Source organism: Robertkochia sediminum (assembly GCF_016786255.1).
Taxonomy (GTDB): Bacteria; Bacteroidota; Bacteroidia; order Flavobacteriales; family Flavobacteriaceae; genus Robertkochia; species Robertkochia sediminum.
Window position 1 is genome coordinate 5,518 of record NZ_JADMKT010000082.1, and the last position, 57,671, is coordinate 63,188.

The 57,671-nt window shown below is 46.9% G+C and carries 48 protein-coding genes, 2 tRNA genes and 1 other RNA gene (1 of these 51 running past the window's edge); 21 read left to right on the forward strand and 30 right to left on the reverse strand.

Annotated features, from left to right (window positions below; translation table 11 throughout):
- Positions 1–19: 19 nt before the first annotated feature.
- The 3 genes from IS446_RS15025 to IS446_RS15035 form a co-directional block, all read right to left on the reverse strand.
- Positions 20–94 (reverse strand) — tRNA-Pro (locus IS446_RS15025).
- Positions 95–117: 23 nt separating this feature from the next.
- Positions 118–201 (reverse strand) — tRNA-Ser (locus IS446_RS15030).
- Positions 202–334: 133 nt separating this feature from the next.
- Positions 335–2,383 carry an HD family phosphohydrolase gene (locus IS446_RS15035; RefSeq protein WP_203061578.1) on the reverse strand — a complete coding sequence of 683 codons (2,049 nt, stop codon included), beginning with the start codon at positions 2,381–2,383 and terminating at the stop codon, positions 335–337.
- A 124-nt stretch (positions 2,384–2,507) separates the two neighbouring features.
- On the opposite strand from IS446_RS15035, the gene IS446_RS15040 reads away from it, so the two are divergent.
- Entirely contained in the window at positions 2,508–3,683 is a 1,176-nt protein-coding gene (locus IS446_RS15040; protein ID WP_203061579.1) for an acetyl-CoA C-acyltransferase, read from the forward strand.
- Positions 3,684–3,710: 27 nt separating this feature from the next.
- On the forward strand, positions 3,711–4,460 hold the full coding sequence (locus IS446_RS15045; protein WP_203061580.1) for a C40 family peptidase: 750 nt from the start codon (positions 3,711–3,713) through the stop codon (positions 4,458–4,460).
- A 316-nt stretch (positions 4,461–4,776) separates the two neighbouring features.
- Here the strand turns inward: IS446_RS15045 and IS446_RS15050 are convergent, their stop codons facing one another.
- Together IS446_RS15050 and gyrA are read right to left on the reverse strand one after the other, a co-directional pair.
- Positions 4,777–6,048 carry a tetratricopeptide repeat protein gene (locus IS446_RS15050; protein ID WP_203061581.1) on the reverse strand — a complete coding sequence of 424 codons (1,272 nt, stop codon included), beginning with the start codon at positions 6,046–6,048 and terminating at the stop codon, positions 4,777–4,779.
- 31 nt (positions 6,049–6,079) lie between these two features.
- Entirely contained in the window at positions 6,080–8,626 is a 2,547-nt protein-coding gene (gene gyrA / locus IS446_RS15055) for a DNA gyrase subunit A (protein ID WP_203061582.1), read from the reverse strand.
- Positions 8,627–8,889: 263 nt separating this feature from the next.
- Here gyrA and IS446_RS15060 point away from each other — a divergent pair, with 263 nt between their 5' ends.
- The 4 genes from IS446_RS15060 (at position 8,890) to IS446_RS15075 (ending at position 13,869) form a co-directional block, all read left to right on the forward strand.
- Entirely contained in the window at positions 8,890–11,442 is a 2,553-nt protein-coding gene (locus IS446_RS15060; protein WP_203061583.1) for an ATP-dependent Clp protease ATP-binding subunit, read from the forward strand.
- Between the two features lie 123 nt (positions 11,443–11,565).
- On the forward strand, positions 11,566–12,939 hold the full coding sequence (gene rimK / locus IS446_RS15065; RefSeq protein WP_203061584.1) for a 30S ribosomal protein S6--L-glutamate ligase: 1,374 nt from the start codon (positions 11,566–11,568) through the stop codon (positions 12,937–12,939).
- Between the two features lie 51 nt (positions 12,940–12,990).
- The gene (locus IS446_RS15070) at positions 12,991–13,377 is read left to right on the forward strand and encodes an STAS/SEC14 domain-containing protein (protein WP_203061585.1); all 387 of its coding nucleotides are present in this window, start codon (positions 12,991–12,993) and stop codon (positions 13,375–13,377) included.
- 87 nt (positions 13,378–13,464) lie between these two features.
- Positions 13,465–13,869: a hypothetical protein gene (locus IS446_RS15075; protein WP_203061586.1), complete on the forward strand. Its 405-nt coding sequence runs from the start codon at positions 13,465–13,467 to the stop codon at positions 13,867–13,869.
- Here IS446_RS15075 and hutH read toward each other — a convergent pair.
- Positions 13,838–15,349 carry a histidine ammonia-lyase gene (gene hutH, locus IS446_RS15080; protein WP_203061587.1) on the reverse strand — a complete coding sequence of 504 codons (1,512 nt, stop codon included), beginning with the start codon at positions 15,347–15,349 and terminating at the stop codon, positions 13,838–13,840. The two genes, IS446_RS15075 and hutH, sit on opposite strands and share 32 nt — an antisense overlap.
- A 228-nt stretch (positions 15,350–15,577) precedes the next feature.
- Positions 15,578–17,092: an NAD(P)H-hydrate dehydratase gene (locus IS446_RS15085; protein WP_203061588.1), complete on the reverse strand. Its 1,515-nt coding sequence runs from the start codon at positions 17,090–17,092 to the stop codon at positions 15,578–15,580.
- Positions 17,093–17,377: 285 nt separating this feature from the next.
- On the opposite strand from IS446_RS15085, the gene thrA reads away from it, so the two are divergent.
- The 7 genes from thrA (at position 17,378) to IS446_RS15120 (ending at position 25,212) form a co-directional block, all read left to right on the forward strand.
- Positions 17,378–19,822 (forward strand): bifunctional aspartate kinase/homoserine dehydrogenase I, encoded by a 2,445-nt coding sequence (thrA, locus tag IS446_RS15090; RefSeq protein ID WP_203061589.1) that lies wholly within the window; start codon positions 17,378–17,380, stop codon positions 19,820–19,822.
- Between the two features lie 3 nt (positions 19,823–19,825).
- Entirely contained in the window at positions 19,826–20,749 is a 924-nt protein-coding gene (locus tag IS446_RS15095) for a homoserine kinase (RefSeq protein ID WP_203061590.1), read from the forward strand.
- A 13-nt stretch (positions 20,750–20,762) separates the two neighbouring features.
- Positions 20,763–22,073, forward strand: coding sequence for a threonine synthase (thrC, locus tag IS446_RS15100; RefSeq protein WP_203061591.1), 1,311 nt, complete (start codon positions 20,763–20,765; stop codon positions 22,071–22,073).
- Positions 22,074–22,155: 82 nt separating this feature from the next.
- Entirely contained in the window at positions 22,156–23,241 is a 1,086-nt protein-coding gene (gene gcvT / locus IS446_RS15105; protein ID WP_203061592.1) for a glycine cleavage system aminomethyltransferase GcvT, read from the forward strand.
- A 53-nt stretch (positions 23,242–23,294) separates the two neighbouring features.
- Positions 23,295–24,101, forward strand: coding sequence for a sugar nucleotide-binding protein (locus IS446_RS15110; RefSeq protein WP_203061593.1), 807 nt, complete (start codon positions 23,295–23,297; stop codon positions 24,099–24,101).
- Between the two features lie 45 nt (positions 24,102–24,146).
- Positions 24,147–24,434: a 4a-hydroxytetrahydrobiopterin dehydratase gene (locus tag IS446_RS15115; protein ID WP_203061594.1), complete on the forward strand. Its 288-nt coding sequence runs from the start codon at positions 24,147–24,149 to the stop codon at positions 24,432–24,434.
- A gap of 58 nt (positions 24,435–24,492) precedes the next feature.
- Positions 24,493–25,212, forward strand: a complete 720-nt coding sequence (locus IS446_RS15120) for a YebC/PmpR family DNA-binding transcriptional regulator (protein WP_203061595.1) — start codon at positions 24,493–24,495, stop codon at positions 25,210–25,212.
- Here IS446_RS15120 and IS446_RS15125 read toward each other — a convergent pair.
- The 7 genes from IS446_RS15125 to IS446_RS15155 all read right to left on the reverse strand — a co-directional run bounded on the left by IS446_RS15125 (position 25,209) and on the right by IS446_RS15155 (position 31,007).
- Positions 25,209–25,754: a 1-acyl-sn-glycerol-3-phosphate acyltransferase gene (locus IS446_RS15125; RefSeq protein ID WP_203061596.1), complete on the reverse strand. Its 546-nt coding sequence runs from the start codon at positions 25,752–25,754 to the stop codon at positions 25,209–25,211. The genes IS446_RS15120 and IS446_RS15125 overlap by 4 nt on opposite strands.
- A 3-nt stretch (positions 25,755–25,757) precedes the next feature.
- A complete protein-coding gene (locus IS446_RS15130; protein WP_203061597.1) occupies positions 25,758–26,840 on the reverse strand; it encodes an iron-containing alcohol dehydrogenase family protein in 1,083 nt (360 codons plus the stop codon).
- A 6-nt stretch (positions 26,841–26,846) separates the two neighbouring features.
- The gene (locus IS446_RS15135) at positions 26,847–27,485 is read right to left on the reverse strand and encodes a chloramphenicol acetyltransferase (RefSeq protein WP_203061598.1); all 639 of its coding nucleotides are present in this window, start codon (positions 27,483–27,485) and stop codon (positions 26,847–26,849) included.
- A complete protein-coding gene (locus tag IS446_RS15140; RefSeq protein ID WP_203061599.1) occupies positions 27,482–28,183 on the reverse strand; it encodes an HAD family hydrolase in 702 nt (233 codons plus the stop codon). Before IS446_RS15140 ends, IS446_RS15135 begins: the two co-directional genes overlap by 4 nt.
- Positions 28,174–28,902 (reverse strand): 3-deoxy-manno-octulosonate cytidylyltransferase, encoded by a 729-nt coding sequence (kdsB, locus tag IS446_RS15145; RefSeq protein ID WP_203061600.1) that lies wholly within the window; start codon positions 28,900–28,902, stop codon positions 28,174–28,176. Before kdsB ends, IS446_RS15140 begins: the two co-directional genes overlap by 10 nt.
- 44 nt (positions 28,903–28,946) lie before the next feature.
- Positions 28,947–29,519, reverse strand: a complete 573-nt coding sequence (locus tag IS446_RS15150; RefSeq protein WP_203061601.1) for a DUF4126 domain-containing protein — start codon at positions 29,517–29,519, stop codon at positions 28,947–28,949.
- Between the two features lie 63 nt (positions 29,520–29,582).
- Positions 29,583–31,007 (reverse strand): ATP-dependent DNA helicase, encoded by a 1,425-nt coding sequence (locus IS446_RS15155; RefSeq protein WP_203061602.1) that lies wholly within the window; start codon positions 31,005–31,007, stop codon positions 29,583–29,585.
- 109 nt (positions 31,008–31,116) lie between these two features.
- On the opposite strand from IS446_RS15155, the gene IS446_RS15160 reads away from it, so the two are divergent.
- The 3 genes from IS446_RS15160 to IS446_RS15170 are packed head-to-tail and all read left to right on the forward strand — an operon-like array spanning position 31,117 to position 33,147.
- A complete protein-coding gene (locus IS446_RS15160; protein WP_203061603.1) occupies positions 31,117–31,761 on the forward strand; it encodes a hypothetical protein in 645 nt (214 codons plus the stop codon).
- A complete protein-coding gene (locus IS446_RS15165; RefSeq protein WP_262896252.1) occupies positions 31,742–32,572 on the forward strand; it encodes a DUF3822 family protein in 831 nt (276 codons plus the stop codon). The genes IS446_RS15160 and IS446_RS15165 overlap by 20 nt, the downstream gene beginning before the upstream one ends.
- Positions 32,572–33,147, forward strand: coding sequence for an RsmD family RNA methyltransferase (locus IS446_RS15170; RefSeq protein WP_203061605.1), 576 nt, complete (start codon positions 32,572–32,574; stop codon positions 33,145–33,147). Before IS446_RS15165 ends, IS446_RS15170 begins: the two co-directional genes overlap by 1 nt.
- On the opposite strand, the gene rnpB is transcribed toward IS446_RS15170, so the two are convergent.
- An RNA gene (gene rnpB / locus IS446_RS15175) (RNase P RNA component class A) lies at positions 33,147–33,452 on the reverse strand. The genes IS446_RS15170 and rnpB overlap by 1 nt on opposite strands.
- A gap of 98 nt (positions 33,453–33,550) precedes the next feature.
- Between rnpB and IS446_RS15180 the strand changes: the two genes are divergently transcribed.
- Complete coding sequence (locus IS446_RS15180; RefSeq protein ID WP_203061606.1) at positions 33,551–35,392, forward strand: DNA polymerase III subunit gamma/tau; 1,842 nt, start codon at positions 33,551–33,553, stop codon at positions 35,390–35,392.
- Between the two features lies 1 nt (position 35,393).
- Here the strand turns inward: IS446_RS15180 and IS446_RS15185 are convergent, their stop codons facing one another.
- From IS446_RS15185 to IS446_RS15215, 7 genes are read right to left on the reverse strand one after another with little or no spacing between them, the layout of a single operon-like run.
- Entirely contained in the window at positions 35,394–35,747 is a 354-nt protein-coding gene (locus IS446_RS15185) for a transmembrane 220 family protein (protein ID WP_203061607.1), read from the reverse strand.
- Positions 35,728–37,128: an alkaline phosphatase family protein gene (locus IS446_RS15190; protein WP_203061608.1), complete on the reverse strand. Its 1,401-nt coding sequence runs from the start codon at positions 37,126–37,128 to the stop codon at positions 35,728–35,730. The genes IS446_RS15185 and IS446_RS15190 overlap by 20 nt, the downstream gene beginning before the upstream one ends.
- Positions 37,121–38,332: a metabolite traffic protein EboE gene (eboE, locus tag IS446_RS15195; RefSeq protein WP_203061609.1), complete on the reverse strand. Its 1,212-nt coding sequence runs from the start codon at positions 38,330–38,332 to the stop codon at positions 37,121–37,123. Before eboE ends, IS446_RS15190 begins: the two co-directional genes overlap by 8 nt.
- Positions 38,316–39,497: a 3-dehydroquinate synthase gene (locus tag IS446_RS15200; RefSeq protein WP_203061610.1), complete on the reverse strand. Its 1,182-nt coding sequence runs from the start codon at positions 39,495–39,497 to the stop codon at positions 38,316–38,318. Before IS446_RS15200 ends, eboE begins: the two co-directional genes overlap by 17 nt.
- A 13-nt stretch (positions 39,498–39,510) precedes the next feature.
- Positions 39,511–40,413, reverse strand: a complete 903-nt coding sequence (gene eboC, locus IS446_RS15205) for a UbiA-like protein EboC (RefSeq protein ID WP_203061611.1) — start codon at positions 40,411–40,413, stop codon at positions 39,511–39,513.
- Between the two features lie 2 nt (positions 40,414–40,415).
- Complete coding sequence (locus IS446_RS15210) at positions 40,416–41,324, reverse strand: TatD family hydrolase (RefSeq protein ID WP_203061612.1); 909 nt, start codon at positions 41,322–41,324, stop codon at positions 40,416–40,418.
- 1 nt (position 41,325) lies between these two features.
- Positions 41,326–42,204 carry an EboA domain-containing protein gene (locus IS446_RS15215; protein ID WP_203061613.1) on the reverse strand — a complete coding sequence of 293 codons (879 nt, stop codon included), beginning with the start codon at positions 42,202–42,204 and terminating at the stop codon, positions 41,326–41,328.
- A gap of 205 nt (positions 42,205–42,409) precedes the next feature.
- Here IS446_RS15215 and miaE point away from each other — a divergent pair, with 205 nt between their 5' ends.
- The gene (gene miaE, locus IS446_RS15220; protein ID WP_203061614.1) at positions 42,410–42,991 is read left to right on the forward strand and encodes a tRNA-(ms[2]io[6]A)-hydroxylase; all 582 of its coding nucleotides are present in this window, start codon (positions 42,410–42,412) and stop codon (positions 42,989–42,991) included.
- On the opposite strand, the gene IS446_RS15225 is transcribed toward miaE, so the two are convergent.
- From IS446_RS15225 to IS446_RS15235, 3 genes are read right to left on the reverse strand one after another with little or no spacing between them, the layout of a single operon-like run.
- Positions 42,988–43,896 carry a Ppx/GppA phosphatase family protein gene (locus IS446_RS15225; protein ID WP_203061638.1) on the reverse strand — a complete coding sequence of 303 codons (909 nt, stop codon included), beginning with the start codon at positions 43,894–43,896 and terminating at the stop codon, positions 42,988–42,990. The two genes, miaE and IS446_RS15225, sit on opposite strands and share 4 nt — an antisense overlap.
- A gap of 9 nt (positions 43,897–43,905) precedes the next feature.
- Positions 43,906–46,002 (reverse strand): polyphosphate kinase 1, encoded by a 2,097-nt coding sequence (gene ppk1 / locus IS446_RS15230; protein ID WP_203061615.1) that lies wholly within the window; start codon positions 46,000–46,002, stop codon positions 43,906–43,908.
- Entirely contained in the window at positions 46,003–46,470 is a 468-nt protein-coding gene (locus IS446_RS15235) for a SixA phosphatase family protein (RefSeq protein ID WP_203061616.1), read from the reverse strand. It lies immediately after the preceding gene.
- A gap of 270 nt (positions 46,471–46,740) precedes the next feature.
- Between IS446_RS15235 and IS446_RS15240 the strand changes: the two genes are divergently transcribed.
- Genes IS446_RS15240 through IS446_RS15250 form a run of 3 tightly spaced genes read left to right on the forward strand, consistent with a single transcriptional unit; the run spans position 46,741 to position 54,398 of the window.
- Entirely contained in the window at positions 46,741–51,540 is a 4,800-nt protein-coding gene (locus IS446_RS15240; protein WP_203061617.1) for an HYR-like domain-containing protein, read from the forward strand.
- Between the two features lie 18 nt (positions 51,541–51,558).
- A complete protein-coding gene (locus tag IS446_RS15245) occupies positions 51,559–52,479 on the forward strand; it encodes a PorP/SprF family type IX secretion system membrane protein (protein ID WP_203061618.1) in 921 nt (306 codons plus the stop codon).
- Between the two features lie 11 nt (positions 52,480–52,490).
- Positions 52,491–54,398, forward strand: coding sequence for an OmpA family protein (locus IS446_RS15250; protein WP_235996538.1), 1,908 nt, complete (start codon positions 52,491–52,493; stop codon positions 54,396–54,398).
- Positions 54,399–54,423: 25 nt separating this feature from the next.
- Here IS446_RS15250 and IS446_RS15255 read toward each other — a convergent pair whose 3' ends face one another.
- The 5 genes from IS446_RS15255 to IS446_RS15275 form a co-directional block, all read right to left on the reverse strand.
- Positions 54,424–54,918, reverse strand: a complete 495-nt coding sequence (locus IS446_RS15255) for a CAP domain-containing protein (RefSeq protein ID WP_203061619.1) — start codon at positions 54,916–54,918, stop codon at positions 54,424–54,426.
- Positions 54,919–55,022: 104 nt separating this feature from the next.
- Entirely contained in the window at positions 55,023–55,676 is a 654-nt protein-coding gene (pdxH, locus tag IS446_RS15260; RefSeq protein ID WP_203061640.1) for a pyridoxamine 5'-phosphate oxidase, read from the reverse strand.
- Between the two features lie 12 nt (positions 55,677–55,688).
- Positions 55,689–56,594 carry a ribonuclease Z gene (locus IS446_RS15265; RefSeq protein ID WP_203061620.1) on the reverse strand — a complete coding sequence of 302 codons (906 nt, stop codon included), beginning with the start codon at positions 56,592–56,594 and terminating at the stop codon, positions 55,689–55,691.
- A gap of 46 nt (positions 56,595–56,640) precedes the next feature.
- On the reverse strand, positions 56,641–56,976 hold the full coding sequence (locus IS446_RS15270; protein WP_203061621.1) for a ribonuclease Z: 336 nt from the start codon (positions 56,974–56,976) through the stop codon (positions 56,641–56,643).
- 4 nt (positions 56,977–56,980) lie between these two features.
- On the reverse strand, positions 56,981–57,671 hold the 3' portion of the coding sequence (locus tag IS446_RS15275; RefSeq protein WP_203061622.1) for an aspartate carbamoyltransferase catalytic subunit. The gene runs 239 nt beyond the window's last position; 691 of the gene's 930 nt are visible here — the last part of the coding sequence; the start codon falls outside the window, past its right edge; its stop codon occupies positions 56,981–56,983.

Genomic DNA, 57,671 nt, shown 5'->3' on the forward strand with positions numbered 1-57,671 from the left:
TGATTGTAGGCTCAATGTGTCGGGGTGGCAGGATTCGAACCTGCGGCCTCCTGCTCCCAAAGCAGGCGCGATAACCGGGCTACGCTACACCCCGATTCAGTGTAAAACTGATCGTTGCGGAGAGACAGGGATTCGAACCCTGGCAACGGTTACCCGTTGACAGATTAGCAATCTGCTCCATTACCACTCTGGCACCTCTCCTAATTCTAAAATTTTTCAGAACCTGCAATCCTTAAATTGCGGTTGCAAATGTATATTATCATCTTGTTTCACGCAACATTTTACTCCATTATTTTTTAAATAAATCACTTCCCTGCTGCGGTACAGACACTTACTATTCGGGGTATTCGATACGTAAATGATAAATGTTGCTCAACTTGTGTTTCAACACCTTTTTAATGATCTCAATTTCCTTAAAGGTAATATTCGCATTGATAAACTGATCTTCCTTCACCTGCTTGCTTACAATACGCTCTACAAAGCTCTCGATCACCGAAAATGTCGGATTCTTAAGACTCTTGGAAGCCGCCTCCACAGAATCGGCCATCATTAAAATAGCTGTTTCCCTTGAAAACGGGATGGGTCCGGGATAACGAAAATCTTCAGCATCGACTTCCACCCCGGAATCCATGGCCTGCTTGTAGAAATAATACACGTAATTGGTACCGTGATGGGTGCGTATAAAATCGATCACCCGATCCGGTAACTTATTCTTCTTGGCGATCTCGATGCCCTCCAATACGTGATCAATGATCATCCGGGCACTCTCCTGCGGCAAGAGTTCGTTATGCGGATTCACACTCGTTCGCTGGTTCTCGGTGAAATACATCGGATTATTCATCTTGCCGATATCGTGGTACAAAGCTCCTACCCTTACCAACATCGCATTGGCCCCGATCTCGTTCGCAGCAGCTTCTGCCAGGTTGGCCACCTGTAATGAATGGTGAAACGTTCCCGGCGCCTTATCCGACAATTCCTTTAACAACTTAGAGTTGGTATCGCTTAACTCAAGAAGGGAAACATCACTAACCAGTGAAAATACCTTCTCGTAAATATAGATCAGCGGGAAAGCCGCCAGGGTTGCGAGACCATTCAGAATAAACTTAGCAAAGGTAAAAAGGTTGGCATTGTCCAGATTTCCCTCATGGATCACTAAAAAGGCGAAATACGCAATGATATAGACCAGGGTGATCTGACCTACAGAAATAAAGAGATTCACACGCTTATGCAACTCAGAAATGGTTTGTATGGTCACGATCCCGGCAATGATCTGCAGGAACACATATTCGAAACTGTTAGGCACTATGAATCCGAGTAGCAATACGGTAAGCGTATGAACAAAAAGTCCCAACCTGGGATCAAAAAACGCCTTCAAAATAAGCGGCAGGATACACAAGGGCACCACATAGACATAGTCAACATTGAACTTGACCACGGCCGTTGTGAGAAAGATCAATACCAAAATATTGAAGAAAATGAAAGTGACCTTATTGTTGTTCTCATAGACCTCGGCGCGGTATTTTTTCAGGAACAGCAAAAGCATGAACAGGGTAAGGGCCACAAGGATCACATACCCGAGAACGATCCAGTTGTAATTGCGTTCGTTCCACAACTGCGATTGGTACTCCTTACGCAGGGATACCAGCATATTGTACTTTTCGCCTTCAACCACTTCTCCCTTAGCTATAATACGCTTCCCCTTATCCACATTACCGCGGGTTTGCATAACCCCCGATAATTTAGCCCCAAGGGTGGTTTGTGTAAGGTCTTCATCAAAGAATACATTAGGCCTTATGATATCAAAGAACAAGGCGTAGTACGATGGGGTAAATTCTTCTACCCCGAGATCGGTAAGCCTGTTATTGATAAACGACTCCAGTTGGTTGATCTTAAGTAACTGCCCGTACAAAACGGTAGTCTCTTCGTTATTCAATACCACATTCACCACCTTCTCATCGCTGCGGTCACTCTCCGAACGCACCACCCCTACCCGATAGATATCATTGAGTAAGGCCTCACCTTTCGCGAATAGGGTCTCATGATCCCGGGTGCCAAAACTGTCTTTCGGAAAAAAGGTGGTGAATCGCTCTCCGTAATCGGCAACTACGGTCGCGGCGATATCCTCATCGTACTGAAAATAATCGGGATGGTTCGCAGTGATCTCCTCCCGGTCTGACTCCAATTCCTCGTCGGTCTTGTATATCGCAAAATCGAAGGGCGCATAAAGGGTTTCTTCCTGCCACACTTTACCCTTTTGAAAATCGTACTTGAACTTGCCTCCTTTCGGAAAAAAATACACGATAAGCACGATGGTTGCAACAAATAAAAAGCTCTTATATATAAGCGACTGGTTGGCGTAGAGCTTATCGAGAAAACGCTTCATGGATAGGGATATTGATGTTCAAATGTAAAAAAAATAAGTCATCTCTTGCACGCTATTATTACCATAGTGACTTATGATTATCGTTATAAATTACCTAAATTCGCAACAGTAAAAAAGTTTTATCATGAATAAAGTAGTCATTGTTTCAGCTGCCCGAACCCCTATCGGGAGCTTTTTAGGCGGACTTTCAAGTGTTCCGGCACCCAAGCTCGGAGCCATTGCTATCAAAGGCGCCTTAGATAAGATCAACCTCGCTGCAGACCAGGTAGACGAGGTCCTCATGGGTAATGTTGTACAAGCCGGTGTCGGACAGGCTCCTGCGCGTCAGGCAGCGATCTTCGCCGGAATTCCCGATAGCGTACCCTGTACAACCGTAAACAAAGTTTGTTCCAGCGGTATGAAAGCCGTGATGCAGGGTGCTCAGGCCATTGCTGCAGGTGATGCCGAAGTGGTGGTTGCCGGAGGAATGGAGAACATGAGCATGATCCCTCATTATATCCACATGAGAAATGGTCAAAAATTTGGTCCTGCCACTCTCGTAGACGGATTACAGCGCGACGGACTCGTTGATGCGTACGATCAGAACGCTATGGGTGTATGTGCCGATAGCTGTGCTACAGAATACGAATTCTCAAGAGAAGATCAGGACAACTACGCAATACAGTCGTACAAGCGCTCTGCTCAAGCCTGGAAAGATGGTAAGTTCAAGAACGAGGTTGTTCCTGTAGAAGTGCCACAACGACGTGGAGAGCCTATAGTGATCGCTGAAGACGAAGAGTTCAAGAACGTTAAAATGGAAAAGATCCCGGCCCTAAGACCGGCCTTTACCAAAGAAGGTACCGTAACTGCTGCAAATGCCTCGACCATTAACGATGGTGCCGGTGCAGTGATCCTGATGAGTGAAGAGAAGGCTAAAGCCCTTGGACTGAAGCCACTCGCTACCATCCTTAGTTATGCCGATGCCGCTCACGAACCGGAATGGTTTACCACCGCTCCTGCAAAAGCGCTTCCTAAAGCCTTAGGAAAAGCCAACATCAGCATGGATCAGGTAGATTATTTCGAGGTGAACGAAGCATTCTCTGTGGTTGCCCTGGCCAATATGAAGATCCTCGATATGCCGGCCGATAAGGTAAACGTCAATGGAGGTGCTGTATCTCTGGGACACCCACTGGGATGTTCAGGAGTACGAATTCTCATTACCCTTATGAATGTATTAGAACAAAACGACGCCAGGATCGGTGCCGCAGGCATCTGTAACGGAGGTGGTGGAGCCTCTGCCATGGTGATCGAGAGAAATTAATAAACACTATCAACCAAGACTAACTGAATGCAATACGGGATCTGCAATCTGAGTATCGTTCCTTTGCGGCAAGAACCCAACGATCAAAGTGAACTCACCTCACAGGTACTTTTTGGAGAACACTTCAAAGTATTGGAGATGCGCAAGCACTGGAGCAGGATTCGACTTGCATTCGACCGTTATGAAGGGTGGATAGACAATAAGCAGTTCGTTCTTATCGAGGAAGCACTTTACAAGCACCTCGATAAGACACCTGCCAGACTTTCGGCAGACCTGGTGGAGTTTGTATACAACAAAACCAACGACCTGCTGCCCATACCGTTGGGGAGCACGATTAGCACCGCAGAACATCTCGACAGCCATTACGATGGCGCTGTAAAGACCGGGGAACAACCCAAAGAGGAGATCCTGAAAACTGCATTTATGTACCTCAACAGTCCGTTCTTATGGGGTGGAAAAACACCTTTTGGAATAGACAGTTCAGGATTTACTCAAATGGTCTACAAACTCAATGGCTATAAGCTCCTCAGGGAACCCGGGCAACAAGCCACACAGGGTGAAGCCCTGAGCTTTATTGAAGAAAGCGAACCCGGTGATCTCGCATTTTTTGACAATGACGAAGGAGAGATCATTCACGTGGGTATTATCATGGAGAACAACTACATTATCCATGCTTACGGGCAGGTTCGTATCGACCGTATTGACCATAGCGGGATCTTCAATGCCGATAAGAACATGCATACCCATAAATTAAGGGTGATCAAAAAGATCATATGAGTGATACGGTTATAAGGTGATGCAGTTATACGGAGTAACCGCATAAAAAACCACGCTCATACGCGTGGTTTTTTTTTTAAGATATACTCTTACTTCATAAAGTTGTCAACCCCTAAGAAGACCAATTGCAGCAAGCCACAACCATGATATCTCTGTTTTATCCTTCCTTGCTTTGGATACTTTTAATAACAGAAACATCCCTTTCACTTTACAGACTCACCACGCCAATTTTAAAACGACTCGGGGAAAACCGTTTCACTGTATCAAAAAAAACCCGCGCCTTTCAGCGCGGGTTATTATATATCATTGAAAAATCTTATTGCTCTAACTCAGCCAGCTTATCTCTCATAGCTTTGTAGCTTGCAGTTTCTCCAAGGTTACCGTAGATGTTCATTAGCGTACGGGTAGCATCAACATTCTTAGGGTTGATCTCAAGAAGTTTTTCCAGGAAAGGAACAGCTTCTTTGTACAGGTTCTCACGCTCCTTCTTAAGCTCATCATAACGCTTGTTATCGGCTGCAGAGTTTCCAAGACCATTCATTTCTTCAACGAGTACTTTCTCCTGGTTAAGGATGGTTGAAGCCATGTTCAGGTAAGTATTCTCACTTGTAGGATCAAGATCAAGAGAGCGTTGGTAGTACTCCATAGCTTTTTGGTTGTCTCCCTGTTCTGCAGAGATCACACCCATGTTGTAGAAAAGTACCGGGTTCTCAGGATCCATGGCGATAGCGCGCTCCATGGTCTCTTTGAACTTGTCTTTCTGGTCCAACTGGATGTAAAGGTTAGCCTCAGTAAGCAAAAGATTTACATCATCAGGGTTCTCCGCCTGAGCCTCTCTGATCGCTGCGATCGCCTTTTCTTTTTCACCTTGCTGGTTGTAGATCAGAGCGATATTCTTAACGATCTCAGGGAATCTGTTCTCAGTTTCCTCTTCTCTTGGGTTCTCATAAGCACCGGATTTTACCATCAGGTCCATTTGATTCTTAGAACCAAAAGCCTCATCTTCTCCGGTTTCCTTATTGGTAGCAAGATACTGGGTAGTTACCCCGGTGTATCCTTTGTCCTTAAGCTCCACATACCATGGTAAAGCTTTTTCATAAGCTCCGGCATTTACAGCTCCTGATGCAGCGTAATACAAGTAATCATCGTTTCCGCTAAGCTTGTATGCCAGGTAAAGCTTATCTGCCCCTTTACCGAACTCCTTGTTTTGGTTATCGGCAACTGCAGCATTTACAAGATCTCCGGAGTTAGCCTCCATGATCTGCATCGCTTCTTCAGTATACTTATCCTTATATCCTTTTTCAAATTCGATCAGGTTGTTGAAGTACTCAGCAGACTGAGTGTAAGAATCGATGGTCTCCATGCCCTTCTTCCCCATATCTGCATACGCTTTCCCCATAAGGAAATAGTATTGCGCTTTGTATTTATCCTCAAAACCATCTACGTTAGACAACGCATCCAGTGTAGCTTTGGCCTCAGTAACATTTCCGCCTTCCAGAGCCTTTTCTGCTGCCTTCAGTTCTTTTTTCTGAGCCATGGCAAATGTGGTAAAAAGTACCGCAGAAGCTAATAGAATTCGCTTTTTCATTGTGTAATTGAATTTAATTTTGTGTTAAGTGTTAATTTTCAGTTTCGGTGTTGTCTGCATCCGATCCTGTTACCGGACCTTCTTCCTGAACTTCGATATCTTCAACATCCTCGATATCATCTTCATCTTTAACCACCTTGGCTACCGCCGCGATCGAATCGTTCTTCAGGTTGATCAGGCGAACCCCCTGAGTGGCTCTACCCATAACCCTTAGATCTTCTATCGCAAGTCTGATGGCTACACCTTTTTTGGTAATGATCATCAGGTCGTCACTGTCAGACACACTTTTTATGGCCACTAAGTTACCGGTTTTTTCTGTAATAGACATGGTTTTTACCCCTTTACCACCTCTGTTGGTGATACGATAAACCGGCTCTCCGTCTTCCGGATCGTCCAGATAGGTGCGTTTTCCATATCCATTCTCTGATACTACCAGTACATTTTCTTCAAGGTTATTGATAGAAAGCATTCCGATCACCTCATCCTTAGGATCTTCGATAGTGATACCGCGAACCCCGGAAGCACTTCTTCCCATTGGGCGGATCTTACTCTCTTCAAATCGGATGGCCTTACCGGAGTGAACGGCCAGCATGATATGGCTGTTCCCGGTAGTGAGCTTGGCTTCGAGCAGCTCATCGCCTTCGCGAATGGTGATCGCGTTGATACCATTGGTACGCGGACGAGAATATTGCTCCAGGGAGGTTTTCTTAACCACCCCTTTCTTGGTCGCCATGATCACATAATGACTATTGATATACTCTTCATCCTTCAGGTCTTTGGTACAGATAAAGGCTTTCACCTTATCGTCCTGCTCAATATTGATCAGGTTCTGAATAGCGCGCCCCTTAGAAGCCTTGCTTCCTTCCGGGATCTCGTAAACACGCATCCAGAAACACTTCCCTTTCTGAGTAAAGAACAGCATATACTGGTGGTTGGTTCCCACGAACAGATGCTCGAGGAAATCTTCATTACGGGTAGCGGTACCTTTTTGGCCTACTCCACCGCGATGCTGGGTCTTGTATTCGGTAAGCGGTGTACGCTTGATATAACCGGCGTGAGAAATGGTGATCACCACCTGCTCATCAGGGATCATATCTTCAATACTCAGGTCTCCACCTGCGTATTCGATCTGTGATCTTCTCGGGTCACCGTACTTTTGCTCTACTTCCAGGAGTTCTTCCTTGATGATCTCCATTCTGCGCTCCTTACGGGCGAGAATGTCTTTACAATCTTCAATGAACTTCATGATCTCATCGTATTCCAGACGCAGCTTATCCTGCTCCAGTCCGGTGAGCTGTCTCAATCGCATCTCAACAATGGCCTTCGCCTGGATCTCCGTTAGCTTGAAGCGCTCCATGAGCTTGGCTCGGGCTTCCTCAGCGTTGGCAGAGGCACGGATCAGCGCGATCACCTCGTCGATATTATCCGATGCAATGATCAGACCTTCAAGAATGTGTGCACGCTCTTCAGCCTTCTTCAGTTCAAATTGCGTACGTCTAACCACCACCTCATGTCTGTGATCCACAAAATGCATGATCATATCCTTGAGGTTCAGCATTTCCGGACGGCCGTTAACCAGTGCGATATTATTCACACTAAAGGACGACTGAAGGGCAGTATACTTATACAGCATATTCAGAACGATGTTCGGAATAGCATCTCTTTTCAGGATATATACGATACGCATTCCCTTACGGTCCGACTCATCACGGATGTTGGAAATACCTTCGATCTTTTTATCATTTACCAGATCGGCCGTTTTCTTGATCATATCGGCCTTGTTTACCTGGTAAGGGATCTCGGTTACCACGATAGCCTCCCGTCCGTTCACCTCTTCGGTATGCGCTTTTGCACGCATCACGATACGCCCACGCCCCGTCTTAAAGGCTTCGCGAACCCCGTCGTATCCATAGATGATACCTCCGGTAGGGAAGTCAGGAGCCTTGATGTGCTCCATAAGCTCATCGATGGTGATATCGTGGTTGTCGATATAGGCAACCGTTCCGGAGATCACCTCGCTAAGGTTATGCGGTGGCATATTGGTAGCCATACCTACGGCAATACCCGAAGCTCCGTTAATAAGCAATTGAGGTACACGCGTTGGTAATACTTTGGGCTCCTTTAACGTATCGTCAAAGTTTAACTGATGATCTACCGTATCCTTATCGATATCGGCCAGCATATCTTCCGATATTTTACGCATTCTGGCCTCGGTATAACGCATCGCTGCAGGACTGTCGCCGTCGATCGAACCAAAGTTACCCTGCCCGTCGACCAGCATATAACGCAAACTCCATTCCTGAGCCATACGCACCATGGTGTCATATACAGAGCTATCTCCGTGTGGGTGATACTTACCGAGTACCTCCCCGACGATTCTTGCAGATTTCTTGTAAGCAGTGTTCGAACGCACTCCGAGTTCATGCATTCCAAATAAAACCCTTCGGTGAACCGGCTTAAGACCATCACGAACATCTGGCAGTGCACGTGACACAATGACCGACATCGAATAATCGATGTATGCCGACTTCATCTCGTCTTCAATATTAATAGGGATCAGCTTTTCTCCTTCTGCCATATTAAATTGTTTATAATTATGGTTTGTTTACAATCGTGCCAATATACATATTTTAAAAGCGCAGAGGGATAATATGAACATAGTTTTTCAACGTTTTTATTAACATAAACTCCCTTCAAAAATCCCGTTTAAAATCGGTGTTAATTTTTTTGTTTTTGACTCTTTTTTTTGTCTATTAGCTAAAAGTGAATCGAATTAAGGAATAGTTTTTGCCTTGTTGTATACGATTTACTATTTTTAATAAGAAGAAAGGAACTAAGCGCATGGATGACAATTTTTCACCTAGAGTAAAAGACGTGATCGCCTACAGTAAAGAAGAAGCCCTGAGACTCGGGCACGACTTTATTGGGACCGAACACCTTATGCTCGGACTTTTACGAGACGGAAACGGAAAAGCTATTGACATTCTTACGGCCTTAAGTATCGATCTGGAGACCTTAAGACGTAAGGTAGAGATCTTGTCCCCGGCCAATTCTAATTCCGGGGTCAACACCAATGATAAACGAAACCTTCATCTGACCCGACAAGCCGAAAGAGCTCTTAAGACCACCTTTTTGGAGGCCAAACTCTTTCAAAGCACCTCGATAAACACTGCGCACCTGCTATTGTGTATTCTGAGGAATGAGAACGACCCAACCACCAAACTTTTAAACCGGCTTAAAGTGGATTACGACAATGTGAAAGAACAATTCAAGCTCATGATCACCAGTGATGATGACTTTATAGACTCGCCAACGGCAGAATCGTTTTCTGACGATCCTTCCGATAGCGACGACCAAAAAGATTCTCCCTTCGGAGGCTCTTCCTCTGCAGGTAAGAGCAATAAGAAATCTAAAACTCCAGTTTTAGACAACTTCGGAAGGGACCTCACCCAGCTTGCGGAAGAAGACAAGCTCGACCCGGTTGTGGGCCGTGAAAAAGAGATCGAAAGAGTATCGCAGATCCTTAGCCGACGCAAGAAGAACAATCCGCTGCTCATCGGTGAGCCCGGGGTGGGTAAAAGTGCTATAGCCGAAGGGCTGGCACTGCGAATCGTTAAAAAGAAAGTGTCGCGTATTCTCTACAACAAACGCGTGGTTACCCTCGACCTGGCATCGCTGGTAGCAGGAACCAAATACCGCGGTCAGTTCGAAGAGCGTATGAAGGCCGTGATGAATGAACTGGAAAAGAATGACGACATCATTCTCTTTATCGATGAGATCCACACCATTGTTGGTGCAGGCGGTGCTACAGGTAGCTTAGACGCTTCGAATATGTTCAAGCCGGCACTGGCAAGAGGAGAGATCCAATGTATTGGTGCCACTACCCTGGACGAATACCGTCAGTACATCGAAAAGGACGGTGCCCTGGAGAGAAGGTTCCAAAAAGTGATCGTTGAGCCTACTTCTGTAGAAGAGACCGTAGAGATACTCAATAACATCAAAGGAAAATACGAAGAACACCACAATGTGATCTATACGCCGGAAGCTATTGAAGCGTGTGTGAAGCTCACCAACAGGTACCTCACAGACCGTTTCCTTCCGGACAAAGCGATCGACGCCCTCGATGAGGCCGGATCGCGCGTTCACATTACCAATATGGAAGTTCCAAAACAGATCCTGGAGTTGGAAAAACAACTGGAGCAGGTGAAGGAGCTGAAGAATTCGGTGGTTAAAAAACAGAAATACGAAGAAGCTGCCAAGCTCAGAGACGATGAAAAACGTCTGGAAAAAGAGCTGCAGGTGGCCCAGGAAAAATGGGAAGAAGAATCTAAGCTCCACCGCGAAACCGTAAGCGACGAGAACGTTGCCGACGTGGTCTCCATGATGAGCGGAGTACCTGTGACCAGGATCGCTAAGGCAGAAAGCTCTAAACTGGCCGAATTACCGGAACTGATCAAAGGAAAGGTTATTGGTCAGGATGAAGCTGTTGCTAAGGTCGTTAAAGCCATTCAACGTAACCGCGCCGGACTTAAAGATCCGGATAAACCTATCGGATCCTTCATCTTTCTCGGACAAACCGGGGTGGGTAAAACCCAATTGGCCAAGGTGCTGGCGTCACAACTCTTCGATTCTGAAGACGCTCTCTTGCGTATCGACATGAGCGAATACATGGAGAAATTCGCCGTATCACGTCTTATCGGAGCACCTCCGGGATACGTAGGATATGAAGAAGGCGGACAGCTTACCGAAAAAGTACGCAGAAAACCTTACGCAGTGATCCTTCTCGACGAGGTGGAAAAAGCACACCCCGACGTATTCAATATGCTGTTGCAGGTACTCGACGATGGTTACCTTACCGATAGCCTTGGAAGAAAGATCGATTTCCGAAATACGATCATTATCATGACCTCGAACATCGGAGCGCGTCAGCTCAAAGACTTCGGACAAGGAGTTGGCTTCGGTACCACTGCCAAAAAGGAACAGGCCGACGCCCACGCCAAAAGCGTGATCGAAAACGCCCTTAAAAAGGCCTTTGCACCGGAATTCTTGAACCGTATAGACGATGTGGTGGTATTTAATCCGCTTGAAAGAGAAGACATCCACAAGATCATCAATATCGAGTTGGAAAAACTCTTTGGCCGTATCAAAGGACTGGGGTACAATCTCAAGCTTACGAAAAAAGCCAAGGATTACATTGCCGATAAAGGATTCGACAAACAGTACGGAGCTCGTCCGCTCAAAAGGGCGATCCAGAAATATATCGAAGACGCCCTGGCAGAAGAGATCATCAGTTCAAACCTCAGTGAAGGAGACAGTATTCAAATGGACCTGGATGAGAAAAAGGACGAACTAACGATCAAGATCACCAAACAGGAAGAATCGACAGAATCCTAATTCGAATTCCTATAAAATTCAAATTTCATCATAACGCGATAAACGGTTGTTTATCGCGTTTTTTTATGCTAAAGACACATATACTCCTTAAATTCGTAAAGATTCAATAAAACCAGGAGAAACATGGAGAAAACAGTTATCGGCAGTGAAGAATGGGTGGCCCTTCCCGACTTAAGCATTCCGGCTATAAAGGTCAGGGTAGACAGTGGAGCAAAAACCTCAGCACTTCACGCTGTTAACATCCAACCTTTTCAACGCAACAACGAAACCTGGGTCTCTTTTGATGTATACCCCCTTCAGCATAACGGTAAGAAAATGATCAGCTGCCAGGCCTTCGTGGTCGATAAACGTGTGATCAAAAGTTCTACCGGGAATCGCGAAAACAGGTATATTATCAAGACCCCTGTGACCATTGGCAATGCAACCTGGGACATTGAGATGTCTCTAACCAACAGAGACAGCATGGGATATCGCATGCTCTTCGGGCGCGAAGCCATGCTTGGACGCATGATCGTTGACCCCGAGAACAGCTTTATGCTCGGCAACTACACCAAAGCCGATATCGACCAGAAATACCAAACCGATATTACCTATAAGAACGGATTGAAAATTGGCCTTCTAGCCAGTAATCCTGAGCTCTACAGCAATAAAAGGATCATAGAAGCCGGTGAAAGTCGCGGTCATCAGATCGAATTCTACAACATTCGCCAATGTTATATGAAACTCGACGCACAACGTCCGGAGATCCATTACCGGGGTGGTAAGATCCTTAACGACCTCGATGCTGTGATCCCTAGAATTAAGCCCAGCATGACCTTTTACGGCTGTACGCTCACCAGACATTTCGAATCGCTCAATATATTTTGCCTAAATACCTCTGCCGCCATCAGGCAGGCCCGGGATAAGATCTATTCCCTTCAGCTATTGCTTAAGAACGGGATCGAGATCCCAACTACCGGATTTGCAAATTCACCACTTGACACCAACGACCTTATCAATATGGTAGGTGGCGCACCTCTTATCGTAAAGCTTCTCGAAGGTACTCAGGGTAAAGGTGTCGTATTGGCAGAAACCAAGAAGGCTGCAGAAAGTGTGATCAATGCCTTTAAAAGTCTTGATGCCAACATCCTCGTCCAGGAATTCATCAAAGAGGCCGGTGGAAAAGATCTCCGACTTTTCGTGATCAACGGGAAGGTGGTAGCTGCCATTCAAAGAGCAGCACCTCCGGGTGAATTCAGAGCCAATGTCCACCTCGGAGGCATCGCAACAGTGATCAAACCTACAGCCGAAGAGAAAAAAATAGCCGTACGAGCCACTAAAGCCATGGGACTCGATGTGGCCGGTGTAGATGTAATACGTTCCTCTAAAGGCCCATTACTTTTAGAAGTGAACTCATCACCCGGACTGGAAGGTATCGAAACCGCTACCAATCTGGGCATTGCCGAACAAATGATCATGGCGATCGAGAAAAAACTGAACTGGAAGCCTGAAGCCTGATCATACAAACACATGATCAAAAACCCCCAATCGTAAAACCAAATGCAGACAATGTCTTCTATCCCCCAAGACTTCATTAATGTAGAAAGATCAGATCTCGGTACTTTTTACTTTTACTCCAATATGGTCATTGGTATTTTAGAGGAAGGGACCATCCTCGACCTTGACACCACTTCGAAACTCATAGCCCTTAGTGAGCGAAATTTCGGCCTAAGAGATTTTGTATACATCTCCTTGCGTCTCCACTCCTATTCGGTAGATCCGACCATATATCCCTACCTCACCGAAATGAAAAACCTCAAAGGAATAGCCATTGTAAGTGAAAAGGCCAGCTACCGGAAAAACTTCGAGGTGGAGAAGCAGTTCTATGCTCATAACATGAGAATTTTCAACGATTTAGACGAAGCTATCCTCTGGAGCAGGAACCTCATCGAATAAATGTGTAACTCACAGGATACTTGTCAGGAAATCAGCAAGCCAACAGTATTTTCCCCTTGGATTTAACCTGACAGACCTAACACTTCGATGATCAAAACCATTCAGAATGACTTTGTCACCCTGAAGTTTCACGACACTTATGTGATTGGAATTATCCATGAAGGCATAGACCTGGAAACAGAACAGGGAGCAGAGATCTTTAATCTTTGCAATCAATTTTACGGAGACAAGCCCTACGCAATTATCTCCTACCGACTAAACTCTTATTCTTTTAATCCGTTCATGCATCAGGAAGTTGTGAACCAGCAACCCAACCTGATCTCGTTTGCCATCGCTGCGCATTCACCGGTGCAGCGTATGAACTTTGCTATCGAGAAAATGTTCTTGAAGGTCCCTAACGGTTTCTTTAACAATCTTCAGGACGCTATAGCATGGACACAAAAACAGGTCGAGAAAAGCCCTAAGCGCCAAGCATCTCCGAAGTCACACTAAGACTATCGATAAATTTCTTTGTTTGTTCAATATCGTCGTGCAATACGCGATCCTGATCTACAAAAGGCACCTCTGCGGTATACTTCTCCAGGAACACTTCTATACGTTCCGAACTCTTTAACGGTCTTCTGAAGGCCATTGCCTGAGAGGCATTCATAAGCTCAATAGCCAACACACTCTTCAGATTTTCCACGATACGTAAACATTTGGTCGCTGCATTAGCTCCCATACTTACGTGATCTTCCTGTCCGTTAGACGACACAATACTATCTGTACTGGCCGGTGTGGCCAATTGTTTACTCTGACTTACAATACTGGCAGCGGTATATTGCGGGATCATAAACCCGGAATGCAACCCGGGATCATTAACCAAAAAGGCCGGCAAGCCTCGTAATCCGGAAATAAGCTGGTAAGTTCTTCGCTCCGAAATACTCCCTAATTCAGCCAGGGCGATCCCCATATAGTCCAGGGCCAAGGCCAGGGGTTGTCCGTGGAAATTACCCCCGGAGATGATCTCATCTTCTTCTACAAAAACATTAGGGTTATCGGTAACGCTATTGATCTCTGTACCGAACACCCTTGTCACATGGTCCAGCGCATCTTTAGAGGCGCCGTGTACCTGTGGCATACAACGGAAAGAATACGGGTCCTGTACATTTTTTTTCTCTTGCTGTGCGAGCTCACTCCCCTTGGTAAATTCCAGAATGCGCGCAGCCGTATCCAACTGCCCTTTGTGGGGTCGTATTTCATGAATGAGCTTATTAAACGGCTCCAACCTTCCGTCAAAAGCTTCTAAGGAAACCGCCCCTATCAGGTCGGCCAGGTAAGAGAGTTTATGCCCCTGCAACAAGCTCCACACCCCATAGGCTCCCATGAACTGTGTTCCGTTAAGCAGGGCCAAGCCTTCTTTTGACTGTAAGGTTACAGGCTCCCAGTTAAAATGGTTCAATACTTCTGAAGCAGGCTTGATCTCCCCCTTAAAATACACCTCTCCACGCCCCAATAACGGGAGGGCAAGGTGAGCCAGTGGCGCAAGGTCTCCCGATGCTCCAAGTGAGCCCTGGGTGTAGATCACAGGCAATATATCATGATTGTAAAAGTCAATTAAGCGTTGTACGGTAAGTAACTGTACCCCGGAATGCCCATAGCTTAGCGACTGTACTTTAAGCAAAAGCATGATCTTTACGATGGCCTCAGGCACCTTCTCTCCGGTACCACAGGCATGCGACATCACCAGGTTCTCCTGCAGGTGACTCAGGTTCTCTCCTGAGATCTTAATATTACACAACGATCCGAACCCTGTATTGATACCGTAAACCGGTCGCTGATCGGCTGCCATCTTCTCATCGAGATAAGCACGACAGGCTTCGATCTTTCGGGCAGCCTCTTCTGAAAGTGCGAGTTCGTAATTTTCAGACAACAGGGTATTCAAAACTTCCAAACTAAGCTCTTCAGACGAAATATGATAAACTTTGCTCATGATATACGCAATACAGTTAGTAATTGTTCAAGATCCTGGTTTTACAACCTACACTCCCCTGGTAAAAGGGTCTTTGACCACACCTTGGTGTTCCTGCCCAGGGAAAATTGCTGCGAAGAACGTAAAACTCCCCATTACAGACAAGACTTTGCCTTTATATTACACCCATCGAGAAGACGCCGATCTCCGGAGACCAGGAGAATATCGACCTGCGTTGCAAGGTACGACCTATTTTTTCAATGCACTCAGATGCAAAAAGGCATCTCCCAGAAAATCGATGATATCGGTGGCCGTAAGGGCCCACTGTGACGTTTGCCGTACTGCAATATCGGCTGCCAATCCGTGAATATAAACTCCGAGCCGTGCCGCCTCCATAGCAGTATATCCCTGCCCCAGTAATGAAGCTATAACCCCCGTAAGCACATCGCCGCTACCCCCGGTAGCCATTCCCGGGTTTCCCGTTGAATTAAAATAGACCTCACGTCCATTTGTCACCATGGTATAAGCCCCTTTAAGCACCAGAACAACTCCTTTTTGAGAGGCCATAGCCATGGCTTTTTCCATCATTCCCCTGTCACTACCCCACGCCCCGGCAAGTCGACGGAATTCCCCGGGATGGGGTGTGAGCACAGCATTTTCCGGCAGGAATCGCCAAAGCCGGGGATCACCGGCCAATATATTCAAAGCATCGGCATCCAGCACCAACTTTCCATGGTAATGTTCCAGCAGATCGGCAAGAGCTTTAGCAGTATCGTCATGAGTGCCCAAACCAGGACCTATGGCAAACACATCAGGATCGAAATCCGGTCTGATCTCATCAAGATGATCTACCCCTGTAACAGGCACACACATCACCTCCGGCACTGCTGTTTGAAACACCCCATAACCACATCGGGGCACCAGGGCAGAAACCAATCCGCTACCTGCTGTCAAGGCTGCTTCGGCACACATTAGAGGCGCACCGATCTTCCCGTAGCTCCCACCGCAAACCAGCACATGACCATAACTCCCTTTATGTGAAAATCGCTCCCTCCTTCGCAGCATCGCAACCATCTCTTCTTCCTCCGTAAAAAAGAAAGGTGTAACCTCAGCCGCTATAAAATCTTTATCCTGATCAATACCAACAACACTCCAGCTGCGCGTAAACTTACCGGTATCCGGAAGCAGGAATACCAACTTGGGCAGCTCAAAAGTGTAGGTATGTTGAGCCTTGATCACCGCATGCTCATCTGGAACCATGCCATTCATGAAGAGTCCCGAAGGAACATCTACCGCAATAATCTTGACCGCTGCGGCATTCAAATGCCCAATGAGCCCTGCCACCCAGGCAGGTGGTTCCCGGTTAAGGCCGATACCAAAGATCGCATCGACCACCAGATCTCCCTCTTCAATTACAGGGTAAACACTTCCCTCATGAAGCTCATCTATTGCCACCCCGGTTTCCAGTAACCGGTCGTAATTCAGTAGAAAATCAGCAGACCTGTGCTTGCTGAAATTCACGATAACCGCCCTGACCTTATAACCTGCATCAGAAAGATACCTCGCTATGACCAGACCGTCTCCCCCGTTATTTCCGATCCCGGAAAACACCCAAACCGTGCCTTCTACCGGCAAAAAGGCGTCCCTTAAACGCCTGAACACCCTGAAAGCAGCCCGCTCCATAAGCTCAATACTGCTTATTTGCTGCCGCGATATTGTGATGTTATCAGCAATACGTATCTGATCTGCATTAAAAATCTTCATTTCACAGCGATTTAAGCGATTTGTTATGTATTTATTATTTTTTATGTTAAAGTTTGTTCAGGTCATCAAAGTTCCTACATTTGACATGAAAACATATTCATGCCATTAACCAACCACATACCCTCTTTCAGAACCTTCCACCCGGAAGGCGCATTTGGCATGACCTCTACCATTACAACCACCATTATCACCCCTTAGGGGGTAATGTTATTCATATGAACCAAAGCATATGACCCGTATTTCGGGTCTGAAACACCGCATACCCAATAACCAATAAAATCCTCTATGAAAATATTAAAATTCGGCGGAACCTCCGTAGGTAATTCACAGAATATCAAAAAGGTATACCAGGTCGTGAAACAGGCCAACAGCAATGACCTTATTGTCGTGGTCTCAGCCATGTCCGGAGTAACCAATCTGCTGGAATCGGCTGTAGCCAGCGCTGCAGCAGGGAGCAGGGATTTTGAAGCATCCCTCAAAAAGCTTGAAGACCACCATTTAGTAACCATAAGAGACCTGTTTGCAGTATCGGAGCACAGCAAGCTCATCGGGTATTTTAAAAGAGAGCTCAACAAACTGGAAACCCTCCTTGAAGGCGCCTTTATGATCGGGGAATCCACCCCGAGACTGAAGGATAAGGTTCTTAGTTATGGCGAGCAGTTCTCCTCATACCTCATTCAACAGTACTTTGCCTGCAATGATCTCGATAGCTGGCTGGGCGATAGCAGGGCGCTTATCAAGACCAATGAGAACTTTGGTAAGGCCCAGGCAAACGTCGAACTTACACACAACCTGATCAGGGAAGCCGTTAAAGACCACAAGGGAAAAGTAGGCGTACTTCAGGGGTTTGTAGCTTCTTCAGAGAACGGACACACCACCACCCTCGGCAGGGGTGGCTCCGACTATACGGCAGCCATCGTAGCCGCTGCTACAAATGCCGAAATCCTGGAGATCTGGACCGATGTGAGCGGTATGTATACCGCAGACCCAAGGATGGTAAAACAAGCTTTTGCCATACCTCACATCTCTTACGAGGAAGCCATGGAACTTTCACATTTCGGCGCCAAAGTACTCTATCCGCCAAGCATTCAACCGGTACTGGAAAAAGCCATCCCGATCGTTATTAAGAACACCTTTGATCCGGAAGCTCCCGGAACCAAAATCGCCAAAAGAGCCGAAGCCACCAAACGCGCCGTTCGCGGTATAAGTCGTATAGGAGATATAAGCCTCCTGTCTTTGGAGGGTCCCGGACTCATCGGTATACCCGGAACATCACAACGCTTTTTCAATGTGCTTTCTTCCGGAAACATCAATGTGGTCATGATCACCCAGGCGTCGTCCGAGCATTCCATATGCGTGGGCATCGCCGATGAAGATGCAGAAAAGGCCATCGCCATGCTCAGACAGGAATTCGAAAGAGAGATCGCATCTCATAAGGTATACCCACCCCTGACCGAAAGGGAGTTGAGCATCATCGCTCTTGTGGGAGACCAGATGAAGAGCTACCAGGGACTAAGCGGACGCATGTTCAGTGCACTTGGTAAGAACAACGTGAACATAAGAGCGATCGCCCAGGGCGCCTCAGAGCGTAACATATCTGCGGTGATCGCCAACAAAGATGTTAAAAAAGCCCTGAACACACTCCACGAAGAATTTTTTGAAGACCGCATCAAACAGCTCAACCTTTTCGTAATGGGCGCCGGAAATGTAGGGAAACGCTTCCTGGAACAGGTGCGAAGCCAAAAAGCATTCCTGAGGGAACAGCTCAAGATCAATATTCGCGTAACCGGTCTTGCCAATTCACGTACCATGGTCTTTAACGACCAGGGACTCGAACTGGACCAATGGGAAAAAGACCTGCCAAAGGGTGAAAAGGCTTCCCTGGAAGGTTTTTACAACAAGGTTCTCGACCTCAACCTTAGAAATAGTGTCTTTGTAGATATCACTGCGAACGAAAAGGTAGCCTTTACGTATGCCGATTACCTGTCTAAAAGTGTGGCAGTGGTTACGTGTAATAAGATCGCAGCCTCCGCAGATTACGCCCATTACCGCAAGCTGAAAGAGCTCTCAAAGCATTACAACACCCCCTTCTTGTTCGAAACCAATGTAGGAGCAGGTTTACCGGTACTGGACACCCTTAAACATCTGGTGATCTCCGGAGACCAGGTCAACAGGATCGAAGCCGTACTTTCGGGTAGCCTGAATTTTATATTTAACAACTACAACCAAAAGACCTCCTTTAATGAGGTGGTGCAAAGGGCCATGGACGAAGGATATACCGAACCCGATCCACGCATCGACCTCAGCGGCGTCGATGTCATGCGCAAGATTCTCATCCTGGCACGTGAAAGCGGTTATGAGCTCGATCTCGAGCAGATCACCAGAAACGATTTTCTTCCGGAAGGCGCATTAGACACAGCGTCGCCGGAAGAGTTCCTGAAGGTATTGAGTGAGAACGAACCTCACTTCGAGTCCCTCCTGAACAAGGCCGAAAGCAAAGGCTGTAAACTCAAATATGTCGCTTCCTTTAACCAGGGCAAAGCCAGTGTTGGCCTCCGGGAGATCCCCGATGACCATCCGTTCTATCACCTGGAGGGTAAAGACAATATCGTATTGTTCTACACGAACAGGTATCCCGACCAGCCACTCAACATCAAAGGGGCCGGGGCCGGGGCCGAAGTTACCGCCTCGGGGATCTTTGCAGATATCATCAGAACCGTAAACCAATAAGGCATGAATAAGATCGAAGTATTTTGCCCGGCTACCGTTGCCAATATCTCCTGCGGTTTTGATGTGCTGGGGCTGTGCCTGGAAACCACGGGCGACCATATGGCCTTTTATGAACATTCAGAGCCGGGTGTTATGATCCTGCAGAATGAAGGTCCTATGCTCCCTACCGATCCCTACAAGAATGTAGCGGGCATCGCTGCCTTGTCGTTACTAAAGGAATTAAACTCAAAAAAGGGGGTGGTTATAGAGATCAGCAAGAAGATCAAGCCGGGCAGCGGCATTGGCAGCAGTGCTGCCAGTGCTGCAGGTGCTGCATTTGGGGTGAACCAGCTGTTTGGCGCTCCCCTCTCGCCTAAGCAATTAATTCCTGCGGCAATGCAAGGTGAAGCCCTGGCCAGTGGCGTTCCGCACGCAGACAATGTAGCCCCTGCCCTGCTGGGAGGCATAACCCTCATACGCTCTTACGACCCCCTGGAAGTGCTTTCACTACACACGCCAAAAGACCTCTTCGCTGCCGTAATTCACCCCCAGATAGAATTGCGAACAGCCGATGCCCGATCTGTGCTCAAAAGTCAGATCCCCATGGAGAAAGCCATTCGTCAGTGGGGCAACCTGGGCGCTCTGGTAGCAGCCCTGTACACCGAAGACTACGCCTTACTGGGCAGGTCACTTCACGATGAGATCGTAGAACCTATGAGGAGTCCGCTCATTCCGGGATACGACGAGGCCAAGCAAGCCGCGATGGAAAGCGGAGCCCTGGGAAGCGGGATCTCCGGATCGGGCCCATCTATATTCGCCCTGTGTAAAGGAGAAGAAACCGCAGCACGTGCGGGCACGCAAATGCAAAACGTATATAACCGCTTAGGTGTTGCCAATGAAGTGCATATATCGCCCATAGCAAAACAAGGTACCCACCTTATCAAATAAACCCCTACCAACAATGAAATACGCAAGCCTAAATAACACGCATAAAGGCCAAAACCCGGTGAGCTTCCAGGAAGCCCTGGTCAAGGGCCTGGCAGAAGACAAGGGACTCTACTTCCCTACAGCCATCCCTCAACTGGATCCTGAATTCACACATAACCTCCCCGCTTACAGTAAAGCGGAGATCGCTTACCGCGTGATCGCACCGTTCATCGGTGAGGAGATCCCTGAAGACACCCTGCGTCAGATCGTATCAGAAACCCTCGCCTTCGATATTCCGCTGGTACACCTCAACGATACTTACAGCAGCCTCGAGCTTTTTCACGGCCCTACCATGGCCTTTAAAGATGTAGGCGCGAGATTTATGGCGCGATGCCTGGGCTATTTTAACAGGGAGAAAAAGAACAGAACGGTAAGAGTGCTGGTGGCTACTTCCGGCGATACGGGAGGAGCCGTAGCCAACGGATTCCTCAATGTACCCGGCGTGGAGGTGGTGATCTTATACCCTGAAGGTAAGGTGAGCGATATCCAGGAAAGACAACTTACCACCTTAGGAGCCAACATCAAAGCCCTAAGAGTAAAAGGCGATTTTGACGCCTGCCAGCGCATGGTAAAAACAGCCTTCCTCGATGAAGAAATAGACCACCTTAACCTCACCTCGGCAAATTCGATCAATGTGGCCCGGTGGTTACCCCAGATGTTCTATTACTTTCTGGCCGTACGTCAATTGCAGCAAGAAGGGAACAACAAGCCCGCACTCTTCTCGGTGCCCAGCGGAAATTTCGGGAATATTTGCGCCGGGATCATGAGCTACAGGATGGGATTACCCATGAAGCATTTTGTTGCTGCCACCAATGTCAATGATACCATCCCCAGGTATATGGCTACAGGCAATTACGCCCCTAAGTCCACAGTACCTACCATCGCTAATGCGATGGATGTTTCAGACCCTAGTAATTTCATCCGCATCGAAGCCCTTTTCCGCGAAACTCCGGAGCAACTCAGGCAACATTTCTCCTCTTACAGCTTTAATGACCGGGAGACCAGGGAGGCGATGAAAACCCTGAAAGACGATTTCGGCTATATCGCCGATCCCCATGGGGCAATAGGTTACCTGGGGGCAGAAAAGAAGTTACCGGAATACAAGGGGTATAAGGCAATATTTCTGGAAACAGCCCACCCTGCAAAATTCAAGGATGAGGTAGAAACCACCCTGGGCATCCGTATCGATCTGCCACCGCAATTACAAGCCGTTATGCACAGGGAAAAGGAATATGCGACCATAGCTACCTATGATGAATTAAAGGACTTTTTAGGGGCGCTGTAAATAATTCAGGATTATTGGAGTTTAGGTTGAATTCTCCTGATTATTTTAAATAATTTTGCGACACCAAAAAGATCCAATAAGAATGAAAAATACCGCATTAACAGACAAACATATTGCGCTTGGAGCCAAAATGGTTCCTTTTGCCGGATTCAACATGCCTGTACAGTACGAAGGTGTGAATATCGAACACGAAACCGTGAGAGAGCACGTAGGTGTATTTGATGTGAGCCATATGGGTGAATTCTTCGTGACCGGACCCAAGGCGCTTGAGCTCATCCAGAAAGTGAGTAGTAACGACGCTTCAAAACTTACCGATGGTCGCGCCCAATATTGCTGCATGCCTAATGAAGACGGCGGTATTGTTGATGATCTTATTGTTTACAGGATCAACGAAGAGAAATACCTTTTGGTAGTGAACGCCTCTAATATCGAGAAAGACTGGAAGTGGATTAGCAAGTACAACGAGGAGATCGGCGCCACCATGGAAGACGCTTCAGAACAATACAGTCTGCTAGCCATTCAGGGCCCAAAGGCAGTTGAAGCTATGCAGTCGCTAACCCCTACAGACCTCTCAGCCATCAAGCCTTTCCATTTTGAGATCGGCGAATTTGCCGGAATGCCCGAAGTGATCATTTCTGCCACCGGATATACAGGTAGTGGCGGATTTGAAATGTATATAAAGAATGAATCTGCAGAACAGGTTTGGGATCGCGTTCTCGAGGCTGGTGCAGACTACGGGATCAAACCTATTGGCCTTGCAGCGAGAGATACCCTGCGTTTGGAAATGGGATTCTGCCTCTACGGTAATGATATTGACGATACCACTTCTCCTATAGAAGCCGGACTCGGATGGGTGACCAAATTCACCAAGGACTTTGTGAACGCAGATGCGCTTAAGGCCGAAAAAGAAGCCGGACCAAAGCGTAAGCTCATCGCTTTTGAACTTACAGAACGCGGTATTCCACGCCAGGGATACGAACTCTTTAATCAGGATGAAGAAGCGATTGGCGTAGTGACCAGCGGTACCATGTCACCATCTCTCAACAAAGGGATCGGAATGGGATATGTCCTTGCAGATTACAAAGCTCTGGAGACCGGGATCCTGGTGAAGATCCGCAAGAATATGGTGCCGGCCAAAGTGGTTAAGCTGCCATTTTACAAAAAATAACAACCTCATCGGTACCGGGATATGCCCCGGTACCGTGCTAAAACGCGACTGCTTTGACCAGAATATTGATCTTAGGAGCCAGCGGATTTATTGGTGGGGCGTTGTACAAGGAATTATGCCATTACTACGATACCTACGGGACCTATCACACCGGGAGGATCTATTCTGAAAACAGGCATTTTATCCATTACGACATGGAGCAACAAGATGTTTATAACCTGCTTCTTGAACTGCGCCCCACCATTATTATTTCTGCCTTGAGAGGGCCCTTTGAGGCCCAGGTAGAAGCTCATGGTCAAATAGCAGCCTATTGTCGCACCAATCGCACCAGGATCATCTTCCTTTCTTCTGCAAACGTGTTCGACGCCTTTAGCAATTTCCCTTCCTACGAATACGACAAAACCCTCTCTGAGAGTCCGTATGGCAAGCTGAAGATCCGTTTGGAGAACATGTTCATGAAACTCCCCGAACGGCAACACCTTATTGCCCGCTTACCCATGGTTTTCGGCAGCCAGTCGCCCAGGATCAAAGAATTGAAATACCACCTTGAAAACAAGCAGGCCTACGAGGTCTTCCCGAACCTGGTGATGAACGTCACCAACGACAACATCCTCAGCAGGCAGTTGCACTATATGATCAACAGAAAACGCAAAGGGATCTACCACCTGGGATCTACAGACCTTATACACCATAACGAATTCATTAAGGAATGCTGTGCTGCTCTAGGGGTCGAATCACCTTTTTTTAAAAATGTCTACACCTCAAACTTCGATCGTTTTCTCGCCGTATTACCTAAATACCAGCACCTTCCCAAACACCTGAGGTTTACCCATCGGGAAGTCATCGAAGAATTACGCTAAGGGTACGGTTTAATTCTTATATTTAAGAAACTAAATACTATACCAATGAAAAAATTAACAGAGCAGGAGATCAAGGAACAGGTTGCCGAACTGCAATACTGGGATCTGGATGACAATATGCTGGTGACCTCCCTGGACTTTAAAAACTTTGCCGATGCCTTTGCAATGATGACCAGGATCGCTTTTGAAGCAGAAGCCAACAATCACCACCCTGAATGGTCGAATGTCTACAACAACCTCACCATCAGACTCACCACCCACGATGCCGGCGGACTCACCGATAAGGATTTTCATTTAGCGGAAAGAATAGAAGCTATTATCAACGGAGAGTAACCCATCAATTCTTTCAATTTTCCTATTTTTGCTCAAAACCAAAACCTAGATAATTTTTATGGGAAGAGCTTTTGAATTCAGGAAGGCGCGTAAAATGAAACGCTGGGCCAGTATGGCCAAGACCTTTACCCGTATCGGTAAGGATATCGTTATGGCCGTTAAAGAAGGTGGACCCGATCCTGACTCCAACGCAAAGCTCCGGGCAGTGATCCAGAATGCGAAAGCCGCCAATATGCCCAAAGACAACATCGAAAGGGCAATAAAAAGAGCTTCAGATAAGAATACAGAAGAATACAAAGAAGTATTGTTCGAAGGGTACGCCCCCCACGGTATAGCTATACTCATCGAAACCGCTACCGACAACAACAACCGTACGGTTGCCAACATCAGAAGTTACTTTAACAAATGTAACGGTAGCCTTGGTACGAGTGGGTCTGTAGAATTCATGTTCGACCACACCTGTAATTTCCGCATCAATGGCGAAGGCATCGACCCGGAAGAACTCGAACTGGAAATGATCGATTATGGAGCTGAAGAAGTGTTCGCAGATGAAGACGGCATCATTATTTACGCCCCATTCGAAAGCTTTGGAGCTATTCAGAAGGAACTGGAAAGTCGCAATATCGAGATCCTGTCTTCAGGATTCGAGCGCATCCCTCAGGTAACCAAGGAGCTATCTGAAGAAGAGGTGGCCGATGTCGAAAAATTACTCGAAAAGATCGAAGAAGACGAAGACGTTCAAAACGTTTATCATACGATGAAAGAAACCGGAGATTAAGGCTCGAAAGAGTACTCCGGTTTTTTCCCTTTTACGCCTTTAAAGTAAGCGTAGATCTCCTGCATATCAGACTCCATGTCATTCCCCGGATAGAAAGGCTCGGCTATTCGAACCTCCTTATGTTCAAAATCCAGGGCGATCATCACTATGGGAACCCCTGCCCCTTTGGCCACATAGTAAAACCCCGTTCTAAAGACAGAAACTTTTTTTCGGGTGCCTTCGGGCGCAATAGACAACCTGAACTCATCGCGCTCATTAAAAATATCAATGATCGCATCTACGGTATTCGAGCGCTTCCCCCGATCAACAGGTGCCCCTCCGGTCCATCGAAAATACCAGCCAAAAGGAGGCTTGAACAATTCCTTCTTCCCCACATAATTGATCTTTGTTCTGGTCATGCTCCTTACGAGGAGACCGATATAAAAATCATGCCAGCTGGTATGCGGCACAGCTATGATCACGTACTTTTTTAGATCGGGAAAACTTCCTTTGAGCTTCCAGCCCATCATTCCCGAAAAGATCATTTTCGATAACCACTTCATCCTTTAAATTTTTTCATAGAGCTCACGCACCTTGCGCTCGTCGATCACATCCTTCCAGTTCTTACCCAAAGCATTCTCCCAGAGTGGCTCCAGGCTCAGCGCCACACGGGTCATATTGGCGAATTGATCTGAGGTAAGATCACTACACACCCCCTGAGGCAATGTGATATCGTGTGTTTCTTTCATGGTTTTGAACATGCGCACCCCTTCCGGGTAATAATCTTCTAAATGATCAAAGACCATACAATTACCGATCCCGTGGCGCACCCCCAATTCATAAGAAAGACCGTAACTCAACGCGTGAGCTACTCCCACCTGCGAATAGGCAATGCTCATACCACCATGCCATGAAGCCATCATAAGCTTATCCTGCTGTTCTTCTGCTGGCATATCGCCATGAGTAAATACTTCTACACACATTTCATGCGCCTTCTCCCCGTAACTTTGAGAAAAAGCGTTGAGATAATGCCCTTCTAAAGATTCCACACAGTGAATAAAGCAGTCCATTCCTGTATAGAACCATTGATCTTTGGGCACCCCTGCAGTAAGTTCAGGGTCCAGGACCACCTGATCAAAAGGCGTGAAATCTGAATTGATCCCCAATTTCTTTTCCGGCCCCGTAAGCACCGTGGTTCGCGATACCTCAGCTCCGGTGCCGCTTATGGTGGGCACCCCCACATGATAAACCCCTTTTTTCCTGATGAGGTCCCATCCCTGGTATTTGGCAGCCCCACCCTCATTGGTAAGACACAAGGCTGCGGCTTTGGCAAGATCCATGATCGTACCCCCTCCTATCCCTATGATCCCTGATGGCATTTCGGCTGAACCGGCCTTGATCATTTCCACCAGAGCATCTACCTGTTCGGTCTTTGGCTCCTCCCAGGAATTGATAAAGATCACCCGGTCTTCGAACATTAGCGGGATGCGTGAAAGCAAATCTTCCCGCCGCTCGAAAACATCATCCACCAAAAAGATAAAGGGCGATTCACTATTTCGTCTTACAGGCATAAGAATGTCTCCAAGGGCATTAAAACTGCCCCTGCCAAAGATCACTCTGGGTACCATCGGAAAGTTCTTGAACTTCATATATGGTTAAAGCTGGTATTTTGTATTCATAAACGTTTCAAAGTATTCCGAAAAGACCCCTACATGAGACCCGTCGGCAAGGGCGTGATTTACATGAACAGAAACGGGCATCATCCACGCTTCTCCTTCACGAAACACCTTTCCTACCGAGATCTTCGGAACACTATCTTCTTCATTGAACCGCCTTGCATGCGTCAAAGCCGTAAACCTAAGCCAGGGCAGGGCCGAAAAATGTACGGTACCTGCATTATCGGCTGAGGGATCCAGGTCGTCTCCGGCCTGCACCCTTGAGATCTCTTCCTCTGCCAGCGCCTTGAACGCCGCAAAACCCTCACGGTATTCCATGTAAGAGAATCCAAAGGTATCATCGGCGCGCTTTATGGTAGGTGAAATACTCACCTTATCGTAAAGCACAGGCCGATCATTAACAATGCGATATTTAAAGGCTTCGACCTCATTAACCGCCCTTAAGGCAGCATAGAGGTAGTACACAAAAAAAGAACCCCCTTCTTCCTTGCACCATGTAAATCCGTCGGTCACATTCACATTAAAAGTGACCCCAAAAAAAGGCTCATCAAAATCTTTAAAGAATCCGTAATGTTCCCGTCGCTTCCATGTGGTCAGATCGATCTCCTTATAACTCATAACAGGTCGAGTACTTCTTTTAAACTATCGATGGTATGATACCCACCGTTATTATCTTCATCCCTTACTGTTTCATGAGCCCAGGTGGTATGAAAGGGCACATGTATCGCATGGGCTCCAAGCTCAATAATGGGCAATACATCAGACTTGAGGGAATTCCCTATCATCAAAAATTCTTCTTCCGGAATTTCCAGATGATCGAGGAGGTTCTTATAGTTGGAAACCTTCTTATCACTGAGCACTTCCACATGATGAAAATAGTCTGACAATCCCGACTTTTCGAGTTTGCGTTCCTGGTCGAGAAGGTCGCCCTTGGTCAGAACGATCAATCGGTAATTTCGCTCGGAGAGTGACTTCAACACCTCTTCTACTCCATCCAGTAACTCCACCGGATGATTGAGCATTTTCTTGCCCAGATCAATGATCTTGGTCATGACCTTAGCGTCTATGCGACCATTAGAAAGGTCGATGGCGCTTTCCATCATGGAAAGCATAAATCCTTTGATCCCGTATCCGTAGATATCGAGATTCTTTATCTCTGTTTTAAAAAGCTCCTGGTCGATCTTATTCTCGGTCTCATAACCGGAAAGTAAGCGGGCGAACTCGTGTTCGGCCTCCCTGAAATAGGTTTCATTCACCCACAGGGTATCATCGGCATCAAAACCTACAACCTTGACCTTACTGTAATCTATTTCCATTCTTTGATCGCTTTTTCCAGATCTTCAGGGGTATCGATCTCTATCCCGGTTACTCCGGTTTCGACCATCCTGATGGTCTTTCCGTATTCGAGGTATCGTATCGCTTCTATCTTTTCTGTTGCCTCCAATGGCAACATAGGCCATTGGGCGAAATCCATTAAAGCAGCTTTCCGGAAGGCATACACACCTTTGTGCTTGTAATACGTTACGCCTGTTTTTTCATCTCTTGGATACGGAATGGGAGATCTCGAAAAGTACAAGGCATTCCCGCGTTGGTCGGTGATCACCTTTACCACATTAGGGTCCTTAATATCGTCCCAGGAATGGATAGGCGTTTTCAACGAGGCCAGGTCTACCTCCTTATTGGGATCATTGCGAAACACCTCGATAAGACTCACAAGACTCTCCTTATCGGTAAAAGGCTCGTCTCCCTGCACGTTCACCACCACATCAACATCCATCGATGCAACCGCCTCTGCAATGCGGTCACTGCCACAATCGTGCTCTTTTATGCTCATCATGGCCTTGCCGTTATGTGCTGTGATCTCTTTGTATATGATATCGCTGTCTGTCACTACAAATACATCGTCAAACAACCCTGTGCTCAAGGCTGCCTCGTAGGTTCGTACGATCACAGACTTACCTTTAAGGTCTTTCATAAGTTTTCCCGGAAAGCGGGAAGCGGCATATCGCGCCGGGATCATTGCTATGATTTTCATGATTTCCTGTTAAAAAAACGTCCGTCAAAGTTACGGCTTATCGATTACAATTTATGACGACGCGGACGTAATTTTCGGTAGAGCCAATACATACTTACCAGAATGAGTAAAGCCACAACCCCTGCAACAACAGGAGCCACGAAAGACAAGATACTCATACCCACGGCACTGGCCGTCTCCACAGTAGAGACCACTGGATTACCAAGTCCTGCAGTAGATACCGAAGAACCGAGCCTCGTACTGGCTGTAGCCCCTTTAACCGCTGTGGCCGTTCCGCCACCGGCAATAATGGCCAGGGCCCAGGTGATCAAAGGCGACATGTCGGTCATAGTGGCTACCATAACGGCGGTACCTGCAATACCCGCCAATGGCAGGGCAATACTATCAAGAAGGTTGTCTACCCAAGGAATATAATAGGCCAGCAACTCTGCGACCATAGCTACGCCCAGAGATATCAGCGCCGCTGTACTACCCAGCCATTGCCAGCTCTCATCGAGAGTCCATACATCAAAATAAGCCGCCAGGCTAAGCGCAAACAAAGGGAGAAAGATCCGGAAACCGGTAGCGGCAGCCAATCCTATACCCAGAAACAGGCTAATGATCAAAGGAGATTCCATAAATAATTCATTTTAAGGTTGTTCGCAAACACCCTTAAAGATAACAAATCTGCAAGGCATCACCTAGTCTTCGAAAAAGTCGTCTTTAAATCCGATGAGATAGAGTTTTTCACTGGCCCGGGTCACTGCGGTATACAACCAACGCATGTAGTCCCGGTCTATACCATTGGGAGCATAGGGCTGCTCGATGAACACATTCTTCCACTGCCCACCCTGACTCTTATGACAGGTAACCGCGTAGGAGAATTTTACCTGCAGGGCATTGAAATATTTATTGTTCTTTACTTTCATGAACTTCTTGTAATTGGAGGTTTCCCCCTCGTAATCCTTCATCACCTCCTGGTAGAGCCTGTTCCCATCTTCATAAGGCAAGGCCGGGGTCTCTGCAGTTATGGTATCGAGCATGAGCACCGTTTCAAAAGGCTTCATCTGCGGATAATCGACCATTTGCACCTTGACCTCTGCAAAGCGAAAACCATACAACTCCTTGAAGGCAAAGATCTCCAGCACTTCCAGGATATCACCATTGGCAATGAAACCGGCATCAGAAGTAGCCTTGATCCAGAAATAATTATTCTTCACCACCATAAGGAAATCTCCGGCAGAAAGCTCATTCTCCTGGAAAAGTATCCGCCCCCTGATCTGCTGATTGTAGAGGTTGGCCCTTTTATTGGACCTCACGATAATAGCAGTTTCTTCCCTGCCGTTCTCACGATAGGAAGTATCGATGGCATCCTGGATCTCATAACCATCTACCAGGCGTACGATATCGGTGAAGCCCTGGGTACGAAAGGCAAAATTATCGTAGTATTCAGATTGGATCTGCTCCCTGAGATTCGTTGCATTATAAAGGATCCCTGAGTCCAGCTGCTGTCTTACCACCTCGTCGAGCTCCATGACCCGAACCTCTTTATTATAGTTTAGCAAAAGGGTATTCTCACTAAGTGCCGGACTCAGATCGAGGTTCACCGGTGGTAACTGGGCGGTATCTCCTATTAATATGAGTTTACAGTTATGTCCCGAATAAACGTATTGTACCAGGTCGTCGAGCAGGGAACCGTTCTCAAAGAGTTTAGAGTCTGAGGGTGCATCGGGGATCATCGAAGCCTCATCTACAATAAAAACGGTATCGCGATGTTTATTTGGCGACAAGACGAACTTGACCCCGCCTGCGCGTTGCTTTCGCGGAAAATAAATATGCTTATGTATGGTATGGGCCGTACGGCCAGAATAATTGGTGATCACCTTGGCCGCCCTACCCGTTGGAGCAAGCAGGACCGACTTCTTCATGGCCTTCCACAAATTGGTGACCACCGACCCTATGATCGTGGTCTTTCCGGTACCGGCATAACCCCGCAGCATGAAGACCTCGTTCTTCTCTGAAGAGAAGATAAATTCAGAAAGTTGCTGCAATACAACATCTTGCTTTAAGGTGGGTTGGTGCGGGAAACTTTGCTTGATCAATTTGTAAAAAGAAGTTGCGTCCATGAAGTCGGATTCTGCCTCAAAAATAGGAATGTTTTTTAAGGCTCTCCCTTTCGCGAAAGAAAAAAAATTGTAGATTTGCGTAAAAGCACTCTAATACAAAAAACAAAAAATGAAGACAGTAATACAAATTGTTCTTTGGGCTTTAAGCATCTTCTTCGCTTACCAGATCTACAATTCGGTAATGGAGCCAATCAAATTTGACAAGGTTAAAAAACAGCGTTATATGGCTACTATTGAAAAGCTGAAAAGCATCCGTGATGCTCAGGAAGCTCACCGTAGCATCCACAACAACTACGCTGCTAATTTCCAGGACCTTATCTCCTTTATCGACACTGCTCAATTTGTTATTCTTGAAAAGAGAGACTCTTCATTCATGAGATACAACAGAACTTTCCGTATCGATATGCCTGTTGACACCGTTGTGGTTGACACACTTGGTTTCCGTGCCGTGAAAGATTCACTTTTCAAATCAAGAAACTACAAGGATCTTGAGATGGTTCCGTTCGCTCAGAACGACGCTAAGTTCGAAATGAAAACAGAGATCCTCGATAAGAACGGATACAAAGCTCCTGTATTTGAAGCTAAGGTTCCAAAAGATATTCTTCTTTACGATCAGCCTGATTACCTCGTTGAGCGCGAGAACACCATGATCGATGTAGAAGAAGTTAACGGAAACGAGATCAAAGTAGGAAGCCTTACCGATGTGAGTACAAGTGGAAACTGGCCACCGTATTATGACACAAAGAAAGACTAGTAACATTCTAGATAAATCTTTAAAAGAATTGTCCATTCAGGTTAGCTTGAGTGGACTTTCTTTTTCTATACGCGATGCCGCTGAAGATCGCGTAATCCGACTGGATCACAGGTATTTTGAAAAACCTTCGAATGCTGAAAAGCTCGTGGAGGCGCTAGACGACCTTTTGAAACAGGAAGGCTTGGGACGGAGCAACTTTAAAGATGTGAGAGTTATTCACGATAACGAGCTGTCTGCGCTCGTACCCAAAGCCCTCTTCAACGAGAGTAACCTATCTGATTACCTTAAGTACAATGTCAAATTATTTGAAACCGACTTCATAAGTTTTGACGAACTTAAAGGACATGAGATGTTTAATGTTTACGTACCGTTCACCAATGTGAACAACTACATCTTTGATCGTTTCGGCGCTTTCGAATACAAGCACGCCAGCACCATACTGCTTGAAACCCTGCTCAACCAGGCGGGACGTAGCGAGGTTAAAAACGTTTACGTACAAGTAGGCAGGAATAATTTTGAGGTAGTAGTGATCGACGATCAGAAGCTGTTACTTTACAACCGCTTCCCCTACCAGACCCGGGAAGATTTTATTTATTACGTGCTTTTTGTTTACGAGCAACTGGGACTCAACAGGGAGAAAGACCCATTACACCTCCTGGGAGCTATCAATGAAGACGACAGTCTTTACAAAATGGCATACACCTACATCAAGGAGATCGCTTTAGGCAAGAACCATCATCGCCAAAACATCGCAAAGGGACTCCCCAACATACCCGATCATCAAGACCTGACCCTGTTAAATAGTTTCTAATGCGCATCATCTCCGGAAAATACAAGTCAAAACGCATCACAGCCCCAGGGAATCTGCCTGTAAGGCCAACGACAGACTTTGCCAAAGAAGCCCTGTTCAATGTGCTCAACAACTTATATTACCTCGATGAGATAAGTGTTACCGATCTGTTCGCAGGAACGGGAAACATAAGCTATGAAATAGCCAGTCGCGGCAGCCGGGACATCACAGCGGTCGACGCCCATTCCGGCTGTGTACGTTTCATTTCTAAAACGGCCACAGAACTCGATATGCCTATAAAGGCCATAAAGTCTGATGTTTTTAAATACCTCGAAAGAACCCTTAAGAAAACCGACCTCATCTTTGCCGACCCTCCTTACGATATGCCGGCAGAAGACATGCTTAAAATAGCAAATCTGGTCTTCGACAGGGAATTGCTGCTGGAAGGAGGAACCCTGGTGATCGAGCACTCCAAGCACACCGATCTTTCAGATCATCCTTATTTTTCACAATCCCGCCGGTACGGAGGCAGTGTATTCAGCTTTTACGAAATTCCGGAGGAAGAAGATTCAGAAGAAGAAACAGAGGAGGCATAAAAAAATGCAGGTCATAAGCCGGATTCTGTGCCCCTCGCGGGGTCCCTATCATTTATCTGGCCTTACCATTACTGATAAGATCTAGCCGCCTACCCTCCGGCATCGGACGCGCAATCCTCAAGCACCGGTTTACATGGCGTTTCACCGCATAGAGTTTACCTGATTTCACTACAGCATGACCTGTACATTCTTTCTGTTGCACTTGTCCTCGTTTTTCAACGGACGGCTGTTAACCGCTATGCTGCGCTGTGGTGTCCGGACTTTCCTTCCCGAAATAACTTCGGAACGATAGGGTGACCTGCCCGGCAAAAATACTATTTTTTTAACGCGCATTGTTAATAATTAAATAGAAATACAGTCCTGAAAAAACGCATATTAACCTGCAATTTTTATCTTTGCTCTGATGGAACACTTTGTCGTATCGGCCCGAAAATACAGGCCAAAGACCTTTAAAGATGTGGTTGGCCAGCAAGCCATTACCAACACCCTGCTTAATGCCATTGAGAACAATCACCTGGCTCAGGCCTTGCTGTTCTGTGGTCCGAGAGGAGTTGGTAAGACCACCTGTGCCCGTATCCTGGCAAAAATGATCAACCAGGATGGCTCAGAAAGTGAAGACGAAGACTTTGCGTTCAATATCTTTGAGCTCGATGCTGCCTCCAACAACTCAGTAGACGACATCCGAAGCCTGATCGATCAGGTGCGCATTCCACCGCAAACCGGAAAGTACAAGGTGTATATCATTGATGAGGTACACATGCTTTCCACCTCGGCGTTCAACGCCTTCCTGAAAACCCTGGAAGAACCGCCAAAACACGCCATTTTTATTCTGGCTACTACCGAAAAACACAAGATCATCCCGACCATTCTTTCGAGATGTCAGATCTTCGATTTTAAACGTATCACCGTAGCCGACGCCAGGGAATACCTGAAGTACATCGCAGAAAGTCAGGGCATACAAGCAGAAGAAGACGCATTGCATATTATCGCAGAAAAGGCCGATGGCGCCATGCGAGATGCCTTGTCTATTTTTGACCGCGTAGTGAGCTTTTCCGGAAAAGAACTTACCAGGACAGCGGTAACCCAAAACCTCAACGTTTTGGATTACCAAACCTATATGGAGGTTACCGACCTCCTGCTGGAAAACAATATCCCTGAATTGCTTATCAGGTTCAACAAATTATTGGCTCTTGGCTTTGACGGCCACCATTTTATTTCAGGGTTGAGCTCTCACTTCAGAGACCTTATCGTGTGTAAGAACGAGGCTACCATCGACCTTCTCGAGGTAGGTGAAGAATCGCGTCAAAAATACCGCGAGCAAAGTAAGAAGGCCTCTCCTGAGTTTCTTATGCAAGCCCTGGAGCTCGCCAACCGTTGCGATTTCGAATACAGGAACAGCAACAACCAGCGTCTGCACGTCGAGCTTTGCCTCATGCAACTGGCCTCCATCAACTACGATGGAGAAAAAAAAAACGGCTCTAAATTCATAATCCCACCATCCCATTACTCAACCAATGGGAAACCTCAGGTGGCAACGAATGCAGAAAGATCTGTAACGCATGTAACAGCACAACAGCCAGCCGATAGTACAGCCGGAACACAGCAGCAACCTGCTCCGCAACCAACACCTCAACCAATACCCCAACCCGTTTCGCCAGTGGCCACTCACCCCAGCGGAACCATGGGAACACCGGTAAACACGGCTACAACACCCAAGGAACCTGCCGTAGCAGAAGTCGCTCAAGAACCTGCACCGGCTAAAAAACCACTCATTTCACGCGGAAAAGCCGTTTCAGGACTTTCGCTACGAAGCATTAAAGAAAAGAAGGCTCACGAGGAAGCCAAGAAAAATCAAAAACCCACCACCGAAACCCTGCCGGAAGATCCGTTTACAGAACAGGCCATGCAAGAGGCGTGGAATACCTATGTAGACATTATCGACAAGCAGGGTAAAAAGATCCTTAGTTCGGCATTGGCCTCAGATACACCTAAGCTTAAAGATCCAAAGACTATATGGATCGAACTCCCTAACGATACCATGAAAAAAGAGGTAGAGCGCGATCAATATCCGCTTATGGAGTTCCTCAAGGAAAAACTCAATAATCACTACATTGAATTGAAAGTGAGCGTGAATGAGCAATCGGCCAAGCAATACGCCTTTACCCCTGTAGAAAAATTCCAGAAAATGTGCGAGACCAATCCTGTTCTCGACCTGCTGAGAAGGGAACTCGATCTCGAAGTATAGCTTATACTTTCTTAAACCGAAGTACGATGGCATACCCCATCATGACAAGGGCAGTGATCAACAGCCCTAAAGCCTCCCTTCCTTCTTCGATATTCTTGATATCTCCCTGCCCGATGGTGACCCCTTCGAATTGCTGAGGCCAGGTAATGATAACCCCTGCCAGACAAGCTATTCCGGCGATCAAAGCCACCCAAAAGGGGAGCTTTTCGAAAATGTACATCATTGAGATCACTGCGGCCATACCATAAATAAAATACCAGAGATACGGGTCGGGATCGTTGTATTGTACCAAAGCCGAGATCAGGAATAATAAGGTAAAAAGGGCTGCTGCGATCTTAAGTAATAAGGCTTTCATATTGATCTTTTTTAGTAGCAAGTTCGCTGATTATCGTATGTACCTCCGTCGAGTCGATCTCCTCCACCCCATCGAACAGTGGCGTATTGGCCATCACCAAAGGGTAGAACCCTTTATTTTCAGGGATCCGGCCATGTGAGCCCTTCACCAGGTTCGCTTCTAAGGGGATCACATCCATAAGCACTCGGAAACCTAATTTCTTCAATACCAATTTCCAGAGTATTCGAAGCTTTACTAGTCTTTTACCGGGATCGGTAAACATCTCTGCAGGATCATAACCGGGCTTGCGGTGAATGTCTACGGTTCTTGCAAAATCGGGCGCCCTTTCGTCGTCAAGCCAGTAATAATAGGTAAACCAGCTTTCATGATCGGCCATGACCACAATATCGCCGGAGCGCTCATGATCCATATGGATCGCTTTTCGCTCTTCTCCTACCCACAATCGATCTACTCCGGGAACAGTCTTTAAGATCCCGGCAACCGCCGCTATATTCTCTTTATGCCGTACATAAACGTGCGCTACCTGGTGATCGGCCACTGCAAAAGCCTTACTGGCCCCTGCGTCGAGCAACTCGCGACCTCGTTCTATCCTTAAAGCCAGATATCCGTGTTCCCGAAGTACGCGGTTTAGATGAACCGGCCTGCTTACCCCTGTAATACCGTATTCTGATAATAAAAGTACGCTGGCACCTCGAGCTTCGTAAAAACCTACCAGGTCTTCTAAAACGGCATCTATGGCTTTAAGATCATCTCCCACCTGCTCAGGGTCCGGCCCATGGCGTTGTAAATTATAATCAAGATGTGGGAGATAGATCAGGGTAAGCGTTGGATCGTATTTCGTTTCCACCCGTTTCGCTGCATCGGCTATCCATTGCGAAGAGCTTATATCTGTAGCCGGACCCCAGAATTTAAACAAGGGAAATTGCCCGAGTTCTTTTTGCAGGTCATCTCTGAGGCCTGATGGATAACTGTATACATCCGGGATCTTGCGGCCATCTGCAAGGTAGTTAGGCCTGGGCGTAACACTGTAATCGGCCTCTGAGTACATATTATACCACCAAAAAAGATTGGCACAGGTAAACTCAGGATCTTCTGCCTTTAATCGATCCCAGATACGTGAAACCCGAACCAGGTCGCTACTCTGTCGCCAAAATTTTACTTCATGTTCTTCTTTAAAATACCAACCATTGGCCACAATGCCGTGTTCAGAAGGCGTCTTCCCGGTAAGGTAGTTAGTTTGTGCAGTGCAGGTTACTGCGGGAAATGCAGGACGTACGCGCGCCATACTCCCCTGCTCTCCGAAGCGTTTAAGAAATGGGGTATGCCCGCCCAATAAGGCAGGAGAAAGTCCTACAACATTTATAACTACCGTCTTATTCATTCGAATTCGTAAATTTTTCTTTGACCCAGAGTAGTTCGCGTTCAATACATTCCTGAACGCTGGTCTTAAGGTCCTGAGGAAGTGCCTCCCAGGTATAGGTCTCTACTTCCAGATGTTCACATACATCTTCGTGTTTCCTAAGATACTCAAAGGTGGCCAGGATATTATCCTGGGTAGAATCAAGCAAGCCGTAGTTCTCCAGAAATACAGGAACGTGAAAATGTGCCCTGAGCTCTTTAAAGCTTCGCTTGCTGTTAAGCACCATGGGAAGGTCCTGGTATACTTTCACCGTATCGCCACGAACCTCTGTAACCTGATGCAAATACACAGGCTCATCGAATTGCGAAAGCAATTCCATTTTCTCCTGATCATGGCGTCCGTCAAGCACCACCTTAAGCGCAGAGCTCAACTGTATTTTTCCCACCCTGATCCCGGTCTGTCGAAAACGCTTAAAGGTGCGTTGAGGCGATTCATAGGCCAGGGAGAAATGACACACATCGTAACAAACATTGATATATTTAAGCACCATCTCCTCGGCATCATAGGGCATCCGGTCTATCTTTTCCTCGATGTATTCTGAAGCGATAGGGATCAGGTATTCCCTGAAGAAATCGATCACCTCAAGGCTGTTCTGCATGAGTCCGTCGGGTTCGGGCTCAAGGTCCAGGTGAATATACACTCCCGTCTCCTTTTCCAATCCGTAAAGCTTAACCACTACCCTGGCCAATTGGCGTGCGGCCTTTTTCATGCATTTATCTCTGAACTCTTCAGAGGTATACCAGTGGCGATAGCTAAGCGGTGAGGTCGATATACTCCCTGTGAGTCCGCGAGGTAGTAAATAGGCCAATTGATCGATAAGCCTGAAGGTGTAATCCAGGCGATCGTCTGTAGTCCAATCGGGAGCATGTACCAGGTCTTTAACCTCTTTAAAATGAAAATTCCCATAGGGAAAACCATTCATGGTATACACGTAAAGATCGTTCTCCAGAAGCCAGATCTTAAAGGCTTCCAGACGGTCACCCATACCCAGTTCTTCACTGGCCTTGTTAGACAACCGCAACCCGACCCCAAAGGGAATATCGGGAGCCACCCTGCTTTTGATTTCCGGGAGGTATCTTTTAAGATTTTCCCATGTTTGTTGCCACCCCTCTCCGGGATGTATATTGGAGCAATAGCTAAGGTGAAAATTATTTCTTACCAACATCGCTTAAAGATTGATTAATAAACACCCGGTTACGAACCCGGTGAACCGCCTCTTTCATGAGGTCTTTATCGATCTGGTGCACATCTTTTTTTATCCCAATTCCATTTATAAGGGTTACGGTAAGCGTTCCCCCAAGGTGCTCTCTGAATTCTTCCAATCCGCTATAGAGCATCTCAAAATCGACTTCCTCCGGAATGGTAAGTTCAAATCCTATGTCCTCAAGCACTTTGAGGATCAGGGCATGCTCCTCCCCACTTATTAATTTCAGCAGGAGGGCATAGGTAACATCGATGGCCATTCCCACTGCCACGGCCTCTCCATGACGCCATTCAAATCTGGTGAGCTGCTCCAGTTTGTGGGCTGCCCAATGACCGAAATCCAGCGGTCTGGACGATCCTTTTTCGAAGGGATCCCCACCCCCTATATGCTCCATATGTAAACGGGCGCAATGGTAGATGAGACTTTGCATGGCGGCTTCATCGCGATGCCTTAGCGCCTCAGCATTTTCGGTGATCTCTGCGAAGAAACGGGCATCCTTGATCAGTGCCACTTTCACAGCCTCGGCAATTCCGGATATCCAGTCTCTTTGCTCGAGGGTCTTCAGAAATTCGCTGTCGTTGATCACGGCTACGGGCGGACTAAACGTCCCTATAAAATTCTTTTTACCCCTCCAGTTCACACTGTTCTTGACCCCGATCCCGGAATCGTTCTGGGACAGTACGGTGGTAGGGATACGAATATGTCGGATTCCCCGATGTGCTATGGTTGCTGCGAAACCAACCATATCAAGCACTGCTCCGCCACCGATGGCCACTAAGAAAGAGTGCCGGCAGACACCATTGGCATCGACCTCCTCCAGGACATTTTGAAGGTGAACGGCTTCATTCTTCACCTTCTCTCCCCCGGGGATCACAAGCAATCCGGAGAGTTTGATCACCCCACTATAAGTTTCGGCATACGTCTGTATATCGTTGATCAGATCGGGATGTGACTTGCTCACCCCCTTATCGATCACAAACAAGACCTTTACCGGCGTTCCATCGTGATCCTCTCCCAGCAGATCTTTCAAAAGGGCATTATCCCCATCAAAGATCCTATGGGTAAAATGAACCTGGTAGGAGTAGGTCACTTTAAAGTGCTGTTCCAATCGCGAATAATTCTTCATCTCATACAACTTTTTAGGTCACTGCAAATCGCCTTGACAGCCACAAAGACAGCGGTAATAAAAGCACGACGCTCAAACCGGCCTGCCATCCGGCAAAGATCACCGCGATACACGCATCGAGAAGGATCAAAGAGATCACTCCTGCCTTTACGGCCCTTCGTATATTATCGGGTGTATTCTCCCGATAAGCCCACCACAAAGGGATCAGGATCATCAAGCAAAACACGATTATAAATGGCAGGGTGTACCACATAGACGTTAACCCATACCTGTAGAGCCCCGCAACAAGAGCCACTACCAATATATAGAGCAAGAACGCCACACGAATATGACTCCTGTTGCTTCCATTCACCTCTCCCCGACTCACCAGGGTAATGGCTCCGATATACATCACCGGTATCAACGCCATCCACCACATGACCGGGAATCCGATAACACTCATTCCCAACAGCAAATTAAGTCCGCGACACACCCCCATATTCAAGGGCCCTAACACGGTGCTTTGCTTTGCCATACTGTCATAGGAGAGTATGGCCGCTCCGAGAAGGATTGCAATTCCGCCGCTTATCGTCGAAACCATAAATGCAAGCGCAATACCCGCAAACATGAGCACACTGCCGAATACGGCAGCCGACCGGGCCGTTACCACCCCGCTGGGAATGGGACGTTCGGGTCTTTCTATGGCATCTGTCTCCCTATCGAAGTAATCGTTAAAGACCACTCCTGAGGCGTACAGGCACACAGAGGCAAGAGACAACAAGATCACAGGCCTTGCGAATCGCCCTATATTCAGATCGGTAAATACGTCAGGGTAGGTCATCGCCAGGCTCACCGCAGCTCCCGCCATGATATCGGCTATGGCCGTTGGCAGGTTTGCCGGTCGCGTTAACGTTATGTACCCCCTTAATGTGTTCATTCCTATACGATCTTTCCTTCATCCACACGAGGTTCCTGCCCGCGTAGCACGCTATTATCATTAAACAAGGCCCTTTGATCTACTCCGGAGGCGTCTTCCCAATCAGACTCTTTCATTTTACCACTCTTGCCAAAAACCGCAAGCGCATTGCTGTAACAAGTTTTCTTAACATCTTCCGGATCGATCCCGCTCCTAAGCATCAGGTTAGCCGTCTTTGGCACCGCCAAAGGATCACTTACCCCCCAATCTGCCGAGCTATCAACAATAATCCGTTCACTTCCGTATTGCTGTACTACGGCAACCATGCGCTCATTACCCATTTTCGTTTTCGGATATATGGTAAAGGCCGCGTTAAACCCTTTGTCGAGCACATCTTTTACCGTCTCTTCATTGTTGTGATCGATCACCACCATTTCAGGGTCGAGCCCGTGTTCAAGGCATACTTCCATACTCCTTAGCGTACCCTGCTTCTTATCGCGATGCGGGGTGTGCACCTGCACCACCATATTGTATGTTTTTGCCAGTTCGAGCTGCATTCGGAAGTACTTATCTTCCATGGGTGTCTGATCGTCGTAGCCGATCTCCCCTATGGCCACAACATTCTCCTTGAACAGGTAAAGCGGCAACAATTCCATGACCTGCTCTGCCAGGGCTTCGTTATTGGCCTCTTTACTATTAAGCCCTATGGTACAGTAGTGCCTGATCCCGAACTGACTGGCTCTGAAGGGCTCCCACCCTACCAGGCTACTGTAGTAATCCTGAAAAGAACCGACCTGGGTTCGCGGTTGCCCCAACCAGAACGACGGTTCGATCACGGCCACCACTCCTGCCCGGGCCATAGCCTCATAGTCGTCTGTGGTTCTGGAAGTCATGTGAATATGTGGATCGATAAATTTTAACTGTTGTTCCATATTATAATTTTAAGTTATTCCAATTCAGGGTTTTATTTGCTATGCGTTCCAGGATCTCCTTCCGGGAACTCACCATTTCCATTAATTCCTCGTTATTTGAAAGTATGGCCACCAGTACAGCTGCATGCACTTCCTCCTCAGTCCCGTTTTCCAGCAAGTGCTGCATATCTGCCTTAATAGCGTCGACAGGAGCAAAAGCTACCGGTCTCCAGATATGAGGATCGATATCACGGGAAGCAGCCCACCGCTCATGAGCATAATCCGAAATGATACGACTCAGGGTCAGATTGGCCCTGTTTTCAACTCCCCAGATCTGCAATAAAGGGCGCTGCATAAATGCGGCCTTCAGGTACATTTGATTCCATTGCTGCTCATTAAAGTAGTGCTCCGGATACGGATTATTTAGAGCTATTGCATCAAATACAGGAGCTATATTCGTACGAAGGGCGTCGGTTGCCGTATGAATAAACGTTCCGGCATAAGGCAGAAAGAACACGTATTTTAAAAAGGTAATAAGTTCCTTACTATCCGCAACCTCTGTTATCTTTTTTACGCCTCCCAGGTATGCCTCCCCCTGATCGGCAAGGAGTTCCGCTATGAGGTAGATACGTGCCACTTCCGGCCAGGTAGCCTGATGGTCCTTCAGGTAGGCCAGACACACATCACCAGTGGTATCTCCTACCGTCACCCCTTCGTCTCCGAACTTTTGCCCGATAAGGGTATAAGTGAGATAGAAATTGGCGTTCGCTACAGTTTCCTTTAAGTCTTGAATTTGCTCCTCGAGCCACGTAAATGGAGTAGGATCGGGAAGGGAATGCAGGAGACCTCTAAGCGTTTTTAGCATTGCAGAAGGTATGGTATCGTCTCGGGTAATGATCATAATACACGTACTAAAACGTCAATGCGCTGACTATTAACTTTTTAAATGTATTGATATTGGAAGGAGGGATTTTTAAACTTCGATGAATACTTAAATTAATCGTTATATCCCTGAACGCGTATATGGCCTTAATCCCAAGAATATCAAGCCTTGGCAGAAGGTCGATAAAATTCATAAATTTGTAGAATATTAAGAAAGAGGCAGCATGTTAGGATTAAAACTTCCCACCGACCCGAGATGGGTGAATATCGTAGAGAAGAATATCGAAGAAATACTCACCGATCACGCCTGGTGTGAACAAAAAGCGACCAGTACGGCGATCTCTCTCATCGTTCAATTTCCCGAACACACCGAATTGGTCCAGGCCATGACTGCCCTGGTGAAGGAAGAAATAAGCCATTTCAAAATGGTGCATGACAAGATCCTTGAGCGTGGCTGGGTTCTGGGTCGTGATCGCAAAGATGAATATGTGAACAGGCTCATGCAGTTTTTCCCTAAAGGCGGAAGCCGAACCACTCACCTGGTCAACAAACTGCTCTATGCAGCGCTAATAGAAGCACGAAGTTGTGAACGTTTCCGGTTGTTATCAGAAGAGCTGCAAGACAAAGAGCTGGCCGAATTCTACAGAAAACTTATGGTAAGTGAAGCCAATCACTATACCATGTTCCTCAAATTTGCACGGGAGTACGGCAACAGGGAAGAAGTAGACAAAAAGTGGCAGGACCTGCTTACTTTCGAGGCAGAGATCATGAAAGACCTTGGCAAGAAAGAAACCATTCACGGTTAGACCAGGGTTTCCTGTCCCATTTCCTGATTGTACAGCAATTTTACGATCCCGTCAGAGAGGCCGATCTTGGGCACAATGATCTTTCGGGCCCCACTCCATTTACAGGAATTAAGATAGATCCTGGTAGCAGGAATGATCACATCTGCCCGGTCCGGATTCAGTCCAAGCTCTGCTATACGTTGGTCATAAGTGAGTTCCTGAAGAAAATGGTACTGAGCATTCAGGTAAATATAAGACAACGGCGTTCCTGGTTTACGTCCGGACATCTTGAACAGCTTATTGATATTTCCCCCTGAGCCAATAATGATCATATTCTTGTAGCCCCCGGTATGCTCGCGAACCCATTTTTCTACATTACCCCAATATGCATCAGGGATCATTTCGTTGAGTAACCTCACAGTACCTATGCGGAACGACCTGGAGGCTACGATCTCACCCTTGCTGAAAATGGTGAATTCGGTGCTTCCACCCCCTACATCCACATAGAGATAGTTCTTATCGCTGTCTATGAGCTCGTGGAGGTCTGTAGAGGCTATAATGGCGGCCTCCTTCTTACCATCAATGATCTCAATGTCTATACCGGATGCCTCTTTGATCTTTTCGGTAACCTCGTGTCCGTTCGCGGCCTCCCGCATCGCTGAGGTAGCGCAGCCCATATATTTTTCAACCTGATGTACCTTCATTAAATGCCTGAAGGCGATCATGGTATCGACCATTCTCGATATATTAGCATCAGAGATCTTGCCGGCTGTAAATACATCCTGTCCCAGCCTGACCGGAACACGTATCAAAGCACTTTTTTGAAACTGGGTCTCCCGGTCGGGAAACTCAATAACATTATTTACCAGCATTCTTACCGCATTAGACCCAATATCAATGGCTGCAAATTTTCTTAATTTCACGATCGCTCCGAATTATAGATTTTTCTTCAAATAGTATTCGTAGGTAGCAAACTGCGAACGGATCGGGGTCTTTTTATTTTTCCGGTACGCATTATCCTGTTTCTCGGAGAATACCCTGGCCTTGACATTATCCTGCCAGCAAATATCAAAGGTTTCCAGGAGTTCTTTCTTAATATCCTCATCGTAGATCGGACATCCAACCTCTACACGGTAGTCCAGGTTTCTGGTCATCCAGTCGGCAGAAGAGATATACATTTTAGGATCTCCCCCATTTCCAAATATGAACAGGCGCGAGTGCTCCAGAAAACGATCCACTACACTAATGGCTTCGATATTTTCACTCATGCCCGGTATACCGGGGATCAAACAGCAAACCCCGCGCACAATAAGCTGGACCTTTACTCCGGCTCTGCTGGCCTCATACAGCTTATCGACCATCTTATAAGAGGTGAAACTGTTCATTTTTATACGTATCCAGGCTTCCTTGCCATTTTTGGCATTTTCGATCTCCTGCTTGATCAGCTTTCCAAAGATATTCTTGGTGTAATGAGGAGAGACTATAAGATGTTTATACTTATAAACCTTATAATTTACCTCAAAAAATCCGAACACCTTATTTACCTCCCGAAGCAAAGATTGATTGGCCGTAAAAAGCGTATAATCGGTGTACACCCTTGCAGTAGCTTCATTAAAGTTACCCGTACTTATAAATCCATACCTCTTTAGTTCCCCATTTTCTACACGCTCTACCACGCAAACTTTACTGTGCACCTTGAGGCCCTGAATCCCGAAAATGAGCTTCACCCCTTCGGCCTGTAATTGTTCGGCGTACTTAATATTGGCTTCCTCATCAAAACGCGCCTGCAATTCGATCTGTACGGTGACTTCCTTTCCGTTCTTCACGGCATTGACCAGGGCACTGGCCACCTGAGAATTCTTCGCCAACCTGTATACCGTGATCTTAATAGATTTCACAGAAGGATCTATGGCTGCCTCCCTGAGGAACTTCACCACATAAGAGAAAGTATGGTAGGGTGTGTATTGTAAATAGTCTTTCCTGGCAATAGAATCAAAGATGCTGTCTACCATGCTCAAGCCTTTAACCTGCAAAGGCGGAAATGTTTTGTAAAGCAGATCTGTTCGGCCCAGGCTGGGGAATTTCATATAGTCCTTTCGGTTGTGGTACCTACCTCCCGGGATCACACTATCGGTTTCGTCTATCCCCATTTTCTGTTTGAGAAAACTCAGGGTATCCTTCGCTATGGTCTTATCGTACACAAAACGCACCGGCTCACTTATCCTTCTTCCTTTAACGCTGCTAGAGATCTTTTCAATAAAGCTCTTCGACAGGTCATTATCAATATCCAGTTCGGCATCCCTGGTGATCTTGATCATATGGGCCGAAAGCGAATCGTATTTAAAAATATTGAAGATACTGTCCATACAGTACCTGATGAGATCATCCAGGATCATGATGGTCTGCTTATCCCCTCTCGCCGGCAATACAACGAATCGGTCTAAGTGTCTTGGGATCTCCACCAGGGCATACCGCACATCTTTTCCCGATCCCTTGATCAGCTTCCTGATACCCTTAACCTCTTTCTCCGTGCTGAGCTCCATCTTTACCGCCAGGTAGGCCGCATTGTCCTTCAGGGTAGGAAATTCAGTGATCTCGTTTAACATGATCACGGCCAGGGACGGACTAATACGTTCGTGGAAGAATTGCTTGATAAACGCTTCCTGATCTTCAGAGACACCCTTCTCATTGATCATGTAGATATGCTCCTTCTCCAATTCACTCTCGATCTTTTTGAGGATCTTGAGACTTTCTGCCTGCTGGTCGATCACGATCTTGGTAATCTCTTCCATAAGATCGGTCGCATTGGTTCCTCCGAGAACGCTTTTCCCGGTCTTTCCGGATAAGGCTATACGCTTAACCGTTGCATAGCGCACCTTGAAGAATTCGTCGAGGTTGTTAGAAAATATTCCAAGAAAACGAAGCCGCTCAATAAGAGGAACGCTTCGGTCTGCAGCCTCCTGCAAAACCCTGGCATTGAAGTGTAACCAACTTATTTCACGATTTACATACCTGTTTTGTACTTTATCCATTTATCGAAGTAGCTTTGGAAAAATTTTTAATCGGGTTACCCCCTTTTCGATATCTGCCCAATGTTCGCATTCAAAATGAATATGAACAAGACCGGCCGTGGGCAAATTCTCTATTTTTTCACTACCAAAGATATTAGAAATTGATGTGAATGCATGATTATGTCCAAAAATCATGACATTTTCATAAGAATCATCCAAATTTCGTATAAATGCTTCAACACTACCTCCGGAAAAATCATATAGCTCATCGGTGATCGTTAATCGCTCATATGGGATACCGAGTTGCCGCATGGCAATGATACAGGTATGTAATGCCCGGTTTGCCGGACTCGAAAAGACTACCTCAGGCATTGGCATCTTGTCACTTACGAATTGTGCAACCCGAAATGCATCCTTTACTCCCCGCTCTTGTAAGGGTCTATCCTGATCTTTGACATCGTTTTCCCACGAAGATTTTCCGTGACGCATAAGGGTAATTTTTCTATCTTGCACCGCTTTAATAATTAATGGTTTAACTATAAAGTTAGGTGGTTTATGAACGATAAAAAATACATTTAGTCAAAATTATTGTGAGAAAAACCTGTAATCTTCTTACATTTATCGCGAAAACAACTTTCCCCGAAAAATACTTTTAGATAACGATCGCCCAAATCTTATCTACCTTCGCGAATTTCCAATGAAGAGGAGCACCTATTGCGCTTACTTGCTAATGCGTGGTACCAAATTTTATGCGTGCGTATGATGAGAAAACTACTACTACTATTCTTTTTATCGAGTTTAACGTTTCCTGCCTTTGCTCAGGACATCATCTTTGATGGTCATAACTGTAAACCGGGAGGTGGTTCCGAATGGGGAATGCCCGATTATGCAGACAGTGACACCGATGGCGATGGTTATGGCGACCGAGATACTCCTACAGGCACGGCCGATGTGCTTAATCTGTGGTACAGACAAAGCCCTGAACATTTTCTTTTGGCCTTTGAGCGCAGAAAGACAGGGAACTCCTATTTCGCATTTTATCTGAATACCGATTGCGATACCTCGACCGGAGACCCTTCGATGAACGGAGCCGATATGGCCCTGTATTTTGACATCAGGCCGGGAATCAACGCAAAGATCACCAACAATACTATTTACAGATGGAATAATGTGGAATACATAGATTCGGGAAAATCCTTTGAGGCCAAGGTTGGTATGGAATCCTGCGATGGTGCCATAGGAAACTTCTTCGAATTTCGCATTCCTGTTGCCGATATCTTTGAGGTTTGCGGCGGTACCAATGCATGTCACAACATTACCCTCAACCAGGCGGCTTCGCTTGCAGGAGGTTCACCTAATTCTAAAGACAAGGATGTCTTTGCCTTTGAAATCGGATTTGGGATCAATTCTGATCCGAAAGCCATGATCGAAGCTCCCGAAACGATTTGTAAGGGAGATGAATTTATCCTTGACGGAAGTGCTTCTACTGCTTTCAATTCTGATCTATACACTGCAGCGAATGCTCCCGACTTTATGGACAGCATAGTAGCGTATGAATGGGACCTGGATTTTGACGGACAAAATTTTGAGACCGATCTTACCGGAGCCTCTCCTGCGGTTAGCTTTGACCAACCGGGAAAGCATATTATCGCTTTAAAGGTTACCGATGCCTACGGATGCTCGCATTGGGTTACGCACGAGGTGTTCGTAAACAACACTCCCCAGGCGGCGTTCGAGTACGAGGCTATCGACGATTGCGGACAATATATCGCATTTGACGCTTCTCACAGCGAGGCTTCTTCAAACAACTACGGCATTACCGAATATGAATGGGACTTTAATTTCGATGGCACTTTCCAGGCCGATGCCAATAGTGAAAAAACCAGTTGGAATTACGAGGCCTGTGGCACCTATACCGTTGCCCTTAGGGTCACAGATAACAGTGATTCATGCAACAGCCATATGGTCGTGCAAACCCTGGAAGTTACAGACGACCAAGCTCCCGAATTCACAGTGCCTGCAGATATCGAGATTGCTATTGATCAGGATCCACAGGACCTTCGCATTACCGGCGAAGTTACCGATGCTACCGACAACTGTGAGGTAGCTAATGTTAACTTTAATGACGAGGTGACGACCGATGCATGTGGTGCAGGAGAGATCAGCAGAACGTGGACCGTCACCGACCGCTGCGGAAACGAAACCGTAAAGATCCAGAAGATCAGCGTTAGTGCAGATGAGATGGAATATACAGTAACCGCACCCGAAGACATGGTCTTTTCATGTGGCAACGATTACATTCCGTGTATCGACTTTGAAGGTGTTGAGAATGTGACCAGTTTTACCCATGCAGGACGAATGATCACCATTACCGCCGGTTCTTCAAAAGGAAGCAGAACGCCTAATTTATTCGACTCATCTACCCCTGTATCTTCCGATAGAGACCTGGGAACCCCAAATGAAGATTTTGGAGGACCCGGAGTAGGCGCTGAGGGCGGGGCTAACAGTGCGTACGTCAACTTTATTCCGCAAAAAAATATTCTCATCGTTCAGAATCCGCGCGAAAGTGAACCCAATGACAATAACGAAAAAGGGACCTTTCTCCAGTTTGACCTGAGCGACTTTAACGGAGTTACCCTTCAGGGGATCACCGTGATGGACAAAGAGAACAATCAAAAGAATAAGAAGGTAGAACTTCTTGGCCAGAGTGGTAACCTCATTGGATCTGTAGAGATCCCGACAGTTGGAGATAACGGAATTACCACCCTGGACCTTAGCGCATTCGAAGACGTATACACCCTTAGAGTGATCCTCGACGGATCGGGAGCAGTGGCTTCTCTGTGCTTTAAAAATGACAACTTCGATACCGGCATGGCTACGGTAAGTGATGCCTGCATGCCGTCACCCGGTGTTTGGTACGAAGACGCAGTAACCGCCAACGAGTGTGGGATAACTCAGATCATCCGTACCTGGAAAACCACCGACAGGGCAGGAAACATCTATTCAGATGAACAGGTAATTACCTTTATGGATGAAGTAGCTCCTGAATTCAGCGAGCCCCTTCCGGAAGACAACCTGGAGGTATCTTGTAACGAGATCCCTGAGGTAGCCAACCTGACAGCAACAGACAATTGCGATCCCGAGGTTACCGTGGTATTCGAAGAGACCTTAAGCGGGATGGACGACGATTGTGCTTCTGAATACACCATCGTTCGCAGCTGGACCGCTACCGATTGCTCTGGAAACAGCGCATCGTACACACAGACCATTACCGTAGTAGACGAGACCGCTCCGGCGTTTAATGAAACTGAATTACCGCAAAGCACCGAGGTTAGTTGTGATACCATTCCCGAAGCCGCCGTGCTTACGGCTTATGATATTTGTGATGGCGATGTGGCGGTGATCTTCGAAGAGACCACAGAGCATAACAACGACTGCGGTACGGAAGCCACCATCACAAGAACATGGACCGCTACCGACTGTGCAGGAAATACCGAACAACATACTCAGATCATCACGGTGATCGACGAGACCGCTCCTTCCTTTGTTGAGAGACTGCCTGCCAACACTACCTTAAGCTGTGAGGCTATTACAGATGCTCCTGTACTTACAGCAAAAGACAACTGTGACACACAGGTAGAAGTGGTATTTACTGAGACCATAGACAATGCTAATGATTGCGGTACCACCGGAACCATTGTAAGAACATGGACCGCTACCGACTGTGCAGGAAACACCGCCACACATACGCAAACCATTACAGTTACCGATGAGGTGGCTCCTACATTCAATGAATCCCTGCCTGCCAATACAACGGTAACTTGCGAGGATCTTCCCGATGCCTTGACGCTTACCGCCACAGATAACTGCGATACCGAAGTAGAAGTAGTATTCAAGGAGGAAATAAAAGAGACCAATGACTGCGGAATGGCTATCGAGATCCACAGAATCTGGACCGCCACCGATTGTGCCGGAAACAAGGTTACACATTGCCAGGTGATCACGATCATCGATGAGACCGCACCTGAGTTCGACCAGGCATTACCGGGAGACATTACCCTGGACTGTGACACCCTGGAAGACGCTCCGGTGATCACAGCTACCGACAGCTGCGACGGAGCAATTGAAGTAGCCTTTACCGAAGAGGTTACGGCAACCAACGATTGCGGTATTGCCAGTGAGATCGTGAGGACATGGACGGCTACCGATTGTGCCGGCAACACCGCCACACACCAACAGACCATAAAGATCATTGACACCACCGCACCGGTATTCAGCGAAACACTGCCTGAGAAGATCACCCAGGATTGTCAGGGAGCTTCAGTTGCGCCTGTACTTGCTGCTTCTGATGCCTGTGACGGTTCGGTTCAAGTGATCTACAATGAAACCATCAGTGAAACCAACAGCTGCGGGATCGCCTCTGTGATCACCAGAACGTGGACGGCAACCGATTGCGCCGGTAACACTGCTACCCAAACCCAGGTGGTTACGATCACTGACACTACGGCTCCTGAATTTTCCGGAAACCTGCCCGCAGATGTCACCGTACAATGTGGGGTGGCGCTGCCTGACACCACCACGCTAACCGCCACCGATAATTGCGACACAGCTGTATCGGTAACCATGAGCGAGGAAACGGTAGAGGGAAGTTGTGCCAATGAGCAGCAGATCATCAGAACCTGGACGGCAACCGACTGTGCCGGTAATACCAACACCCATACCCAGGTGATCACGATCGAAGATAATGAAGCTCCTATACTGGTAAGCGACCTGGATACCGAGGTCTCTGTAACCTGCGGGGAGATCCCTGAAGTTCCGGAACTCGAATTCGAAGACGCATGTGGAACTATTACTGAGGTTACTTTAGAAGTTAAAGACGATTACAGCACCCCTACTGAAGATTATATGATCACCAGGGAGTGGACAGTAACCGATGCGTGTGGTAACACCGCTGTTTTCTACCAGGATATATTTGTAATGGTAGAAACCGAAAAAACAATCCTGGATCCTATCACACGATGTGCAGATGAACCGGAGGTTGATCTTAACGAATTCTTACCACCTAATGTTCAAGGCACAGGGGTTTGGGAAACCATATACGGGTCATACACTCCGGACAATGGTATTTTTGACCCATTCATTGCCAATACCGGAAACTTCCTCCTCAATTACGTGATCACTGAGGGTGATTGCCCGGTGATCTACGAGATCGAGGTCGAGATCACAGATGATTGTGAAGTACTTCCATGTACCTCAGAAGACGATATTATGATCTCTATGGCGGTAACTCCGAATGGAGACGGACACAACGATTACTTCACGGTAAGTGGTATTAATGAAGCTTGTGGATTCCGCATCAAGGTGATCATCGTAAACCGCGATGGCGCGCTGGTATATTCTTCTGACAATTACCAGAACGACTGGGCAGGAGTTGCTTCGGCGAATTCGGTAGGAGGCGCAGGACAGCTCCCTGCAGGAACGTATTATTACGTAGTGACCCTTGTTGACAGCGGCATTGATCCGATCGAAGGTTATTTCTATTTAGGTACCGGCTCCTAACCATAAATTTTTTACCCTATGAGAATCTTAATTTCTACCATATTTGTGCTTATCACCTGGAGTAGCCTGGGGCAACAGCTGCCTCAGTTCACCCAGTATATGTATAACACCATAGCAATAAACCCGGCCTATGCCGGCTCCAGAGAAAGTCTGAGTTTTGTAGGCCTGCACCGCAGTCAATGGAGCGGATTTACAGGAGCACCGGAAACCCTCACCGCCTCGATTCACAGTCCGCTACGCAACGATCGCGTCGGACTCGGTCTATCGGTGATCAACGATCAACTGGGGTATGAGAACTTCACCTATGTGTATGGTGATTTTTCATATACCATCCCTACCGGCGAAAAAAGTCAGCTGGCCTTCGGATTAAAAGCAGGAGTTACCCAATTCAGCCTGGATTCAGAATTCCTGAACAACCCTGCCATCGCAGGCGACCCGTATTTTCGTGACCTTTCCAATATGATCAGTCCGAATATCGGAGTCGGGATCTACTGGCATAGTTACCGCTGGTATGTGGGGCTGTCTGCTCCGAGATTGTTCAATAACGACTACAACAATGGGGGTGTCCTCAACCAGGAATTTGCTGCAAGTGAACGGGTAGGCTACTATTTTACCGGTGGTCTGGTATTTGATATTGCTCCTCAGGTGCAACTCAAACCCTCGTTTATGATGAAGGCTACCAACGGGGCCCCGGTATCTCTGGATACGACCATGAATGTACTCTTTTACCAGCGTCTGTGGCTGGGAGCCACCTACCGATGGAATCAAACCATAGGGGCTATCGCCGATTTTCAGATCAGCAAAAGCCTTCGCGTGGGTTATGCCTACGACTTTGTGGCTTCAGAGCTCGCTCCCTATACCAACGGGAGCCATGAGATATTCCTTCTCATCGATGTAGGGTTGAATAATCCGAAATTTAAATCACCACGTTACTTTTAAAGTCAGCGCATATGAAACGTACCATACCAGCCCTTACCGCCCTTTTTATGTTTGCAGCTACCTTTATGGTACAGGCGCAATACGGTACCCAGAAAAAGGCCGATGCCCTGTTCAATCAGTTCGCCTTTCCTGAGGCAGCAGAGACCTATAAAGAACTTGTTGCGAACGACTACAATACCGACTACGCCATTAGAAAACTGGCCGATTGTTACTGGCTCCTAAGAGACACCAAACAAGCAGAGAAGTACTATGCCATGGCCGTAGAACAGGAAGGCGTAGATCCTGACTATTACTTTAATTACGCCCTGGTACTTCAGGCCCTGGGAAAACCGGAAAAAGCCGCAAAATGGGCAGAGATCTACCGGGATAAGGGAGGCGAAAAACGCAAGTACCGCGAACTGAAAAAGTCAGAGGTACAAGATAATTTCTTTCAGACTGGAACCTTTTTTGAGGTTGCTCCTGTTACGTTCAATACCGCATTCAGCGACTTTGGTATATTCGAGTTCAAAGACGAACTTTACTTTGTGAGTTCGCGACCTCACACCACAAAGTCAGACAAGAAATACAAGTGGAACGAACAACCCTTTCTGGACATCTATAAAAGAGATGTAAAAGGTGTAATAGATCCCTTACCCGGAGCTATTAATTCTAAATTTCACGAAGGCCCACTAGCTATAAGTCCGGACGGGAAATACATCTATTTTTCCAGAAATAATTACAATAACAAAAGGATAGGAAAGGACGAAGAAGGTGTAAGTCACCTGAAGATCTACCGGGCAGAACGCGTAGGCGATGAATGGGGAAACATTACAGACCTTCCCATGAACGGAGCCGACTACTCCGTCTCTCACCCCGCTATTAGCCCGGATGGCAAAACCCTTTATTTTGCCTCAGATATGCCCGGCAGTCTCGGGAAGAGCGATATTTACAAGGTAGCTGTTTTCGAAGACGGAAGCTTTGGTGAGATCATTAACCTCGGAGACAAGGTAAACACCCCTGAGAACGAATTATTCCCTCATATAAACAACAGCAACAACCTTTTCTTTTCTTCGGCCGGCCATGGGGGTTATGGCCTCCTGGACATCTACGGCACTATTTTGAACAGTGAACAAGAGATCACCGAGGTGATCAACCTGGGAGAACCCATTAACAGCGCTAAAGACGATTTCTCATTCTTTATGGCCAACAATGGCTATGAAGGGTACTTCTCCAGCAACAGGAAGAACGATCCTTTTGACGACGACATCTACTATTTCGAGAAGATCCCGCCACTTATGCTACGCGGACTCGTTAAGGATTCGATCAACCACAAGCCGATCCCGAATGCCCTGATCAGCCTGAAAGACCAGAACGGAAATGAGATCGCTTTCCTGGAAACCGATGCGAACGGAAGGTATGAGATCAATATCGACCGCGAGAAAGATTACAACGTGGGGGCATCACACAAAAAATACCAGGAAACCGGCAACAAGCCGTTTACCAGTAAAGACCTGCGAAAAAGGGCTGAAGAAGTTATTGTGAACTTCGAGCTTGTTCCCGTTAAAGACATCAGGGTATTGGCCGACCTGCAAAGAATATACTTTGACTTTGACAGCTACGAGATACGCGATGACGCAGCCAGAGAACTGGATAAGATCGTAAACCTGCTCGTTAATGAGTATCCCGATATGGTGATGCGTATCGAGGCACATACCGATTCGAGAGGAAGCTATTCCTACAACGATAAACTTTCACTCGATCGCGCTAACGCCACAGCAGAATACTTGATCTCCAAGGGACTTCCTGAGGAACGTATCATCGCCGCCAGAGGCTATGGTGAACGCAAACTAACTAATGGCTGTGCAGATGGTGTGAACTGTGAAGAAGAACAACACCAGCAGAACAGACGAACGAAATTCACCGTAGAACGCATGCAATAAAAAAAGCCCCGGAAATATTCCGGGGTTATTTTTTTACAAAGATCTGAGTGAAAAAATACTTGCCGTCTTCACCTTTCATAACACAGATGCTGGCGTGGGTAAAATCACCCTCGATCACAGCTTTGTGCGAGGTGCTTTCTATCCAGGCACCAACCACTCCTTCGGCAGTGTTGTAGGCATAGGCCACATTCTCTGCCACAGCCTGAGCGCCGGCAACAGAAACAAGATAGGCCTCTCTGTCAAAAAAGAAGTCGTGATTAGGCTTACCCAATTCCACCATATATGCGGTGTGCTCTTTCGCCTTAAGATAGGCGGGATCCAGAAAATCCAGCACAGGCAGTTCCTGTGAAATTCGGTGTGCATTAACAAGGTCGAAAACCTCAGCTTGTAGTTCGGTTACGATTTCGCTTTGGGGGGCGTAAAGTGGATCTTCTTCATGTGTACTACACGCGAAGAAAAGGCACCCCAAAAACAAAAGGAAACACCAGCGTATGGCGCCCTTTAACATTGGAGCATTCATAGGTTAATTTAATAAGATTTGGCCTAACTAAATTAAGACTACCCCTACAAGAAATATGTTAAAGAAATGTTAATGTATGCGAAAATACCTGAGAATGTTGTGAATCAGGGCGCAAGGCGCTCGATCTTCCAATCGTAGTCTTCCTGAAGGGTATAACGTATGCGATCGTGAAGCCTGTTAGGCCTTCCCTGCCAGAATTCTATAGCTACAGGCCGCACCAGGTAACCACCCCAATACTCGGGTCTCGGCACTTCCTTTCCCGCAAATTCCGCTTCCAGATCACGTAATTCGTTTTCGAGAACCTCACGAGAGGCGACCACCGAACTTTGGTCGGAAACCAAAGCCCCCAACTGGCTTCCCTTAGGACGCGAATCAAAGTAGCCGTCAGACATATTTGCAGGCAGCTTCTCTGCCCTGCCCTTAATGATCACCTGCCGCTCGAGCACCGGCCAGAAAAAAGAAAGACATAGTCTTGGGTCGGCTTCAATGGCCTTGCCCTTCTCGCTCGTATAGTTGGTATAGAAAATGAATCCTTCTTCATTAAAACGCTTCAGCAGCACAACCCTGGTCTTGGGAAATCCGTCCAGTCCGGTCGTAGCAACGCTCATGGCGTTAGCCTCATCCATAGCGCCCGACTCTTCGACCTCATAGAACCAGGTCTGAAAGAGTTGTAGCGGATTATCCGGAACCTGATCTTCCATCAGTTCCGATTTTTGGTAATTCCTTCTGTAATCGCTTAGGTCTTTTCCTTTTGTCATCATCCGGTAAATTTAATAAACAAACTCCTTCCCGTCTTCGGCGAGTACAGTATTTTCAAAGATCACCTGCGCCTCCTTTTTAAACCGATCCAGGCGATCGTAACGGGTAGAATAATGACCGAGTATCAACTTCCCTACTCCGGCCTTTTTAGCTATGGTAGCGGCTTGTTTTGCCGTAGAATGCCCCGTGGGTTCGGCGAGATCCTTATGTGCCTCCAGAAAGGTTGATTCGTGGTAGAGCCAGTCAGCCCCTTCGATGATCGGAATAATGGTTTCGTTATACCTGGTATCACTGCAAAAAGCATAACTCTTTACCGGTGGCGGATCGAAGCTTAGTTTTTCATTCGGGATCACCGTACCATCGTCAAGGGTAACGTCTTTTCCCTGTTTGATATTCCTAAAATAACAGGTTTCTACCCCGTACTCTTTCGCGGCTTCCGGATCGAGCCTGCGCTCTCCGGGCTTCTCCCTAAAAAGAAATCCGTTGGTATACACACGATGATCCAGCGGAATGGTATACACTTCTACCTTTTCATCTTCAAAAATAAGTTCCGACGACCTGGATTCCAGTTCGTGAAAGTACAGGGGATAATTGGTCCATGAATTTCCCAGCTTCAGCATGAGCGTCATAGCCTGCTTAATACCCTTTGGTCCATAGATATGCAAGGGCGCTTCCCTTCCCAACAAACGAAACGTACTAATGAGTCCCGGAAGACCAAAAAAGTGATCCCCGTGTAAATGAGAAATAAAAATATGTTTGATACGGGCAAACTTCACCTTTTGTTTGCGCAGTTCCACTTGGGTGCCCTCTCCGCAATCAATAAGGAACAGGTGATTCTTGATATCCAAAACCTGAGCTGTAGGATGTGTGAATGCTCTCGGGGTAGCACTGTAACATCCTAATACATATAACTTCATGAATAGACGTTAATACGGGTTGGCCAACAACCTACGCATGTGCGCATCAGGCATCCAGGTCTCTGGCGATCTCATCCATTTCGACCAGATCGTAGGCCTCTTTAACAGTGGGCACCACGACCAGATCGGTATGAACATCGTCGTAGTTCACCGAATCGTTAACAATAACGAACGATTTCCCCGATTTCTCAATATGGTCCAGGGCCACCTCGTGCAATTCCATCAGGTCATTTGCCGTAATACCGGTAAATGCCAGTAAATTCACAATAATGTTATCGTTCTTGAACTTATCATAAGCCTCCCCGAAACGCGATCTGAATGTCGCCAACGAAATAACCTCCTGGGTGATCAGGGTAATGTTATCCTTTTTATCAATAATCATAATCCTACTGTTTTATTTTACTTGCCAATAAATAAATGACTGCCATTCGAACCGCCACCCCGTTCTCAACCTGGTTGAGAATAATGGCCTGGCCGGAATCGGCTACGTCACTGGTAATTTCCACCCCCCTGTTTATAGGACCCGGGTGCATGACCACGATCTCCTTATCCAGGGATTCAAGTAAGTTCTTATTCAATTGGAATTGTTGGGAGTATTCTCGTGTAGAAGGAAAGTAACTAATGTCCATACGCTCATTCTGTACGCGAAGCATATTCGCCACATCGCACCACTCCAGGGCCTTTCTCAGGTCCGGTTCTACGGTAACCCCAAGCGTATGAATGTATTTAGGGATAAGTGTTTTTGGGCCACAGACCTTAACCTCAGCCCCCTGTAATTGCAGGGCAAAGATATTAGACAAGGCCACACGGGAATGCAGGATATCACCAACGATGACCACCTTTTTCCCGGCTACTTCTCCAAGCCTTTCACGTATGGAATAGGAATCGAGCAAGGCTTGTGTCGGGTGCTCATGAGCCCCGTCGCCCGCATTGATAATGCTGGCATCAACATGCTTGGATAAAAACACCCCTGCACCGGGATTCGGATGCCTCATAACCACCATATCGACCTTCATCGAAAGAATGTTGTTCACCGTATCGATCAGGGTCTCTCCTTTTTTCACAGACGACTGTGAT

Coding starts and splice junctions, on each gene's coding strand:
- IS446_RS15035 (WP_203061578.1), bottom strand. CDS start 2,383: ATGAAGCGTTTTCTCGATAAGCTCTACGCCAACCAGTCGCTTATATAT.
- IS446_RS15040 (WP_203061579.1), top strand. CDS start 2,508: ATGAATAAAGTAGTCATTGTTTCAGCTGCCCGAACCCCTATCGGGAGC.
- IS446_RS15045 (WP_203061580.1), top strand. CDS start 3,711: ATGCAATACGGGATCTGCAATCTGAGTATCGTTCCTTTGCGGCAAGAA.
- IS446_RS15050 (WP_203061581.1), bottom strand. CDS start 6,048: ATGAAAAAGCGAATTCTATTAGCTTCTGCGGTACTTTTTACCACATTT.
- gyrA (WP_203061582.1), bottom strand. CDS start 8,626: ATGGCAGAAGGAGAAAAGCTGATCCCTATTAATATTGAAGACGAGATG.
- IS446_RS15060 (WP_203061583.1), top strand. CDS start 8,890: ATGGATGACAATTTTTCACCTAGAGTAAAAGACGTGATCGCCTACAGT.
- rimK (WP_203061584.1), top strand. CDS start 11,566: ATGGAGAAAACAGTTATCGGCAGTGAAGAATGGGTGGCCCTTCCCGAC.
- IS446_RS15070 (WP_203061585.1), top strand. CDS start 12,991: ATGTCTTCTATCCCCCAAGACTTCATTAATGTAGAAAGATCAGATCTC.
- IS446_RS15075 (WP_203061586.1), top strand. CDS start 13,465: ATGATCAAAACCATTCAGAATGACTTTGTCACCCTGAAGTTTCACGAC.
- hutH (WP_203061587.1), bottom strand. CDS start 15,349: ATGAGCAAAGTTTATCATATTTCGTCTGAAGAGCTTAGTTTGGAAGTT.
- IS446_RS15085 (WP_203061588.1), bottom strand. CDS start 17,092: ATGAAGATTTTTAATGCAGATCAGATACGTATTGCTGATAACATCACA.
- thrA (WP_203061589.1), top strand. CDS start 17,378: ATGAAAATATTAAAATTCGGCGGAACCTCCGTAGGTAATTCACAGAAT.
- IS446_RS15095 (WP_203061590.1), top strand. CDS start 19,826: ATGAATAAGATCGAAGTATTTTGCCCGGCTACCGTTGCCAATATCTCC.
- thrC (WP_203061591.1), top strand. CDS start 20,763: ATGAAATACGCAAGCCTAAATAACACGCATAAAGGCCAAAACCCGGTG.
- gcvT (WP_203061592.1), top strand. CDS start 22,156: ATGAAAAATACCGCATTAACAGACAAACATATTGCGCTTGGAGCCAAA.
- IS446_RS15115 (WP_203061594.1), top strand. CDS start 24,147: ATGAAAAAATTAACAGAGCAGGAGATCAAGGAACAGGTTGCCGAACTG.
- IS446_RS15120 (WP_203061595.1), top strand. CDS start 24,493: ATGGGAAGAGCTTTTGAATTCAGGAAGGCGCGTAAAATGAAACGCTGG.
- IS446_RS15125 (WP_203061596.1), bottom strand. CDS start 25,754: ATGAAGTGGTTATCGAAAATGATCTTTTCGGGAATGATGGGCTGGAAG.
- IS446_RS15130 (WP_203061597.1), bottom strand. CDS start 26,840: ATGAAGTTCAAGAACTTTCCGATGGTACCCAGAGTGATCTTTGGCAGG.
- IS446_RS15135 (WP_203061598.1), bottom strand. CDS start 27,485: ATGAGTTATAAGGAGATCGATCTGACCACATGGAAGCGACGGGAACAT.
- IS446_RS15140 (WP_203061599.1), bottom strand. CDS start 28,183: ATGGAAATAGATTACAGTAAGGTCAAGGTTGTAGGTTTTGATGCCGAT.
- kdsB (WP_203061600.1), bottom strand. CDS start 28,902: ATGAAAATCATAGCAATGATCCCGGCGCGATATGCCGCTTCCCGCTTT.
- IS446_RS15150 (WP_203061601.1), bottom strand. CDS start 29,519: ATGGAATCTCCTTTGATCATTAGCCTGTTTCTGGGTATAGGATTGGCT.
- IS446_RS15155 (WP_203061602.1), bottom strand. CDS start 31,007: ATGGACGCAACTTCTTTTTACAAATTGATCAAGCAAAGTTTCCCGCAC.
- IS446_RS15160 (WP_203061603.1), top strand. CDS start 31,117: ATGAAGACAGTAATACAAATTGTTCTTTGGGCTTTAAGCATCTTCTTC.
- IS446_RS15165 (WP_262896252.1), top strand. CDS start 31,742: ATGACACAAAGAAAGACTAGTAACATTCTAGATAAATCTTTAAAAGAA.
- IS446_RS15170 (WP_203061605.1), top strand. CDS start 32,572: ATGCGCATCATCTCCGGAAAATACAAGTCAAAACGCATCACAGCCCCA.
- IS446_RS15180 (WP_203061606.1), top strand. CDS start 33,551: ATGGAACACTTTGTCGTATCGGCCCGAAAATACAGGCCAAAGACCTTT.
- IS446_RS15185 (WP_203061607.1), bottom strand. CDS start 35,747: ATGAAAGCCTTATTACTTAAGATCGCAGCAGCCCTTTTTACCTTATTA.
- IS446_RS15190 (WP_203061608.1), bottom strand. CDS start 37,128: ATGAATAAGACGGTAGTTATAAATGTTGTAGGACTTTCTCCTGCCTTA.
- eboE (WP_203061609.1), bottom strand. CDS start 38,332: ATGTTGGTAAGAAATAATTTTCACCTTAGCTATTGCTCCAATATACAT.
- IS446_RS15200 (WP_203061610.1), bottom strand. CDS start 39,497: ATGAAGAATTATTCGCGATTGGAACAGCACTTTAAAGTGACCTACTCC.
- eboC (WP_203061611.1), bottom strand. CDS start 40,413: ATGAACACATTAAGGGGGTACATAACGTTAACGCGACCGGCAAACCTG.
- IS446_RS15210 (WP_203061612.1), bottom strand. CDS start 41,324: ATGGAACAACAGTTAAAATTTATCGATCCACATATTCACATGACTTCC.
- IS446_RS15215 (WP_203061613.1), bottom strand. CDS start 42,204: ATGATCATTACCCGAGACGATACCATACCTTCTGCAATGCTAAAAACG.
- miaE (WP_203061614.1), top strand. CDS start 42,410: ATGTTAGGATTAAAACTTCCCACCGACCCGAGATGGGTGAATATCGTA.
- ppk1 (WP_203061615.1), bottom strand. CDS start 46,002: ATGGATAAAGTACAAAACAGGTATGTAAATCGTGAAATAAGTTGGTTA.
- IS446_RS15235 (WP_203061616.1), bottom strand. CDS start 46,470: ATGCGTCACGGAAAATCTTCGTGGGAAAACGATGTCAAAGATCAGGAT.
- IS446_RS15240 (WP_203061617.1), top strand. CDS start 46,741: ATGATGAGAAAACTACTACTACTATTCTTTTTATCGAGTTTAACGTTT.
- IS446_RS15245 (WP_203061618.1), top strand. CDS start 51,559: ATGAGAATCTTAATTTCTACCATATTTGTGCTTATCACCTGGAGTAGC.
- IS446_RS15250 (WP_235996538.1), top strand. CDS start 52,491: ATGAAACGTACCATACCAGCCCTTACCGCCCTTTTTATGTTTGCAGCT.
- IS446_RS15255 (WP_203061619.1), bottom strand. CDS start 54,918: ATGAATGCTCCAATGTTAAAGGGCGCCATACGCTGGTGTTTCCTTTTG.
- pdxH (WP_203061640.1), bottom strand. CDS start 55,676: ATGACAAAAGGAAAAGACCTAAGCGATTACAGAAGGAATTACCAAAAA.
- IS446_RS15265 (WP_203061620.1), bottom strand. CDS start 56,594: ATGAAGTTATATGTATTAGGATGTTACAGTGCTACCCCGAGAGCATTC.
- IS446_RS15270 (WP_203061621.1), bottom strand. CDS start 56,976: ATGATTATTGATAAAAAGGATAACATTACCCTGATCACCCAGGAGGTT.